The organism is Caballeronia fortuita (assembly GCF_001544835.2).
GTDB lineage: Bacteria > Pseudomonadota > Gammaproteobacteria > Burkholderiales > Burkholderiaceae > Caballeronia > Caballeronia fortuita.
Map to the genome: position 1 here is coordinate 55,058 of NZ_FCNX02000001.1, position 57,671 is coordinate 112,728.

At 62.4% G+C, this 57,671-nt stretch carries 51 protein-coding genes and 3 riboswitches (1 of these 54 cut by a window edge); of the genes, 21 read left to right on the forward strand and 30 right to left on the reverse strand.

The genetic code is table 11. The annotated features are described in order from the left end of the window. The first annotated feature begins 11 nt into the window (after positions 1–11). From AWB77_RS00300 to AWB77_RS00365, 14 genes are all read left to right on the forward strand, one after another. Complete coding sequence (locus AWB77_RS00300; RefSeq protein WP_061132422.1) at positions 12–731, forward strand: DUF969 domain-containing protein; 720 nt, start codon at positions 12–14, stop codon at positions 729–731. After that, positions 728–1,684 (forward strand): DUF979 domain-containing protein, encoded by a 957-nt coding sequence (locus AWB77_RS00305; RefSeq protein WP_061132423.1) that lies wholly within the window; start codon positions 728–730, stop codon positions 1,682–1,684. Before AWB77_RS00300 ends, AWB77_RS00305 begins: the two co-directional genes overlap by 4 nt. A gap of 521 nt (positions 1,685–2,205) precedes the next feature. Then, positions 2,206–3,303, forward strand: coding sequence for an MraY family glycosyltransferase (locus tag AWB77_RS00310; protein WP_061132424.1), 1,098 nt, complete (start codon positions 2,206–2,208; stop codon positions 3,301–3,303). A gap of 38 nt (positions 3,304–3,341) precedes the next feature. Further along, positions 3,342–4,634, forward strand: a complete 1,293-nt coding sequence (locus AWB77_RS00315) for a polysaccharide biosynthesis/export family protein (protein ID WP_244158371.1) — start codon at positions 3,342–3,344, stop codon at positions 4,632–4,634. A 50-nt stretch (positions 4,635–4,684) separates the two neighbouring features. Further along, on the forward strand, positions 4,685–5,125 hold the full coding sequence (locus AWB77_RS00320; RefSeq protein ID WP_061132425.1) for a low molecular weight protein-tyrosine-phosphatase: 441 nt from the start codon (positions 4,685–4,687) through the stop codon (positions 5,123–5,125). A 2-nt stretch (positions 5,126–5,127) separates the two neighbouring features. Then, positions 5,128–7,359: a polysaccharide biosynthesis tyrosine autokinase gene (locus tag AWB77_RS00325; protein WP_061132426.1), complete on the forward strand. Its 2,232-nt coding sequence runs from the start codon at positions 5,128–5,130 to the stop codon at positions 7,357–7,359. A gap of 81 nt (positions 7,360–7,440) precedes the next feature. Beyond that, positions 7,441–8,718: a Vi polysaccharide biosynthesis UDP-N-acetylglucosamine C-6 dehydrogenase TviB gene (gene tviB, locus AWB77_RS00330; RefSeq protein ID WP_061132427.1), complete on the forward strand. Its 1,278-nt coding sequence runs from the start codon at positions 7,441–7,443 to the stop codon at positions 8,716–8,718. A gap of 7 nt (positions 8,719–8,725) precedes the next feature. Then, positions 8,726–9,760: an SDR family oxidoreductase gene (locus tag AWB77_RS00335; protein WP_061132428.1), complete on the forward strand. Its 1,035-nt coding sequence runs from the start codon at positions 8,726–8,728 to the stop codon at positions 9,758–9,760. Next, positions 9,757–10,932, forward strand: coding sequence for a glycosyltransferase (locus AWB77_RS00340; RefSeq protein WP_061132429.1), 1,176 nt, complete (start codon positions 9,757–9,759; stop codon positions 10,930–10,932). Before AWB77_RS00335 ends, AWB77_RS00340 begins: the two co-directional genes overlap by 4 nt. Then, the gene (gene murJ, locus AWB77_RS00345) at positions 10,929–12,296 is read left to right on the forward strand and encodes a murein biosynthesis integral membrane protein MurJ (RefSeq protein WP_063936462.1); all 1,368 of its coding nucleotides are present in this window, start codon (positions 10,929–10,931) and stop codon (positions 12,294–12,296) included. Before AWB77_RS00340 ends, murJ begins: the two co-directional genes overlap by 4 nt. Positions 12,297–12,328: 32 nt before the next feature. Next, complete coding sequence (gene wzy, locus AWB77_RS00350; RefSeq protein WP_061132431.1) at positions 12,329–13,690, forward strand: O-antigen polysaccharide polymerase Wzy; 1,362 nt, start codon at positions 12,329–12,331, stop codon at positions 13,688–13,690. A 7-nt stretch (positions 13,691–13,697) separates the two neighbouring features. Beyond that, positions 13,698–14,120, forward strand: a complete 423-nt coding sequence (locus AWB77_RS00355; protein ID WP_157694714.1) for a glycosyltransferase — start codon at positions 13,698–13,700, stop codon at positions 14,118–14,120. A gap of 177 nt (positions 14,121–14,297) precedes the next feature. Next, positions 14,298–15,356, forward strand: a complete 1,059-nt coding sequence (locus AWB77_RS00360; RefSeq protein ID WP_074168821.1) for a glycosyltransferase — start codon at positions 14,298–14,300, stop codon at positions 15,354–15,356. Continuing rightward, positions 15,353–17,014: a hypothetical protein gene (locus AWB77_RS00365; RefSeq protein ID WP_157694715.1), complete on the forward strand. Its 1,662-nt coding sequence runs from the start codon at positions 15,353–15,355 to the stop codon at positions 17,012–17,014. The genes AWB77_RS00360 and AWB77_RS00365 overlap by 4 nt, the downstream gene beginning before the upstream one ends. A gap of 31 nt (positions 17,015–17,045) precedes the next feature. On the opposite strand, the gene AWB77_RS00370 is transcribed toward AWB77_RS00365, so the two are convergent. From AWB77_RS00370 to AWB77_RS00420, 11 genes are all read right to left on the reverse strand, one after another. After that, a complete protein-coding gene (locus AWB77_RS00370) occupies positions 17,046–18,149 on the reverse strand; it encodes a TraB/GumN family protein (RefSeq protein ID WP_061132435.1) in 1,104 nt (367 codons plus the stop codon). Between the two features lie 42 nt (positions 18,150–18,191). Then, complete coding sequence (locus AWB77_RS00375; protein WP_061132436.1) at positions 18,192–19,196, reverse strand: peptide ABC transporter ATP-binding protein; 1,005 nt, start codon at positions 19,194–19,196, stop codon at positions 18,192–18,194. Beyond that, positions 19,193–20,185 carry an ABC transporter ATP-binding protein gene (locus AWB77_RS00380; protein ID WP_061132437.1) on the reverse strand — a complete coding sequence of 331 codons (993 nt, stop codon included), beginning with the start codon at positions 20,183–20,185 and terminating at the stop codon, positions 19,193–19,195. The genes AWB77_RS00375 and AWB77_RS00380 overlap by 4 nt, the downstream gene beginning before the upstream one ends. Before the next feature lies 1 nt (position 20,186). After that, positions 20,187–21,104 (reverse strand): ABC transporter permease subunit, encoded by a 918-nt coding sequence (locus AWB77_RS00385; protein ID WP_061132438.1) that lies wholly within the window; start codon positions 21,102–21,104, stop codon positions 20,187–20,189. Between the two features lie 9 nt (positions 21,105–21,113). After that, entirely contained in the window at positions 21,114–22,124 is a 1,011-nt protein-coding gene (locus tag AWB77_RS00390) for an ABC transporter permease subunit (RefSeq protein ID WP_061132439.1), read from the reverse strand. A 125-nt stretch (positions 22,125–22,249) separates the two neighbouring features. Continuing rightward, entirely contained in the window at positions 22,250–23,884 is a 1,635-nt protein-coding gene (locus AWB77_RS00395; RefSeq protein ID WP_061132440.1) for an ABC transporter substrate-binding protein, read from the reverse strand. Positions 23,885–24,206: 322 nt separating this feature from the next. Beyond that, complete coding sequence (gene metF / locus AWB77_RS00400; protein ID WP_061132441.1) at positions 24,207–25,046, reverse strand: methylenetetrahydrofolate reductase [NAD(P)H]; 840 nt, start codon at positions 25,044–25,046, stop codon at positions 24,207–24,209. Positions 25,047–25,083: 37 nt separating this feature from the next. Then, a complete protein-coding gene (locus tag AWB77_RS00405; protein WP_061132442.1) occupies positions 25,084–25,437 on the reverse strand; it encodes a phage holin family protein in 354 nt (117 codons plus the stop codon). Positions 25,438–25,516: 79 nt separating this feature from the next. Continuing rightward, positions 25,517–26,938, reverse strand: a complete 1,422-nt coding sequence (gene ahcY, locus AWB77_RS00410) for an adenosylhomocysteinase (protein WP_061132443.1) — start codon at positions 26,936–26,938, stop codon at positions 25,517–25,519. A gap of 32 nt (positions 26,939–26,970) precedes the next feature. Beyond that, positions 26,971–27,100: riboswitch (S-adenosyl-L-homocysteine riboswitch) on the reverse strand. Between the two features lie 77 nt (positions 27,101–27,177). Next, positions 27,178–27,900: an LrgB family protein gene (locus AWB77_RS00415; protein WP_061133087.1), complete on the reverse strand. Its 723-nt coding sequence runs from the start codon at positions 27,898–27,900 to the stop codon at positions 27,178–27,180. A gap of 16 nt (positions 27,901–27,916) precedes the next feature. Continuing rightward, a complete protein-coding gene (locus tag AWB77_RS00420) occupies positions 27,917–28,360 on the reverse strand; it encodes a CidA/LrgA family protein (RefSeq protein WP_061132444.1) in 444 nt (147 codons plus the stop codon). 129 nt (positions 28,361–28,489) lie between these two features. Between AWB77_RS00420 and AWB77_RS00425 the strand changes: the two genes are divergently transcribed. Beyond that, positions 28,490–29,434 (forward strand): LysR family transcriptional regulator, encoded by a 945-nt coding sequence (locus AWB77_RS00425; protein ID WP_061132445.1) that lies wholly within the window; start codon positions 28,490–28,492, stop codon positions 29,432–29,434. A gap of 68 nt (positions 29,435–29,502) precedes the next feature. Here AWB77_RS00425 and AWB77_RS00430 read toward each other — a convergent pair whose 3' ends face one another. Then, positions 29,503–31,155 (reverse strand): OmpA family protein, encoded by a 1,653-nt coding sequence (locus tag AWB77_RS00430; RefSeq protein ID WP_061132446.1) that lies wholly within the window; start codon positions 31,153–31,155, stop codon positions 29,503–29,505. Positions 31,156–31,476: 321 nt separating this feature from the next. On the opposite strand from AWB77_RS00430, the gene AWB77_RS00435 reads away from it, so the two are divergent. After that, positions 31,477–33,174 carry an isovaleryl-CoA dehydrogenase gene (locus tag AWB77_RS00435; protein ID WP_061132447.1) on the forward strand — a complete coding sequence of 566 codons (1,698 nt, stop codon included), beginning with the start codon at positions 31,477–31,479 and terminating at the stop codon, positions 33,172–33,174. A 679-nt stretch (positions 33,175–33,853) separates the two neighbouring features. On the opposite strand, the gene AWB77_RS00440 is transcribed toward AWB77_RS00435, so the two are convergent. The 10 genes from AWB77_RS00440 to flgB form a co-directional block, all read right to left on the reverse strand. Further along, positions 33,854–34,606 carry a flagellar brake protein gene (locus AWB77_RS00440; protein WP_061133088.1) on the reverse strand — a complete coding sequence of 251 codons (753 nt, stop codon included), beginning with the start codon at positions 34,604–34,606 and terminating at the stop codon, positions 33,854–33,856. Between the two features lie 244 nt (positions 34,607–34,850). After that, positions 34,851–35,912, reverse strand: a complete 1,062-nt coding sequence (gene flgJ, locus AWB77_RS00445; protein ID WP_061132448.1) for a flagellar assembly peptidoglycan hydrolase FlgJ — start codon at positions 35,910–35,912, stop codon at positions 34,851–34,853. A 16-nt stretch (positions 35,913–35,928) separates the two neighbouring features. Continuing rightward, complete coding sequence (locus AWB77_RS00450) at positions 35,929–37,056, reverse strand: flagellar basal body P-ring protein FlgI (protein ID WP_061132449.1); 1,128 nt, start codon at positions 37,054–37,056, stop codon at positions 35,929–35,931. Positions 37,057–37,058: 2 nt separating this feature from the next. After that, complete coding sequence (locus tag AWB77_RS00455) at positions 37,059–37,709, reverse strand: flagellar basal body L-ring protein FlgH (protein ID WP_374728672.1); 651 nt, start codon at positions 37,707–37,709, stop codon at positions 37,059–37,061. A gap of 112 nt (positions 37,710–37,821) precedes the next feature. After that, on the reverse strand, positions 37,822–38,610 hold the full coding sequence (flgG, locus tag AWB77_RS00460; protein WP_061132451.1) for a flagellar basal-body rod protein FlgG: 789 nt from the start codon (positions 38,608–38,610) through the stop codon (positions 37,822–37,824). A gap of 27 nt (positions 38,611–38,637) precedes the next feature. Next, complete coding sequence (gene flgF / locus AWB77_RS00465; RefSeq protein ID WP_061132452.1) at positions 38,638–39,390, reverse strand: flagellar basal-body rod protein FlgF; 753 nt, start codon at positions 39,388–39,390, stop codon at positions 38,638–38,640. Between the two features lie 37 nt (positions 39,391–39,427). Then, a complete protein-coding gene (gene flgE / locus AWB77_RS00470; RefSeq protein ID WP_061132453.1) occupies positions 39,428–40,645 on the reverse strand; it encodes a flagellar hook protein FlgE in 1,218 nt (405 codons plus the stop codon). A gap of 44 nt (positions 40,646–40,689) precedes the next feature. Continuing rightward, complete coding sequence (locus AWB77_RS00475; RefSeq protein WP_061132454.1) at positions 40,690–41,412, reverse strand: flagellar hook assembly protein FlgD; 723 nt, start codon at positions 41,410–41,412, stop codon at positions 40,690–40,692. A 24-nt stretch (positions 41,413–41,436) separates the two neighbouring features. Then, the gene (flgC, locus tag AWB77_RS00480; RefSeq protein ID WP_061132455.1) at positions 41,437–41,862 is read right to left on the reverse strand and encodes a flagellar basal body rod protein FlgC; all 426 of its coding nucleotides are present in this window, start codon (positions 41,860–41,862) and stop codon (positions 41,437–41,439) included. Positions 41,863–41,879: 17 nt separating this feature from the next. After that, entirely contained in the window at positions 41,880–42,371 is a 492-nt protein-coding gene (flgB, locus tag AWB77_RS00485) for a flagellar basal body rod protein FlgB (RefSeq protein ID WP_061132456.1), read from the reverse strand. Between the two features lie 203 nt (positions 42,372–42,574). Between flgB and flgA the strand changes: the two genes are divergently transcribed. The 5 genes from flgA to flhA all read left to right on the forward strand — a co-directional run bounded on the left by flgA (position 42,575) and on the right by flhA (position 48,416). Then, on the forward strand, positions 42,575–43,873 hold the full coding sequence (gene flgA / locus AWB77_RS00490) for a flagellar basal body P-ring formation chaperone FlgA (RefSeq protein ID WP_061132457.1): 1,299 nt from the start codon (positions 42,575–42,577) through the stop codon (positions 43,871–43,873). A 170-nt stretch (positions 43,874–44,043) separates the two neighbouring features. Beyond that, positions 44,044–44,385 (forward strand): flagellar biosynthesis anti-sigma factor FlgM, encoded by a 342-nt coding sequence (gene flgM / locus AWB77_RS00495; RefSeq protein ID WP_082852553.1) that lies wholly within the window; start codon positions 44,044–44,046, stop codon positions 44,383–44,385. 91 nt (positions 44,386–44,476) lie between these two features. Then, positions 44,477–44,911, forward strand: a complete 435-nt coding sequence (locus AWB77_RS00500; protein WP_061133090.1) for a flagellar protein FlgN — start codon at positions 44,477–44,479, stop codon at positions 44,909–44,911. 194 nt (positions 44,912–45,105) lie between these two features. Further along, the gene (gene flhB, locus AWB77_RS00505; protein ID WP_061132458.1) at positions 45,106–46,314 is read left to right on the forward strand and encodes a flagellar biosynthesis protein FlhB; all 1,209 of its coding nucleotides are present in this window, start codon (positions 45,106–45,108) and stop codon (positions 46,312–46,314) included. After that, positions 46,311–48,416 (forward strand): flagellar biosynthesis protein FlhA, encoded by a 2,106-nt coding sequence (flhA, locus tag AWB77_RS00510; RefSeq protein WP_061132459.1) that lies wholly within the window; start codon positions 46,311–46,313, stop codon positions 48,414–48,416. The genes flhB and flhA overlap by 4 nt, the downstream gene beginning before the upstream one ends. 8 nt (positions 48,417–48,424) lie before the next feature. Here flhA and AWB77_RS00515 read toward each other — a convergent pair whose 3' ends face one another. The 8 genes from AWB77_RS00515 to AWB77_RS00550 form a co-directional block, all read right to left on the reverse strand. Further along, positions 48,425–49,180 (reverse strand): hypothetical protein, encoded by a 756-nt coding sequence (locus AWB77_RS00515; protein ID WP_244158372.1) that lies wholly within the window; start codon positions 49,178–49,180, stop codon positions 48,425–48,427. Beyond that, complete coding sequence (locus AWB77_RS00520; RefSeq protein WP_061132460.1) at positions 49,171–49,668, reverse strand: hypothetical protein; 498 nt, start codon at positions 49,666–49,668, stop codon at positions 49,171–49,173. The genes AWB77_RS00515 and AWB77_RS00520 overlap by 10 nt, the downstream gene beginning before the upstream one ends. A 186-nt stretch (positions 49,669–49,854) precedes the next feature. Continuing rightward, positions 49,855–51,243, reverse strand: a complete 1,389-nt coding sequence (locus AWB77_RS00525; RefSeq protein WP_061132461.1) for an L-serine ammonia-lyase — start codon at positions 51,241–51,243, stop codon at positions 49,855–49,857. 20 nt (positions 51,244–51,263) lie between these two features. Next, positions 51,264–52,355 (reverse strand): alginate lyase family protein, encoded by a 1,092-nt coding sequence (locus AWB77_RS00530; protein WP_061132462.1) that lies wholly within the window; start codon positions 52,353–52,355, stop codon positions 51,264–51,266. A gap of 123 nt (positions 52,356–52,478) precedes the next feature. Further along, entirely contained in the window at positions 52,479–55,409 is a 2,931-nt protein-coding gene (gcvP, locus tag AWB77_RS00535; protein WP_061132463.1) for an aminomethyl-transferring glycine dehydrogenase, read from the reverse strand. Positions 55,410–55,460: 51 nt separating this feature from the next. Further along, on the reverse strand, positions 55,461–55,841 hold the full coding sequence (gene gcvH / locus AWB77_RS00540; protein WP_061132464.1) for a glycine cleavage system protein GcvH: 381 nt from the start codon (positions 55,839–55,841) through the stop codon (positions 55,461–55,463). Positions 55,842–55,903: 62 nt separating this feature from the next. Then, positions 55,904–57,028 carry a glycine cleavage system aminomethyltransferase GcvT gene (gene gcvT / locus AWB77_RS00545; RefSeq protein ID WP_061132465.1) on the reverse strand — a complete coding sequence of 375 codons (1,125 nt, stop codon included), beginning with the start codon at positions 57,026–57,028 and terminating at the stop codon, positions 55,904–55,906. Between the two features lie 115 nt (positions 57,029–57,143). Next, positions 57,144–57,273: riboswitch (glycine riboswitch) on the reverse strand. A gap of 10 nt (positions 57,274–57,283) precedes the next feature. Beyond that, a riboswitch (glycine riboswitch) is annotated at positions 57,284–57,399 on the reverse strand. A gap of 81 nt (positions 57,400–57,480) precedes the next feature. Beyond that, a protein-coding gene (locus tag AWB77_RS00550; protein ID WP_061132466.1) for an oxidoreductase crosses the window boundary here: on the reverse strand, positions 57,481–57,671 show its final stretch. It continues 856 nt past the right edge of the window; 191 of the gene's 1,047 nt are visible here — the last part of the coding sequence; its start codon lies off the right edge, out of view; it ends in the stop codon at positions 57,481–57,483.

Below are 57,671 nucleotides of genomic sequence, written 5' to 3' on the forward strand. Positions count from 1 at the left end.
TTGGAGAACTCATGGCAACCCCTGTCAATTTGTGGCCGCTCATCGGCGTGGCCGTCATCATCGCGGGCTTCGTGCTGCGCTTCAATCCGATGCTGATCGTCGCGGCGGCGGCGATCATCACCGGCTTCGCGGCGCACTTTCCCGTCGAAAAAATCCTGACCGCGATCGGCAGCGGCTTTCTCAAGACGCGCAACATTCCGCTCATCATCCTGTTGCCGCTCGCGGTGATCGGTCTGCTCGAACGGCACGGCCTGCGCGAGCGCGCGCAGATGTGGATTTCGAGCATCAAGGCGGCGACGGCCGGGCGTCTCTTGATCGTCTATCTGTTCGTGCGCGAGATCACGGCGGCGGTCGGATTGACGGGTCTCGGCGGTCATCCGCAGATGGTGCGTCCGCTGCTCGCGCCGATGGCCGAAGGCGCCACAGAAGCGCGCTACGGCAAGCTTTCCGACGCGACGCGCTTCAAGCTGCGCGCGTACTCGGCGGCGACCGACAACGTCGGCCTGTTCTTCGGCGAAGACATCTTCGTGGCGTTCGGCGCGATCGTGCTGATGGTCACGTTCCTGAAGGAAGCGGGCATCGTCGTGGAGCCGATGCATGTCGCCGTGTGGGGCATTCCCACTGCGATCTGCGCGTTCCTGATTCACGGATTCCGACTGTGGCTGCTCGATCGCAGGCTCGCGCGCGAACTCGACGCACTGACGCGCAACGTCGCGGGAGAAAAAGCATGACGCTCACGATCAACTATCTGTTCTATCTCGTCGGCATCATTCTGCTGGTCGTCGGCGGGATGATTCTCACGGACAAGGCGCATCCGCGTCGTCTGAGCGCCGGCGGCTTCTGGCTGATCTACGCGCTGATCTTTCTCGTCGGCGACTGGATTCCGGTGCCGGTGGTCGGTGTGCTCGTCGTGGCGATGGCGCTGATCGCGGGCTTCGGCGGCGTCACCGGCGCGAAGCCGAAAATGCTCTCCGAAGACACGCGCCGCAAGAGCGCGGTGCGGCTCGGCAACAAGCTCTTCGTGCCCGCGCTGAACATTCCCGTCGTCACCGTGATTCTCACGCTCGTCGCGAAGTATCTCGTGTTCGGCGGCGTGCCGTTGATCGAGCTAAAGAACGTGACGCTGATCGGCTTTGGTATCGGCTGCGTGATCGCGCTCGCGATTGCGTGCGTGATGACGCGCGATACCGTCGGCCAGTCGATGCGTGAGACGCGCCGTCTCATCGATGCGCTTTCTTGGGCGGCCGTGCTGCCGCAGATGCTCGGCATGCTCGGGCTCGTGTTCTCGGATGCGGGCGTCGGCAAAGCGGTCGCGCATGTGACGACGGCTTACGTCAACATGGATTACCGGCTTGTCGCCGTGGCCGTGTATGTCGTCGGGATGGCGCTATTCACGATGGTCATGGGCAACGGCTTCGCCGCGTTCCCGGTGATGACGGGCGGTGTCGGCGTGCCGATTCTCGTCGGCGTATTTCACGGCAATCCCGCGACGATGGCCGCGATCGGCATGTTCTCGGGTTACTGCGGCACGCTGATGACGCCGATGGCCGCGAATTTCAATATCGTGCCGGCGGCGCTGCTGGAGTTGCCGGACAAGAATGCGGTGATCAAAGTGCAAGTGCCGACGGCGGTGGCGTTGCTGGTGGCGAATGTTTTCTTGCTCAACTGGTTGATGTTTATCTGACTCAGCGATGACGGCGCCGGAATCAATCCTCGAGAGATGAGACTCGCCTAAACAGGCAGGAAAAAATCGGCGCATCGTCAATTCGATCTCCGGAGGCCGTGCAACCTGCACGGCCTCGAGAATGATCGTGAAAAAACCTGTCATAGAACGTAATAACGATCGAAAGGTTTTGGCTGAACGGCGTCGCGCACTAGGAAAGATACTAAATAAGAGCTCGATCGCTGGACACGCTCGATTGGTGAGCCTCACAATTCAATCCGTTATATCAACGACGCCATCAGCAATGGCGGGTTCGCATTTGCCGAACCATCATATGCGCCTTCTCCCATAGATTGTTCTCGCGCCGCGACGGCATATCTTGGCGTCTGAAAACGCTATGTCACCCACTACCGGGCATTTGATTCCGCTGCGCCGTGGCGCATGAATATAAAGCAGGCTGCGTGAAATTGCCGCGCCTGCTCCGAATGTAATTAGTAATGCTTTTGATTGAGTATGAGGCTAATACTCCCGTGATCGCTCAAATGTTGCAGTTATTGGCCGCGTTCTTTATCTCATATCTACTGGTATCGCTGATCGTTCGTTTCAAGAACTGGCACGGACGGCTATCGATGGATCGGGATCTGGGCGGCGTCCAGAAGGTACATGCAGTCGCTGTTCCACGCATCGGTGGCGTCGGGATTGCGGCGGCCGTCGCGATGACGTCTATCGCCTACGCTGCACTGAATCCCTTCACACTCAACACGCAAGCCCTCATGCTGCTCGCGTGCTCCTTGCCCGCGTTCCTGTCCGGTCTCGTAGAAGATTTGACCAAGAAGGTGAGCCCTTCTATACGGCTCGTCACATCGATGATTGCAGCGTTGCTGGCGTGCTTTGCGTTACGGGCGGTAATCGGTCACGTGGGGTTGTCGTTTGTCGACGCCCTGCTTTATTTTCTCCCGGTGTCCATTGTGTTCACCGTGTTCGCCGTATCGGGCTTAGTCCATGCAATCAACATAATTGATGGCATGAACGGGCTCGCTTCTGTCGTCGCGATCATCATTCTTTCTTCGATAGCTGTGGTCGCATGGCAAGTCGGTGACGAATTGGTCATGCACGTCGCTGTCGTGGCAATTGGTGCGACGCTCGGCTTTTTCGCGTGGAACTATCCGGTTTCGCGAATATTTCTCGGCGACGGCGGAGCGTATTTCATCGGGTTCATCGTTGCCGAATTGCTTGTTTTGCTCATCGAACGTAATTCCGGTGTTTCGCCGCTTTACGCCATCCTGGTGAGCATCTATCCGGCATTCGAAACGCTGTTCTCGATATATCGGCGCAAAGTCTTGCGTGGTCTGCCCGCCGGTGCGCCGGACGCAATTCACCTTCATACCTTGATTTACCGTCGCATCGTGGAAATCGGCGCGCCCATGCGCGACTTGCGCGCGGTGAATCGTCGGAATTCGCGCACTTCTCCGTATCTGTGGACGCTCACGCTCGGCGCAGTAGTTCCGGCGACGCTGTTCTGGAGAAGCCCGTCGCTGCTGATGGCATTCGTGGCCATGTTCATCGTGACGTACATCTGGCTGTATCAGGCGATAGTGCGATTCAGAACGCCAGGCTGGCTTCGACAGACCGGGCGCTAACCCTCCTTCCTGCCCTTCGAAGCGTTTTCGAACGGCAGATGAATACGCCGCACATTTTCGCCGCGCCATGCGCGCCTTCAACCGTCTTGGCGAGCATCACTGCCTCGACGCAACAAATCCTCCGACATGCTTCGCTTGTCGCGAGAGGGTCAGAATCGTCTGAATCAGAGGACCTCGGGTTCATGCATTTCCTTCGCCGTACAAAGTCAGCTTTGCTTGCCGCCGTTCCGCCGTTGTTGCTGAGCGCTTGTGCCTTTGCTCCCGGAATGCACTTCGATCCGAGCGTGCCCGTCGATCCAACCGACGCATCCTCGACGCCGCATGTCACGGCGATCACGCCCGAGTTGCTCCGGCAACAAAAGTCTTTGCGCGAAGCCGAAACCGGCGATACGTACCGAAGCCTCATCGGGTCTCCCAAACACTATGTGATCGGCCCGGCGGACGTGCTCTCGATCATCGTCTGGGACCATCCAGAACTGGTCGTACCGAATCTCACTTACACCATCGGCGATACGGCCGGGACTTTGCCCACCGGGCCCGGACTGAGCTCGCAGGCTGTCCCGGGCTTCGTCGTGGGCGACGATGGAAACATTCAGTTTCCCTATGTTGGCTCTCTGAAGGCTGCGGGCAGAACGGTCGCCGAGGTGCAGGCGATCCTCCAACGGCAGTTGTCGCCGTACGTGAAGGATCCCCAGGTCACAGTGAGTGTCGTCGCGTACCGAAGTAAGCGAATCTTCGTCGAGGGACAGGTTGCGCAACCTGGCGTGAAGCCGATTACGAATGTGCCTATGTCCCTGGCCGAAGCTTTGAGCGAAGCTAACGGTGTTGTCGCGGGTATCGGCGATACGGGCCGCATTCAGTTGCTCAGAGGCGGCCGCACCTATGAGTTGAGTCTGTCGAAGCTGGCTGATGCGGGAATAGACGCGTCGATGATCGCGCTGCACGATCGCGACGTCGTACGCGTGCCGCCGCAGACATATAACCAGGTTTTCGTCACGGGCGAGGTCATCCGCCCCACTGCGTTACCCATGCATGACGGCCGCCTCAGCCTGAGCGATGCGCTGGCCTCGGCTTCAGGCGTGAATCCGGCAACATCGAAGCCAGCGGCCATCTATGTGGTGCGTGCAACCAGTGATCCGGCGAGCCCGCAAGTGTTTCATCTGGACAGCACGTCGCCCGTCGGTCTTGCGCTGGCAGAGCACTTCGAATTGCAGCCCAAGGACGTCGTCTATGTGGACGCGACGGGTCTTGCACGTTGGGCGCGCGTGGTCAACCTGTTGATGCCGAGTGCTCAGGGTATGAATCTCGGCAAGCAGGTAGCGGGTTACTGATCGAGCCGATTGGCGCTGCATGCCGGATGAACCGGCTTCGAGGCTGAGTGATGATCGCGTCCGTTTTGGTTGTTTGCGAAGGAAACATCTGTCGCAGTCCTATGGGAGCCGAGCTCCTTCGACAGCGGTTGCCTTCCGCTCATGTAGGGTCGGCGGGAATCGGTGCGCTCGTCGGTCATCCGGCCGATCCCCATGCACAAGACGTCATGCGATCGAACGGCTTCGATATCTCGACGCATCGGGCGGCGCAACTCGGCGCGGCGAATTGCAGGGAAGCGGAGCTGATTCTCGTCATGCAGGCCTCACAGAAGCGCCACCTGGAGGAACGTTATCCATCAGCGAGGGGGCGCATCTTTCAACTAGGGCACTTCAGCAAATTCGAAGTGCCCGATCCATACCGCAAGGGACGAACGCACTTTGAACGGTGCTTCGAACTCGTCGACAAAGGTGTCGCCGATTGGGTCGAACGAATCGAATCAGCGCGTATATAAGTATGAGTCAAGAGAACACCACGGCTCGGAAGCCATCCGAGGACGAATATCTGAACTTCATCGCATTGCTCGATGCGCTCTTCGATAACAAGAAGCTCATCGCTGCAATTGTCGCGCTGGCCTTGGCCGTCGGCGGGCTCTATGTGCTTCTGGCGCAGCCTGTCTTCAATTCGAGCATCGTGGTCGCGGTCGAGGACTCGTCCGACGCCTCCACGGCCAGAAATTTGATCGGCGATGTCTCGGCAATGTTCGATGTGAAGTCGTCCGCCGATGGTGAGATCCAGATCCTTGGATCGCGTCTCGTTGCATCCAAGGCCGTCGACGCGTTGAAGCTCAACGTCGAGGCCAGGCCGCGCTATTTCCCGGTCGTCGGCCGCTGGATCGCCTCTCATGCCGACGGCGTGTCGAACCCCGGCCTGTTCGGATGGGGTGGCTTCGCATGGGGAAGCGAGTCGATCCGCGTCAGCTCTTTCGATGTGCCGCGCAACCTTCAGGGCCGACGTTTCGAGCTGGTGGCCTTGCCCGATCATCGATACCAGCTGAGCGGCGATGGACTGAACGAACCCGTTGTCGGAACCATCGGCAAAACCGAGCAGTTCCAGACCGCGTTCGGCCCCATCTCGCTGAACGTCGTCGGCATTGCCGCTCGACCGGGAGTTGCATTCGTGCTGCTATGCCGATCGCGACAGATCACGACAACGGATCTCGTCACGTCGCTCCGCATCCAGGAGCAGGGGAAGCGTTCGGGCGTGATCGCGGCAGCCCTCGAAGGCACCGACCCCGTTCTTCTCAGTCAGACGCTCAACGAAATCGGCCGTCAGTACGTGCAGCAGAATGCCGATCGCAAGGCTGCTCAGGCCGCGCGTTCGATCGAGTTTCTCGACGCGCAATTGCCGCTCATGAAACAGCGGTTGGAGAACGCCGAAGCAAGCCTGAGTCAGTACGAAAACCAGCACACGGTGGTCGATCTGTCCGAGGCCGGTAAGGTCGTGCTGCGGCAATCGGCGGAGGCGAATACCCAGTTGGCCGCATTGCAGCAGAAGCGTCAGGAGCTTGCGACAAGGTTCGGTCCCGCCCATCCCGCCCTCCTCGCGATCGACTCGCAGATCAGCGCGGAAAAGGAGCAGATCAACCAGATCGCCGGGCAAATTCAGGAGATGCCGCTCACCGAGCAGGACTTGCTGAAGTTGCAGCGCGACGTCCGCGTTTCTTCGGATCTGTATATCTTGATGCGCAGCAATGTCGAGCAATTGCGCCTGGTCAAGGCAGGAAAGATCGGAAACGTGCGACTCGTCGACGCCGCCGATGTGCCGGAGCTTCCGGTCAAGCCTCGCAAGCTGATGATTCTTGCCGGCAGCGTGGTCATGGGCCTGTTCCTCGGAGCGCTCGTTGCGATCTTGAAAGATCGATTGTTCACGGGTGTCACGGACCCCGCCGTGCTCGAGGAGCGCACGGGCCTTCACGTGTTCGCGACCATTCCCTTTAGCGAACAGCAGCAGGAGATGTCCCGTCGATCGGCGAGCAAGAGCGCAAGGATGTCAGTCCTGGCAGTCGTTCGCCCCAACGATCCGGCGATGGAAAGTCTGCGCAGTCTGCACACGGCGATCAAGTTCGCTCTACCCGACGCCGCGAACAACGTGGTGTTGATCACTGGTCCGACGCCGGGAATGGGCAAATCGTTCGTATCGGTCAATCTGGCGGCGATCCTCGCATCAAGCGGGAAGCGCGTGCTTCTGATCGACGGCGACATGCGCAAAGGATATGTGAATCGGTATTTCGACCTCGATCGCAGTAATGGACTCGCCGAAGCCATCGCCTCTTCTCGTCCTCTGGCGACAGTGACGCACCGGGGCGTTCTGCCGAACCTCGATCTCGTGACGACAGGGAAGCTGCCGCCCAATCCTTCAGCGCTTCTGCACGGCACGAACTGGTCCGACCTGATTGCCAGTGCATCGAAAGACTATGACCTCGTGATCATCGACGCGCCGCCGTTACTCGCCGTCTCCGACTCCGAGGCGATTTCGAGCGCGGCCGGCACCGTATTCCTCGTAACGCGCTTTGGAAAAACGCGAAGTGGCGACGTCATTGAAGCGGAGAGGCGCCTCGCGCAGGCCGGATCGAAAGTTACCGGGATTCTCTTCAACTCCATGAAGCCGCGCAGCGGAATCTATGGTGGGCGATATCAGGCTTACCGGTATGTCGACTACAACTATCACGACGATCGCGCTGATTGATGCGCCTCGGCCGTCGGCGATGGCCATGCAATAGCAGTGCTACTGATCTCAGTAGGCGTCCGTATTCAACGTAAGTGATCTATGTACGATTCATTGGAAAGTTTGAAGATAGCGATCATCGGCCTCGGCTATGTCGGATTACCGCTCGCGGTGGAATTCGGTCGGCGCAGGCCCGTCGTCGGGTTCGACATCAACGCGTCGCGCATTACCGCACTCAAAGGCGGAATCGATACGACGCTGGAAGTAACGAGCGAGGAACTCGCGCAAGCAAGCAACCTGGTCTTCAGCGCCAACGCGGCTGATCTGGCCGACTGCAATTTCCTTATCGTGACGGTCCCGACTCCGATCGACGCCTACAACCGTCCCGATCTCAGCGCACTGGTCTCGGCGAGCCGCACCGCCGGGGCAGGATTGAAGAAGAACGATATCGTCGTTTTCGAATCGACCGTCTATCCCGGCGCAACCGAAGAAGTATGCGTGCCCGTGCTCGAAGCGGTATCGGGCTTGAAGATGAACGTGGATTTCTTCGTCGGCTACAGTCCCGAGCGGATCAATCCGGGCGATAAGACACATCGCGTAACGGACATCCTCAAAGTCACGTCCGGCTCGACGCCGGAAGCTGCCCGAAAGATCGACGCCGTCTACAAGGAAATCATTCGCGCCGGCACGCACCTGGCCGACAGCATACGCATCGCCGAGGCGGCCAAGGTGATCGAGAATACGCAGCGCGACGTCAATATCGCGTTGATCAACGAGCTCGCGATCATCTTCAACCGCATGAACATCGACACGGAGTCGGTGCTCGCGGCCGCAGGCACGAAATGGAACTTTCTACCGTTCAGGCCGGGCCTCGTCGGCGGCCACTGCATTGGTGTCGACCCGTACTATCTGACGCACAAGGCCGAAGAAATCGGCTACCACCCCGAGATCATTCTGGCGGGGCGCCGCCTGAACGACAACATGGGGCAGTACGTCGTCTCGCAGCTCGTCAAGGCGATGGCAAAGAAGCGTATGTCGATAGCAAACGCCCGCGTGCTGATTCTCGGTTTGACCTTCAAAGAGAATTGCCCCGATATCCGCAACACGCGCGTGGTCGACATCATCAACGAGCTTCGCGAGTATGAGGCGCAGGTCGACGTGCATGATCCGTGGGCGCTCCCCGCCCAAGCCGAGGAAGAATACGGCGTGCAGCTCATCGATGCTCCGCAAGCGAACGCGTATGACGCCATCGTCATCGCGGTGGCACACGAGCAATTCGTGAAGCTTGGCGAAGGAATTCGCGAGTTCGGGAAAGATCAACATCTCATCTACGATCTGAAATACGTTCTTCCGGCGAACGGCTCGGATTTGCGTTTGTGAGCGCGCCATGACGAATCGCTATCAGGCAGTCTGCGAGCAATTGCGCGCGCGTCCCGTGCGTTGGCTCATTACCGGCGTGGCCGGATTCATCGGCTCGAACCTTCTCGAATCGCTGCTCAAGCTCGATCAGGAAGTCGTGGGTCTCGACAACTTTTCGACCGGCCATCGGCGCAATCTTGACGAAGTGTCATGTGCCGTAACGCCGGAGCAGTGGTCGCGCTTCACCTTCATCGAAGGCGATATCCGGAATGCAAATGATTGCCAGGCCGCCGTTCGAGGCGTCACGCATGTCTTGCATCAGGCTGCGCTGGGATCCGTGCCGCGTTCGATTCACGACCCTGTGACCACCGATCAGGTCAACATCGGCGGCTTCCTGAATATGCTGGTCGCGTCGCGCGACGAGAACGTTTCCAGCTTCACGTATGCGGCATCCAGCTCGACCTATGGCGACCATCCCGCATTGCCCAAGCGGGAAGAACACATCGGCCGTCCTCTTTCGCCCTACGCGGTAACCAAGTACGTCAATGAGCTGTATGCGCAGGTTTTCGGGCGCTGCTATGGCTTCAGGGCCACGGGACTGCGTTACTTCAACGTCTTCGGAAAGCGCCAGGATCCGAACGGTCCGTACGCGGCCGTCATTCCGAAATGGATTGCAGCGATGATGTCCGGCGAAGATGTCTTCATCAACGGCGATGGCGAAACGAGTCGCGATTTCTGTTTCGTCGACAACGCCGTTCAAATGAACCTGCTCGCCGCCACTGCGATCGATGAGGCACGCGGCGACGTCTACAACGTCGCGCTGGGCGATCGCACGACGCTCGACGAGCTTTATTCGGCGGTGCGCGACACGCTCGCGGACCACGGCGTTGAATACTCACGCGCGCCGGTGTACCGGCCGTTCCGCGCCGGCGATGTACGCCATTCGCAGGCAAGCGTCGACAAGGCTCGCGCCATGCTCGGTTATGCCGACGGCGTATGGCTATCCGATGGAATTCGCATCGCTGTTCCGTGGTACATCGAATCGGCGCGCGCATCGCAATGAAGGTTCTGCATATCATCAGCAGCCTCGAGCGCGGAGGCGCCGAGGCCGTACTGTTCAATGTCGCATCGCGCGGGCCGGCGAGCCGTATCGAACATCGCGTGGTCTGCCTGCGAGGCGAAGGTTATTACACGCCAAAGCTGGCGGCATACGGCATTCACGTCGAAGCGTTGAACTGTCCGAAGGGGCGGCTCACATTGCACACGCTCACGCGACTTTGGTCGTTGATTCGTGAGTTTCGACCCGATGTCATGCAGACCTGGATGTATCACGCCGATCTCGTCGGTGGTGTGCTCGGTTATCTCGCCGGCATTCGGTCGATTTATTGGGCGATTCATCACGCGAACCTGGATACCGACAAGAACTCGCGCCTGACGGTCTTGATCGCGAAAATCTGCGCAAAGCTGTCGCGCCGCATTCCCACGCGAATCGTTTCGTGCTCGTGGCGCGGACGGATTGCACACGAGCAGATCGGCTACGATGCGAGCAAGTTCACGTGGATTCCGAACGGATACGACACCGCGCGATTTTCGATCGATCCCGAAGCAGGCGCGATCAAGAAGATGCAATGGGGCATCTCTGACAACATGCCCTTGATCGGATGTGTCGCGCGCTGGCACCCGCAGAAGGATCATCGGAATCTGTTTCGCGCTGTCGCTCGGATGGGCGATTGCGGGAAGCGGTTCCGGCTCGTTCTGGTCGGGCAGCACATGACCGCTGACAATGCGGAACTCGTAGCGGCGTTGGAAGCAGAGGGCTTGCAAGAAGGGATCATGCTTGTCGGCCCCGACGAGAACATTCCGGCTGTCATGAACGCGCTCGATATCCATGTGCTTCCGAGCGCGGGCGAAGCCTTTCCCAACGTCGTAGCGGAGGCGATGGCGTGCGGCGCGCTGAGCGTCAGCACAGACGTCGGCGACGTCACGACGATTGTCGGGGCGTGCGGATGGGTCGTGCCGCCACAAGATCCCGATGCCTTGGCCCAAGCGCTCGGTGCAGCGCTGGACGTCGGTCGCACGACGGCAGGTGCGATCCGCCGTGAAAAGGGCCGCGAGCGCATCGAGGAGCAGTTCGGCCTCGGACGGATGCAGGACTCTTACGAAGCGTTGTGGCGCGATGCGCTGACGCATCGCCCCGGCGCCACGTCGGGTTCGTCGGGAGCGATGCAGACTTGAGCTCGAATCTCGTCGCGCGCGTGCGGGCCAGATTCTCCGACGCGCATCCCGATCATCGCCGGATTGCAAAAGGTGCGGCCTGGGTTTCCATCTTCGTATTGATGGGAAAGAGCGCTGGCGCCCTGAAGGAAATGGCCATTGCATACCGCTACGGCGTGAGCGGCATCGTAGACGCGTATCAGTTGTCATTCACGCTCGTGAGCTGGATTCCTTCGATGTTCGTCACGGTGTTCAGCACGGTCCTGATACCGATGCTCGTGCGTCTGCACGACGCGGATTCCAGGCAGAACGCGGAATTCATCGGCGAATTGCGCGGCATGGCATGTATCGCGGGCCTGTTGATGGCAACTGCGCTGAGTTTCGCGGCGCCGGCCGTGATAGGGCAATTCGGCGCGACGCTGCCCGTGCAGACGCGGGTTCTCGTCGGACAGTTTCTCATCGGACTCGCCCCGCTTGCTCCGCTGATGCTGCTCATGTGCATCGATGCGGCAAGACTACAAGCGCGGGAGCGGCATATCAACACATTGCTCGAGGCGCTTCCTGCGGGCGTATTGTTTTTCGTCGTTGTGCTCAGTACGGGCTCGTCCATCGCGCCGCTTTGCCTCGCCGTAACGCTGGGCCTGGCTTTGCAGGTCTTCTTGCTGGCTCACTTCGCGTCACGCGCGGATCATGTCCGCGCGCGCATCAAGTTCGGTCTTGCTTCACCGCATTGGCGTCTGATGGCCCGTTCGGTTGGGATTCTTCTGGTCAGCCAGACCGTGCTTGCCTGCATAGTACCGATCGACCAGTACATGGCGACGCGACACGGCGGGGGCGCTGTCGCAACACTGGGGTATGCGAATCGTCTCATGTCGTTGCTCCTCGGACTCGGTGCATCGGCAATCGGTCGGGCGACATTGCCGGTGTTGACCCGGACCATTCGAAACGGTGAGCGGGAAAGAGCGCGAACCATGGCGCTCAAGTGGGCCTACGTCATGTTCGGAGTCGGCACGGTCGCAGCATGTCTCGCTTCGATCGGCGCGCCATGGATCGTGCGTCTTCTGTTCCAGCGCGGTGCCTTTACTGAAATCGATAGCGAACACGTTGCCAGTCTGTTGCGCTGGTTCACCTTGCAGCTGGCGCCCAGCTTTGCCACTCTTGTTCTCATGCAGATGGCTGCAAGCGAATCCCGCTATCGTGCAATTGCGGTCATCACACTTGCCGGCTTTGTTGCCAAAGTAGCCGGCAATATGATCTGGACCCCCTGGATGGGTTTGGCGGCGCTTCCCCTCGGAACGGCGACGATGTCCGCGGTCAGTCTCGCGGGTTACCTCATTCTCTTCAACGCGAGAGCAGTAAAGACGTTCGCGTCCGCTCCGAAATGATGCTAGAGAACATTTCGCTTCGTGGCCGAAGCATGCATCCGCTCGCCCTGAGCGGATGGATCTTTGTGTTGTTCGCCAGCACGCTCCAGTTCGCCCTCGGCTGCTTCGATGAATTCACATCGGACCTCGGGTATTCGCTCGAGTTCTGGGCGCTCTGCCTGCTGTGTGTCGCAACGCTGCGCTTGCAGCGAGTCGCGGTCACCTCGATGCTGTTCTTCTTCGAGTGCTGCTTCTTCGTGTTCATCGGCGGCCGTTTGCTCAGCTATCCGCTGATGACGATCAACGGCCCGGGCAGTCCGTTCGATCTGGAGTTCATGGCCGAATACGTGGCGACCGATGCCATCAAGAACATCGCATTCTTCTATCTCGTCATCTTCATAAGCTTTCTGAATCTGGGATATTGGACGGTGTCGATACGCGTCCGGCAGCGCCCATCGTTGCCGTTGAACGGAAAATTCGCGAGCGCGCTCCTGCTGATGGCCGCAATTCCGATGTTGTTTCAGACTTTCGGTCGTCTGAAGCTGGCGTTCTCGCAGGGCTATCAAGCCCAGTATCTCGGTCAGACGTCTGCCTATCAGGCGGGAAGCGGGTTTCTCGAAGCAATCTACTTCGTACTCTTGGGCATTGCATACGTCAGCCCGAGCAAGACGGTTCGCAAGCTCGTCCTGATGCTGCTTTGCCTGCACGGCCTCGCCGGTATCGCGTCGGGCGCGCGCGGTCAGTTCCTCACGGTCATGGCCCTTCTGCTCTGGCTCTATGGGAGAAGGCGAAAAATCCGGTTGTGGACGTTGATGCTGATATTCACGGCGTTAGGTGTTTGCGCCAATCTGCTCCTGCAGTTTTCCGCACGTGCGACGCAGATCGAAGCCGCCTCCCCTCTGGATGTCATCACGGGAATGCTTTGGGACCAGGGTGTTTCGCTGGGCGTGTTCTCGTGGTCGCTGAACGTTCACGGCTATCCGCTTCTTGCTTACGTACAGACGATATTCCCAGGCACGGCGTGGGTCGCCCAGTTGATTAGCGGGCATGCCGTCGACGCGAGAGATCTGTCGTTCGCCGCTGCCTTGAGCGCGACGTCCGACCCAGACATGTTTCTGAAGGGCAATGGGCTCGGCTGGTCCGTGCTCGGCGATCTCGCGCTCTTTTCGGGAGGGATGTTTCCGCTTTTCGCTCTTTTCAGCGTGTTGATTGGCTGGGGACTGCGCGCGTTGGACGACGGATCTCGTGTCTCAGCGCTCTGGATGGCGTTGGCTGTCGCTATCGGCCCGCGTCTGTTCTTCCTGCCGAGGGCATCCCTGTCGACGATCATTCCGTTCCTGTTTTATTTCATCTTCATCTATTGGCTTTTGCAATTGATCAGCGGTGCGCGTGCATCGTCGAGGCAACGCGCATAGCCAAGTCGTGAAAGCACTATTCTCAATGCGAATTGTTTTATTCGTCGGTTCGATGAACTGTGGCGGCGCCGAGCGTGTCGCGTCGACGCTTGTCAATGCGTGGGCTCAACGTGGCGATGATGTTCACCTCGTCGTCACCTATTCGGGACGCGGCACCTGTTTCTATGAACTGAACCCCGCTGTAAAAGTGACCTATCTGGCCGATCTGGTTCCGGCCGCCAGCAAAGGATTGGTCGGTCAGCTCAAACGGCTCGCGGCGGCAAGACGTCTGATCCTGTCGCACAAACCCGACGCTGTTGTCTCCTTTCTCACGCACGTGAATTTCCGCACGCTCATCGCGGCGCTCGGAACAGGCGTTCCTGTGATCGCGTGTGAGCATACCGATCCCGCAGCCTGGTCGGCGCTGCACACAGTGTGGGATGGGCGATAGCGTCACCAGTGAACCTGTCCACTCGGATCAGGATGACCTGGCGCCTGATCGCTTATGAAATTTTCGCCCGTCAATCGTTGCCTTCGATGGCGCGGCGATCTGGCCATCCACTGCAGGTGATCTTGAACTTCCCTGCCGGACTGGCGCTTTACTTTTACTGGCGGCTCAAGTTTCGACGTGCGAAGGTTGATGTCGCCGCCCGGCGAATATGGCGCGGCGTTGCGGGACGCCGGCTTTCGATGGCTTCCGGTGCCGATGCAGCGTCGCAGCCTGAATCCACTGCGCGAAGTCGCGTTGATACTCCACCTGCGCCGCATCCTTCGCACGGAACAGCCCGATCTCGTGCATAGCTTCACCATCAAGAGCGCGGTCTACGGTTCACTCGCTGCAAGAATGGCTCGCATCAGACATCGGGTGAATGCGGTAGCGGGACTCGGCTTCGTCTTCACCAATGATTCGTGGAAGGCACGTCTTCTCCGGCCGATTGTGAAGATGCTGATGCGTGTCGCGCTCAACGGATCGGGCACCGCACTGATTCTTCAAAATCCCGACGACGTCGAGATGTTCGAGAACGCCGATATCGTCGATGAGTCCAGAATCCATCTGATTCGCGGCTCGGGAGTCAACGTGAGCAAGTTCGCGCAGCGCCCCGCAGACTCGAACGAAGTTGGCCGTCCATTGCGCGTGCTGCTCGCGGCGCGGCTGTTATGGGACAAGGGCATCGCGGAATACGTCGATGCGGTTCGTGAATTGCGTGCGAGCGGCAGGCAATTCGAGTTCTTGCTCGCCGGTGAGCCGGACGCGGGCAATCCCGCATCGGTGCCGCGCGAAGTCGTCGAAAAATGGAACGAGGATGGCACGCTCACCTGGCTTGGTCATGTGAGCAACATGCCCGAGTTGCTCACTAGCGTGGACATCATGGTGCTGCCGAGCTACCGCGAAGGACTGCCCAAGTCGATGATCGAGGCTGCGGCCTGCGGCATTGCGCTCGTCACCACGGACGCTCCTGGCTGCCGCGAGGTCGTGAGCCAGGATGGTGTCGATGGCTTGCTCGTCCCGGTGAAGGACAGTATTGCGCTCGCTGCCGCGATTGCTCGTCTGCACGACGACGCAAGCCTGCGCAAGGCATTGGGGAACAATGCACGCGCGCGCGCGCTGGCCGAGTTCGACGAGAGGATCGTGATAGAGAAGACCGTCGCTACGTATGATGGAATGCTGAAGCGCAACGGCGAATGAAACGACTCGCGCGGCGTTCGGCGCTCCGGCAAGTAGCCCGATTGATCGGCATGGCGTTTTGCGCGCCCGCCGCTGCGCTGGGAAACGCCCGCGTCGACTATCGAACGAGTGCTCCGGCCCGGCGGGAGCTGCTGGCGAAAGATCACGGACTCAAAGGCGATGGCATCACCGACGACGGACCAGCGAACCGTGCCTTCCTCAAGCTCTGTCAGTCGAGCGGCGCGGACGCCGTCTACACCTCCGGCATCTATTTGTTCGCAACCATGACGGGAGAGAACCACGTTCTCATTCCCGCTCCGTCGGATACTCGAATCATCAGGCGAGGACGTGTTGTCTTCAAAGCCGGCGGCGGCATGAATTCAGCTGCGCCCTTCGGCTGGAACTTCATTGCGCCGGAAAGAACGGGCCCTGACTTCGAAATACGCAATCTTGTCGTTCGCGGCATCACCTTCGATCACAACGGTGCGAACAACACCTACCGCATGCCTGCAACGCCGAAGAACGCGGCGGTCCTCGCACCGCATTGCCGCAACGTGGTCATCCAGGATTGCAAGTCCCTGAATAATGCAGGCCGACAGTCGTTTTCGCTGGGAAGTGTCGACGATGACGGAACGCCGACTGCGGAAGGTGTCATCGTGGAACGTTGCTCCATCCGCAATGTTGCGCAAGCCATTCCGGGCAACGCATCGGCAACCGACCACTCGTCGATCTATGTCGTGGCTAACGGTTTCACGATTCGTGATATCGACTGTTCCAACGACCGCCCGTGCAGCGTTTCGACCGGCGTGGAATTTCACGGGACGAGAGGGCGGGTGTACCGCGTCAACGTCCGACACTACGCGCAGGCCGCGAATTTCTCGGCGCAGGTGTGCGATACGGAAGATGTCGTCTTGGGGCCAGGCGTGATTGGATCGAGTCTGCTGGCCGGCATCACGTTCTGGTGCAATGCCGGCAGAACGCTCGACGCGCAGGTCACCGGACCGAACGATTTTCGCTTTCGAACGAACGTGGTGTCTCCGTTCGACGCATACAGGAATATCGACGAGTGCGCGATATTCAGCCTCCGTTTCGAAGGCACGCGATATCGTTACGAAGGCTCACGCCATGCGATCAATGCCCCCGATGGATTGCGCATCCGCTATTTCCGGTCACTGGTGTTTCGCGGCAATCATGCGCAAGACCTGCTCGGTCGGGCGCTTTACATCGGAACCTGCAGTCCTGGCGACGGGGCACATGTACGCATCGAAAATAACGTTTTCGAACGCTGCTCGAGCACGACCATGAATGCGGCGTACGACAGCGCCATCATGCTCGGCGTCGACGCGCCATGCACGTTCAAGACGCTCACACTCACAGCAAATCGCGCGTACGCTTGCGGCTCGACGCTTTACGCCTTATCCAGCGCTCCGGTAAAGATCGGTGCAATGCAGGATGAAAATACGTCCATCGACCGGACGATGAAACGCGGCGGCATGATCGGCGCCGCGGTCCGGCTGGCTCCTGGACGCATCCGGATCCAACGAACCGACAATGCGTCGCCGCAGGACGCGGTGCGCGCTTCGTACGGCAGCGAAATCGTCGATTCGACTACCGGCACCGTGTGGCGATGCAATGAATCCGGTGAATCGGCTCAGGCATGGATCCCGCTGTCGAGTTAAAGCCGATGCGGGCTTCACACGGAGTGTCACCCTACCCTCCCACCACCACAAACCCCCTCTTCCTCAACAACTCCAGCACCCCCCTCTGCCCACCGAGATGTAACGCCCCGATCGCCACGAAAACCGGCTTGTCCGGCGCGGCGAGCGCAACCATCCTCGCAACGAACCGCTGATTGCGCTGATAGACCACGCGATTGTCCACCTGAGCCGCCAGCGCCTTGTTCCTCGCCAGCTTGCTCGACTTCGCATCGTCCCAGGCCTTGAGCGCATCGGCATCGCCGATTCGCCATAGCCGATGCAACTCCTTCACATCGGCGACATTCTCCGCCGGCGTCTGCACGAGATCCTGCGCAAGCATCTCGCGCTGCTGCGCCGACGTGAGTCGCGTGAACGTCGATATCTGCTCGTTCAACGTCTCCAGCCCGACGATCTTCCCGCGCGCACGCAGATACACGTTCTGCAACTGCGCCTCGGTTCCATACTCGCTCTGAAATCCCGCCTTCAACGTGTCGTACGTTTCGATCAGCATCGACGCGAGCCACGGACGCGTATGCCGCAGTTCCTTCAACGCCTCCGGATTGCTGCGCATGCGCGTCTCGACCCTCCTCCACATCTCGTCCGGCAGATAGTCGATCAGACATTCGCTGCGGCACATGCCGTAACGGTTCACATCGTCCTGGGAGAGCAGCAGTTCATCTGGTGAAATTTCGAGCGCGAGTGTCGGCGATGCATCGAGCGCCGCCAGTATCGGTTTGCGAAACGGTTGCTCGGGCGGATAGTCGCTCGCGAAACCCACATGGAGCGTGCCGAGGATATAGATGGTCGTCGTGCCCTTGGTCGCGACGTAGAACGGCATGCGCGGCGGCTGCGCGCGGACCGGGCCGCTCGCGGTCGTGCCGTCCGAGCGATCCGCGCGCGGCGGCGGCGCCGCAACCGCGGCCGCCGGATTCGCGGGCGCGGCGGCCGATCCGGCATCGCCCGCTGCCTGCGGCGTGCGCGATCCGACTACCGCGAACGCCGGCGGCGCCGCAACGCCCACCGCATACAGCACGAACGACAGCACGAGGGCTGTCGCTTTGGCGAACGCCGCGCGCGCCACGCGCGGCTTGTCATATGAATCCGGCACGACCGACATCTTAAAACATTCACATGACGCGCCGCGCCCGTCTGCCGAGTTTCAGACTTCGTCGTCGCCGACCTCTTCCGCGCGATGGCACGACACCTGACGCCCATCGACCGTGCGCAGTTTCGGCTCTTCCACACGGCATCGCTCGATCGCATACGGGCAGCGCTGATGAAACGTGCAGCCCGACGGCGGATTGAGCGGCGACGGCATCTCACCCTGCAGCTTGATCTTGATGCGCCGGTCTTCCTCGAAGATCGCGGGCGTCGCGGACATCAGCGCGCGCGTGTACGGGTGGCGCGGCTTCGCGAAGATCGTCTTCTTGTCGCCAACTTCCGCGACACCGCCGAAGTACATGACCATCACGTCGTCGGCGATATGCTCCACCACCGACAAGTTGTGCGAGATGAACACGTAGCTCGTGCCGAACTGCGCCTGCAAATCCATGAACAGATTCAGAATCTGCGCCTGAATCGATACGTCGAGCGCGGACACGGGTTCATCCGCGACGACGATCTGCGGATCGAGAATCATCGCGCGCGCGATCGCCACGCGCTGACGCTGCCCGCCCGAAAACATGTGCGGATAACGCGACGCATGCTCGGGCCGCAACCCGACGGTACGCATCATCTTCGCGATGCGCTCGGCGCGCTCCGTCGATGACAGCGATGTATTGATAGCGAGCGGCTCGCCGAGCGTCTGCTCGACGGTCTTGCGCGGATTCAGCGACGCGAACGGGTTCTGAAACACCATTTGCACGCGCTGACGCAACTCGGCGATCTTCGCACGGCTCGCGCCCGCGACGTCATCGCCTTCGATCAGCAAGCGGCCCGACGTCGGCGCCTCGATCATCGTCAACTGACGCGCAAGCGTGGACTTGCCGCATCCCGATTCGCCGACGACCGCGAGCGTGCGCCCGCGCTTCAGCTCGAACGACACGCCGTTCAACGCTTTCACCGTGCCGTGCTTGAACGCGCTCTTCTTCACGTCGTAGTGCTTCGTGAGCTTGTCGGCGGCGAGCACGATGTCCTGATTCGCTTCCTTCGGTACGGCGTTCATCGCGCGCCTCCTTCGACCACCACATCGATATTCAACGGCTTGATGCAGCGCGCGCGCACGGCCGGATCGTTCTTGTCGAGCTGATACAGATTCGGACGCGCCTTGAGGCAATCGTCGACGACGTACTTGCAGCGCGGCGCGAAGAGACAGCCGCTCGGACGATCGTCCTTGCCCGGCACCATGCCCGGCAGCGCGGCGAGACGGTCCGCGCCGCGCGAATGCTCGGGGATAGCCGCGAGCAACGCTTCCGTGTACGGATGATGCGGCTCGCTGAAGATCGTCGGCACATGATTCGTTTCGATGACCTCGCCCGCGTACATGACCGCGACGCGCTGCGCCACTTCGGACACGACGGCGAGATCGTGCGAGATCAGCACGAGCGCCATGCCGCGCTCCTTCTGCAGCTTCACGAGCAGTTCCATGATCTGCGCCTGGATCGTCACGTCGAGCGCGGTGGTCGGCTCGTCGGCGATCAGCAGCTTCGGATTGCACGCGACGGCCATCGCGATCATCACGCGCTGGTTCATGCCGCCCGACATCTGATGCGGAAACGAATGGATGCGGTTCTTCGCGTCCGGAATGCCGACCTGATCGAGCAGTTCGAGCGCGCGCTTCTCGAGCGCGGCGCCCCGCAGCCCTTCGTGCAGCTTCAGCACTTCCTTGATCTGATAGCCGACGGTATAGCTCGGATTCAGGCTCGTCAGCGCGTCCTGGAACACCATTGCAATGTCCTTGCCGATGATCTTTCGACGCGCGCGCGCCGACGCCTTCAGCAAGTCCTTGCCGTCGAACGTGACCTGATCGGCAGTGACTTTGCCGGGCGCGTCGATGAGACCCATGAGCGCCATCATCGTGACGCTTTTGCCCGAGCCGGATTCGCCGACGACGCCGACGACTTCGCCCGGCTTCACGGACAGATCGATGCGATCGACGGCTTGCGTGCCGCCGAACGTCACCTGCAAATTACGGATAGTCAGAAGATCGTTCATGTCAGCCCATCCGTTTGAGTTTCGGATCGAGCGCATCGCGCAGACCGTCGCCGAGCAGATTGATGACGAGCACCGAGATCAGGATCGACAGACCCGGCATCGTCACGATCCACCATGCGCTTTCGATGTAATCGCGCGCCGATGCCAGCATCGCGCCCCACTCCGCCGCCGGCGGCTGCACGCCGAGGCCGAGAAAGCCGAGCGCGGCGGCATCGAGAATCGCGGACGAAAAGCCGAGCGTCGCCTGCACGATCAGCGGCGCGGCGCAGTTCGGCAGCACTTGCGAGAACATGAGGCGCACGGTGCCCGCGCCCGCGACGCGCGATGCTGTCACGTATTCCTTCTGCAACTCGCCGAGCGCCGATGCGCGCGTGAGACGCACATAACCCGGCAGCGCGACGATCGCGATGGCGAGCATCGTGTTGACGAGCCCCGGCCCGATGATCGCGACGACCGCGACTGCGAGCAGCAGCGACGGCAACGCGAGCAGCACGTCCATCACGCGCATGATCGGCGTATCGAGCCAGCGGAAAAACGCGGCCATGAGACCGAGCACGACGCCCGGAATCAGCGCGAGTATCACCGACACGAAGCCGATCCAGAACGACAGCCGCGCGCCGTACATCAGCCGCGAAAGAATGTCGCGGCCGGCTTCGTCGGTGCCGAGCGGGAACATGCGATTGCCGCCTTCGAGCCACGCGGGCGGAATCTTCACGTAGTCGCGGTATTGCTCGATGGGACTGTGCGGCGCGATCAGCGGCGCGAGAATCGCGACGAGAATCAGCACGAGCACGATCAGGCCCGCGACGACGGCGCCGCGATTGCGCGAGAAATTCGCCCAGAATTCGCGCGCGGCGACCATGCGGCCGGAGGGCGGCGTGAACGCGCCCGGAGGGAGATTGTTTTGAACGTCAGCCATATCTTCCAGTTACCTCGTATGGCGAATGCGCGGATTCAACACGCCGTACAACAAATCGACGACGAGATTCACGACGATCACGAGCGTCGCGATCATCAGAATGCCGCCTTGCACGACCGGATAATCGCGACGCGAAATGGCATCGATCAGCCACTTGCCGACGCCCGGCCACGAGAACAGCGTTTCAGTCAGCACTGCGCCCGCGAGCAGCGTGCCGACCTGCAGACCGATCACGGTCACGACGGGAATCAGCGCGTTGCGCAGCGCATGCACGACGACCACGCGCAACGGCGACAAACCCTTCGCGCGCGCGGTGCGGATGTAATCTTCGCGCAGCACTTCGAGCATCGACGAACGCGTCATGCGCGCGATGACCGCGAGCGGAATCGTGCCGAGCACGATCGTCGGGAGAATCAGATGGCTCAAAGCGGACGTGAACGCGCCTTCGTCGGTGGAGAAGAGCGCGTCGATCAGCATGAAGCCTGTGACGTGCGGGATGTCGTATTCCACCGCGATGCGGCCCGACACCGGCGTCCAGCCGAGCTTCGCGGAAAAAAACATGATGAGGATCAAGCCCCACCAGAAAATAGGCATCGAATAGCCGGTGAGCGCGGTGCCCATCACGCCGTGATCGACGACGGTGCCGCGCCTCAACGCAGCCGCGACGCCCGCGGGCAGGCCGACGACGAGCGCGAAAATCATCGCGCAGATGGACAGTTCGACGGTCGCGGGAAAGCGCGCGAGAAACTCGCCCATCACGCTCGTATTCGTGATGATCGACGTGCCGAGATCGCCCTTCAGCGCGTGCCCGACATACGTCAGATACTGGAGCGGAAGCGGCTGGTCGAGGCCTAGGCGCTTCATGGCTTCGGCGTGCATCGCCGGATCGACGCCGCGCTCGCCCATCATCACTTCGATGGGATCGCCGGGAATCAGGTGAATCAGCGCGAACGCGAGAATCGTAATGCCGATGAACGTCGGTATCACCATTCCTATGCGTCGCAAAACGAATCGGAACATGATCGCCCTTTTCGGTATTGGGAGGACTGAAAACGTGACCGGCGGCTTGGATCTTGTGGACCCGCGCCGCCGGACCTTGTCGATTTAGTTATGGTTTAGTGCAAAAAGCATTCCGTAGCAAAACCTTATTGCATGCCGACGCCATCGAAACGGACATAGCCGAGCGGCTCGATCTTCATGTTCGTCACCTTCTTGCTGACGGGCTGATAGACCGTCGAGTGCGCGATCGGCGAGAACGGCAGTTGTTGCGCGAAGATCTGCTGCGCGTCGGTGTACGACTTGGTGCGCGCGGCGATATCGGTGGTCGAACGGCCCTTCACGACGAGCTCGTCGAACGGCTTGTAGCACCACTTCGAGAAGTTGCTGCCCTTCACCGCATCGCAGCCGAGCAGCGTGCCGAGCCAGTTGTCCGGATCGCCGTTGTCGCCGGTCCAGCCGATCAGCAGCGCATCATGTTCGCCCGCGTGCGCGCGCTTCAGATACTCGCCCCACTCATACGACACGATGTTCGCCTTCACGCCGATCTTCGCCCAGTCGGCTTGGATCATTTCCGCCATCAGACGCGCGTTCGGGTTGTAGGCGCGCTGCACGGGCATCGCCCACAGCGTGATTTCCATGCCGTTCGGGAAGCCCGCCTTCGCGAGCAGCGCCTTCGCTTTCGCCGTGTCGTACGTCTGGCCTTTCAGGTTCTTGTCGTAAGACCACTGCGTCGGCGGCATCGGTGCGGTGGCCGGCTGGCCCGCGCCCTGATACACGGAATCGATGATCGCCTTCTTGTTGATCGCCATGTCGAGCGCGCGGCGCACGTCGGTGTTGTCGAGGCCCTTCTTCGTCACGTTGTACGCGACGTAACCTTCGTTGAAACCCGCCTGCGACGGCGTGTCCACGGTCGACACCGACTTCAGCGTGGAGATGTCGCCCGGACGCGGATAGCTCATCACCTGGCATTCGTTGTTCTTCAGCTTCTGCACGCGCACGGCGGCGTCCGGCGTGATCGAGAAGATCAGCTTGCTGATCTGCACCGCGTTCGGCTTCCAGTAATCAGGATTGCCGTCGAACCGGATGGTCGCGTCCTTCGTGTAGCTGCGGAAGATGAACGGGCCCGTGCCGACCGGCTGCTGGTTGATGTCGGCGGCCTTGCCGTCCTTCATCAGCTTGTCCGTGTATTCGGCGGACAGGATCGACGCGTATTCCATCGCCATGTTCTGGATGAACGGGGCGCTCACTTCCTTCAGCGTGAACTTCACGGTGTACGGATCGACCTTCTCGATCTTCGAGATCAGTTTGTCCATGCCGAGGTCCGTGAAGTAAGGAAACTGCACGTTGTACGCCTTGCGGAACGGATTGTTCGGGTCGAGCATGCGGTTGAACGTGAAGATCACGTCGTCCGCGTTGAATTCGCGCGTCGGCTTGAAGAACGACGTCGTCTGGAACTTGACGCCGTGACGCAGATGGAACGTGTACGTCAGACCGTCGGACGACACATCCCACTTTTCCGCGAGACCCGGCTCGACCTTCGTGCCGCCACGCTCGAATTCGACGAGACGGTTATAGACCGTGAAGGTGTTCGCGGTGAAATCGGTGCCGGTCGTGTACTGCGCGGGGTCGAAGCCGGCCGGGCTGCCTTCCGAGCAATACACGAGCGTCTTGTTCGGGATTCCTGCGGCATTCGCCGTCGTTGCTGCGAAAAGCGTCGCCGTGGCGACGGCGCCTGCGAGCGCCGATCCGCGGATGGCTCGCAACAGGCTGTTTTTGTTCATGTTTCCTCCAAGTCGATGCCGGCTTCTGGCCGACGTAGCGCGAGTGTACTTGATCGCGCCGCCCGCTTTTTCAGGAGCGCACGCGCAAAGTGGGCGCTACCCTAGCACGAACAAAAGTGACATGCGTAGTTGGTTTTCCCCACTAGAGTTTGTCGTCGATGGCGCTTCGATAAGGGCAGGTTATCGGCCATGTTTATACGTGATACGTCGGCCGACGAGATATTGCTCGATCGAGCGCGTTATGACGCAAAAAGACGACGAGGAGCAAGGGAAGAGAAAGAACCGCGCGACGAGCGCCGCGCGGGTGAAACATTGATGCAGGTCAGACGCTCTTGAAGCCCAGACGCGCGCAAACCGTCTTGCTGGCCCACGCGCCGTTGAGCGTGTAGAAGTGCAGCCCCGGCGCGCCTTCGTCGATGAGACGGCGGCACAGGCCCGTCACCACGTCGACGCCGAATGCGCGGATCGACTCGCGATCGTCGCCGAAGCTTTCGAGCCGGCGCGCGATCCACTTCGGCACTTCGGCGCCGCACATGTCGGAAAAGCGCATCAGTTGCGTGAAGTTCGTGATCGGCATGATGCCCGGCACGATAGGCACGTCGACGCCGAGCTTGCGCGTTTCCTCGACGAACTTGAAGTACGAATCGGCGTTGAAAAAATACTGCGTGATCGCGGAGTTCGCGCCCGCCTTCACCTTGCGCGCGAAGTTTTCGAGATCGGCTTTCGGCGACCTCGATTGCGGATGAAACTCCGGATATGCAGCCACTTCGATGTTGAACCAGTCGCCGTGCTCCTGACGGATGAACGCCACGAGTTCCGACGCATAGCGCAACTCGCCGACTTCGCCCATGCCCGAAGGCAGATCGCCGCGCAGCGCGACGATATGGCGAATGCCGTGCTCGCGGTACTGCGAAAGGATGGCGCGCAGATTCTCCTTCGACGAGCCGATGCACGAAAGATGCGGCGCGGCCTCGAAGCCTTCCGCGGCCATTTCGAGCACGGTGTCGAGCGTGCCTTGCTGCGTGGAGCCGCCCGCGCCGAACGTCACGGAGACGAACTTCGGCGAAAGCTTCTTCAGCTCGGCGCGTGACGCGCGCAGCTTGTCCACGCCTTCCTGCGTCTTCGGCGGGAAAAACTCGAATGAGAGTTCGATCGGTTTCATGATGTTTATGACGGGCGGCAGCGCCCGCGCTCCAGCGTCAACCGAAGTTGCGATTCCCGAAAATCAGCGCCGACAGCAGCCATGACACGATGCTGTAAAGAATCGAGCCGAAGAACGCGGACCAGAAGCCCGATACTTCGAAGCCCTTCAGCAGCGACGAGCACAGCCAGAAGCACAGCGCATTCACGACGAGTATGAAGAACCCGAGCGTGACGATCGTCACCGGCAGCGTGAGGATGATGAGAGCGGGTCGGATGATCGCGTTGATGAGACCCAGCACGACCGCGATGATGAGCGCGGTGCCGAAACTGCGAATGTGAATCGACGGCACCAGATACGTGATGATCAAGAGCGCAAGCGCGTTGATCAGCCATGTCAGCAGCACGGTCATCGAGGAATCTCCGGTTGATGCGTTGAATCGCGCGGGCGTGGTTCGCACGCCCCGCGCAAGCTACTGCCGCCGCGTGCGATCAATAGCGATAGTGGTTCGGCTTGAACGGGCCGTTCTTGTCGACGCCGATATAGCCGGCCTGTTCGTCCGACAGCACGGTCAGTTCCGCGCCGATGCGGCCCAGATGCAGACGCGCGACCTTTTCGTCGAGATGCTTCGGCAGCACGTAGACCTTGTTCTCGTACTTTTTGCCCTGCGTGAACAGTTCGATCTGCGCGAGCGTCTGGTTCGTGAACGAGTTCGACATCACGAACGACGGATGGCCCGTTGCGCAGCCGAGGTTCACGAGACGGCCTTCAGCCAGAATGATGATCTTCTTGCCGTCGGGGAAGACGATGTGATCGACCTGCGGCTTGATGTTGTCCCACGTGTACTGACGTGTCGACGCGATATCGATTTCCGAATCGAAGTGACCGATGTTGCAGACGATCGCGTTGTTGCGCATCGCCTTCATGTGGTCGTGGTTGATGACGTGGTAGTTACCCGTGGCCGTCACGAAGATGTCGGCGCGGCTCGCGGCGTATTCCATCGTCACGACGCGGTAGCCTTCCATCGCGGCTTGCAGCGCGCAGATCGGATCGATTTCCGTGACCCACACCGTCGCGCCGAGCCCGCGCAGCGATTGCGCGCAGCCCTTGCCCACGTCGCCGTAGCCCGCGACGACCGCGATCTTGCCCGCGATCATCACGTCGGTCGCGCGCTTGATGCCGTCGACGAGCGATTCGCGGCAGCCGTACAGGTTGTCGAACTTCGACTTCGTGACCGAATCGTTCACGTTGATGGCCGGGAACGGCAGGCGCCCTTCCTTTTCCATCTGATACAGGCGATGCACGCCCGTCGTCGTTTCTTCCGTTACGCCCTGGATATGCGAAAGGCGCGTGGAGTACCACGCCGGATCGGCGTCGAGGTGCCTGGCGATCGACTTGTACAGCGCGACTTCTTCCTCGTTGGTCGGCTTGGCGATGACCGAGCGGTCTTTCTCCGCCTTCGAACCGAGGATGAGCAGCAGCGTCGCGTCGCCGCCGTCATCGAGAATCATGTTGGCGAACTCGCCGTTCGGCCATTCGAAGATGCGATGCGAGAACTCCCAGTATTCGTCGAGCGATTCGCCCTTGAATGCGAACACCGGCGTGCCGCCCGCGGCGATCGCGGCGGCAGCGTGATCCTGCGTCGAGAAAATATTGCACGACGCCCAGCGCACGTCCGCGCCGAGCGCGGTGAGCGTTTCGATCAGCACGCCCGTCTGGATCGTCATGTGCAGCGAACCGGCGATGCGCGCGCCCTTCAGCGGCTGTTGCGCCTTGTACTCTTCGCGCGTCTGGATGAGACCGGGCATTTCCGTTTCGGCGATGTCGAGCTCCTTGCGGCCCCAGGCAGCAAGCGACATGTCGGCGACGATGTAATCCTTGGAATCTTTGGAATCGAGAACTGCGGCGTTCATCACGCCCTCCTTTTCTAAAAAGACTAGAAATGTTGACGTGAGCGCCGTTCGAATGCGGTGGCTCAGCGGGCGCCTTGATTGCGTGGCGCTTTCGAACCGTCCGGATTGAATGCTTCCGAGCCTGGCGGTCAGCTGTGGACCGTCGCAACGCTCCTCGGAAGCGAGTGTCGATTGTAGCAAAGTCTCGTGTTACGAACGGGATTTCGAGACGCTGCCAGGGGCTTTGGCGCGCGCCGCGATCAGAACGGCAAGACCGACAAGACGGGCGCGAGCAAGACCATCGCGACGCCCGCGATCATCATCGTCAGACTGGCAACCACGCCCTCTTCGCTCCCCAGTTCGCGCGCTTTCGCCGTGCCGACGCCATGCGCCGCTGCGCCGAACAGCGCGCCGCGCGCGAGCCGCGTGCGCAATGGCACGAGCGCGAGCACGATTTCACCGAAGAGCATGCCGCAGACGCCCGTCGCGATCACGAAGAGCGCGGTGAGGTCTTTCGGCGCGTTGATCTTTTCGGAGACGGCGAGCGCGAACGGCGTCGAAACGGAACGCGTCGCAAGGCTGCGCTGCAGTTCCGGCGAAAGATGCAGCAGCTTCGCGAGCATCAGCGACCCGCCGACCGCCACCAGAATGCCGACCGTCACGCCGACGGAAAGCGAAATCCAGTGCCGCTTGATGAGGTCGCGGTATTCGTAGATCGGCACCGCGAACGCGACCGTCGCCGGGCCGAGCAGCCACATGAGCCAGCGCGTATCGGTGTAATAGACCGAGTACGGAATGCGCGCCGCCACGACGATGACCGCGAGCACCGCCGGCACGGCCAGAAGCGGCGTGAGCCACGGCCGGCGATAGCGCGCATAGAGATGCTTCGCCGCGAAATACAGCGCGACGGTCAGTACGAAGCAGCCCGCCGCGATGAGGCGGGCGGCGTCGTCTTCGAGAAGAGAAGCGAAGAAGTGGTTCATATCCGCTGGCTCGCGCTCAGGCGCGTGCCGCGTGACGCGCAACGAGCACGCGGCGCAGCGCGATGCGGCGTTCGAGGCGCGCGGCCTGATCGACGGCGAACGCGACGGCCACCATCACCATCAGCGTTCCGCCGACGACTACCAGCGCGAGCCGCCAGCCGTCTTCCATGAAAAGGCCGCCGTACTGGACCGCCGCGACCGCCGCCGGGATGAAGAACAGCAGCATGTCGGAGAGCAGCCAGTCCGCGCCCGCCTTGACCCAGCGCGGCGCGATGCCGCCGCAGAACAGCAGCGCGAGCAACGCGACGAGGCCGATCACGCCGCCGGGCACCGGCAGCGACAGCTTGCGCGCGACAAAGTCCGCCACGATCCAGATTCCCGCGAGCCCGGCGGACTGCACCGCGACGCGCAGGAAGCGGGCGAAGGCGGACGGCGTTTTATTCGAAAGGGCGAAGGACATAGCGGACTCTTGGGCGGCGGAAGCGATTGATTAGGGTTATCCCGTAGTCGCAGTATATGGGCGCCCCTCGCATAAAAAAAATGACTTAACCTTATCCGGATCATTCCAAACTGGAATTCGGAGCCGACAATGGAATTGCGCGCCCTGCGGTACTTCATCGAAGTGGTGAAGCAGAAGAGTTTTACCGCTGCCGCCGAACACATGTTCGTGACGCAGCCGACCATCAGCAAGATGGTGAAGGCGCTGGAAGATGAAGTCGGCTCGCCGCTGCTTCTGCGCGAAGGCCGTCAAATGGTGCTGACGGACGCGGGACAGATCGTGTATCAGCGTGGCGTCGAGGTACTGGCGGCGCACGCGCGCCTGGAAGCGGAACTGAACGATCTAGGCACCTTCGGGCGCGGCACGCTGACGATCGGCATTCCGCCGATGGGCGGATCGCTCTTCACGCCCGCCATCGCCGCGTTCCGGCGCCGTTATCCGAAGGTCGAGCTGAAGCTGTTCGAACGCGGCTCGAAGGCAATCGAGGCCGCGCTCATCGACGGCGAGCTGGAACTCGGTGGCATCATGCAGCCGGTCGATACGGCGATGTTCGATGTCCTGCCCGTCAGCCGCCAGATTCTGTGGCTCGTCGCGCCGAAGGGCTCGCGCTGGGACGATGCCCGCGAAGTCGCGCTCACCGATCTCGCGGCCGAACCGTTCGTCTTTTACGGCGAGAGCCTTGCGCTGAACGATGTCGTGCTCAACGCGTGCCGCGAGGCGGGTTTCGCGCCGACGATCGTCGGGCGAAGCGGGCACTGGGATTTCATGGCGGCGCTCGTGCAGGCGGGCATCGGCATCGCGCTGCTGCCAGCGCCGTATTGCCGCCGTCTCGACGCCAACGCGTTCACCTGCCGTCCGGTCGTCGCGCCGGAGATTCACTGGGACATGGCGCTCGGCTGGCGGCGCAATGGTTATCTGTCGCACGCGGCGCGCGCGTGGATCGAAGTCGCGCGGGAAATGCTGCCCGCGAATCTCGATCAGGATTTCATGGCCGATGGCTTTCCGCGCGCGCGATTCGCCGAGCCAAAAAAATGAAACGCGCCGGCCCGCATTGAGCGGGCCGGCGCGGTTTTTTCCAAGCAACTTCCGGGTGCCGGTCCGAATCAGCCGATTTCCTTGAACTCGATCCGGCGATTTGCCGCGCGGCCTTCGCGCGTGGCGTTGTCGGCGATCGGATGGGCATCGCCGAAACCTTCCGCCGTCAGCGTATCCGCCGGGACGCCATGCTGGATCAGATACGAGCGCACGGCCCGCGCGCGCTTTTCCGACAAGCGCTGATTCACCGCCGGATCGCCCGAACTATCCGTGTAACCGCCGATCTGCAGCTTGATCGGCTGGCCGGCAGCGTCGCAATCCATCAGCGCCTTCACGGATTCGGCGAGATTGTCCAGCGCCGCGCGCGGCAGTGTGTCCGACGCAAAACCGAAGGTGACCGGCCGCAGATTCATTTTTTTTGCGGCGTCGGCGGCGGCGCAACTCGCGGCGGCTTGCGCGTCCGAGGCGGCGAGCGCCTTCGCGGCGGTCGTGTCGATCGCGCCGATTGTCCAGCCCTCGCCGAAGAATGCCTTCAGCTTGCCCAGCCAGCCGAGCGACGGATCGCCCGCGCGGCCGTCCAGCTCGATCTTGTCGCCCGCGACGCGCACCTGCGCGCCCGGCAGCGCCATGACCGGCAGCAAGCCGTCGAGCCTGGCGATCCAGGCGGCGGGTTTCGTGTCCGGATCGACCGCGATATTCGCCTTGAACTTGTCCGCGCCGAGCTTCGCGCCGAGCGTGTCGATCAGTTGGCGGCGCTCGTCGTCGCTGTTGACCGTCGCGGTCAGCGTCGGTACGCCGTTTGCGTCGACAGTAAAGGACATCGTCGCGTCCTTGCCGGGCTGCGCAGCGGGCGCGGATGACTGGTCGGCTGCTGCCGCCGTGGATGCATCGGCTGAATCGGACGCGGCGTCCGGCTTCGCGGCCGGCGCCGCTTCCTGCTCCGAGTTCTGCGTCGAGCAACCGCGTCCGATCAGCACCGCGAGCAGCGCGAGCGCGGCGGCGAGCGCGATCCACCACCACTTCTTCTTGCGGGCGCTTTCCTTCGTGGGCTGCTCCGGCACGGCGGCGGGCGCGTCCGACGGCTGCGAGAACGCCGCCGCTTCGTGCGTCGCGGGATGGTCGAGATGCGACGACACCGCCTTCAGCCGCGATGCGACGCCCGCGAGGAACGCGCCGACCGAGCCGAGCCCGAGCGCCTGCGCGAATGCGTCGGTCATGTTCGCGCGCACGATCGGCAACTGATGTCCGAGCAGCGTCGGAAGCTGGCCGGGATTGCCGTTGTGCTGCGTGAGATAGCGCTTCAGCACGCCGAAGAGCGTCGCGCCGACGACGCCGGTCAGCGTGCGCGTGGCGCTCGCCGCGACGCCCGTGTATTCGGCGATGCGCTCGGCGAGCACGTTGAGGCTGTCGCGGGAGGCGATCGCCGCGTCGGCGTTCGCGCCGGTATCGACGAGCGTCTTGAATCCATCGTCCTGGACGACGGAATGCGGCAGTTCTTCGGCAATCAGCGCGTTCGTCGCGGGCGACATGATCGCCGCGAAAAGATTGCGCGCGCCTTCCAGCGACGACGCCTTGTTCATCATCGCGCCGATGAGCGCCGGCCCGCACAGGGATACCACGCGCTTCGCCGGCTCCGGCGCGCAGCCGATGCGCCCCGCGATGTGCTGCAACACGCTTTCTGTCAAAGCGCCCTGGACAAGTTGATTGAGGTTGATGCTCATTGAGAATGCTTCCGTGAAAGGCGTTACTGCGTCAGCCGGAATTAGGCGAGCCGATTATAGGTTCGGGCTCCTGCGCGTCATTGGGGTGGGATTAACAATCGGATTAGTCTCAGGAAGGCAAATTTCGGCGCATGCATCGGAAAGTGATGCCCGAATCCGATAAGAACGATGCCTCTACGCGCCCGCCGAACGCGCGGCCTATGATTCTTGAATTCGAGATGGCGTCCGGCCAGCCGATATATCCGAAACCGGCTGTTGCGTGCGCCCGACAGTGAAGTTCCACCGCGCGGCCGTTCGCGCGCGCAAAGAAGGAGACCGACGATGTCCGATGCCGCCGATCGCCCGTTCGGGCAGACACACGACGTTACGAATCAGGTGCCGCCGCTCGTCGGTTATGACGCTTTCGCTTTCGATCCGGCTCTCGTCGCCGCTGTCGGGCGCGAGGGCGCGCAATGGCACGCCGAAACGCTTTCGCGCGACGCGATGGCGCTCACGCAGCCCGATGTCGTCGCGCTCGCCGATCTCGCCAACCGCCACGCGCCGGAACTCGCGACGCACGATGCGCGTGGCGAGCGCATCGACGCCGTCGAGTTTCATCCGGCTTGGCACGAACTCCTGCGGCGTCTGCGGCACGAAGGTCTGCACGCGATGCCGTTCGAGCCGTCGGCGCGTGCGGGGTCGATGGCCGCGCGCTGCGCCGGCTACTATCTGCACGGCCAGCTCGAATCGGGCTCGCTGTGTCCTGTCACGATGACGTTCGCGAGCATTCCGGTGCTGCGCAACGAGCCTGACCTGTTCGCGCGCGTGTCGCATGCGCTGCTTTCGCGCGCGCACGATCCGCGAGACATTCCGCTCGAGGCCGGCAAGCATTCGATGATGATCGGCATGGGCATGACCGAGAAACAGGGCGGCTCCGACGTGCGCAGCAACCGCACGCGCGCCCACGCCCTCGGCGCGGCGGGACGCGGCCGGGCGTATCGGCTGGTCGGTCACAAATGGTTCTTTTCCGCGCCGCAATGCGACGCGCATCTCGTGCTCGCCCGCACCGCCGACGAAGGCGGCCTGTCGTGCTTCTATGTGCCGCGTTTCGCGCCGGACGGACGCAAGAACGCGGTTCAGATTCAGCGCCTGAAGGACAAGCTCGGCAATCGCTCGAACGCGAGCAGCGAAGTCGAGTTCTTCGATGCTTACGGCGTGATGATCGGCGACGAGGGGCGCGGCGTGCCGACGATCATCGAAATGGCGAACTTCACGCGGCTCGACTGCGTGATCGGCAGCGCGGCGCTGATGCGCGCGGCGCTCGTCCAGGCGATCCATCACGCGCGGCATCGCAGCGCGTTCGGCGCGCACCTCGTCGATCAGCCGCTGATGCGCAACGTGCTCGCCGATCTCGCGCTCGAATCCGAAGCGGCGACGGTCCTCTTCATGCGGCTCGCGGGCGCGTTCGAGCAGAGCGAGGCGGCGGGCGGCCCGCTCGCCGAGCGCGCGTGGCGGCGCATCGTCACGCCGGCGGCGAAGTTCTGGGTGTGCAAGCGCGCGCTCGAATTCACCGGCGAGGCGATGGAAGTCTGGGGCGGCAACGGCTATGTCGAAACCGGGCCGATGGCGCGTTTCTATCGAGAGGCGCCCGTCAATTCGATCTGGGAAGGCTCGGGCAACGTGATGTGTCTCGATGTGCTGCGCGCGTTCGAGCGCGAGCGGGACGCCGCGCACGCGCTCATCGATGATTGGAAGACGACGGCGCACGCGCATCCGGCGCTGGCCGCCGCGTTGTCGTCGCTGATTGCGATGCTGATGGACGATCCGCCGAGGCGGGAAGCGTCGGCGCGGCGCATTGCGCAGCAACTGGCGCTGTGCGCGCAAGGCGTGCTGCTGGCGAGGCACGCACCGCAGGATGTCGCCGATGCGTTCATCGACTCGAGGCTGGGCGATGCGCGCGGGGAAACGGGGCGGGTGTTTGGCACGCTGCCGGCGCGCTTCGATCACGGGGCGATCGTTGGGCGGGCGTTTGGTGCTTAGCGCGTTTGCGTTTTTTCTATGGATGGCCTGATTCTATGGATGGCCTGATTTCGTGTCGGTCTATTAGCACTGCCCCTGTGCGGGGCGGCACCTACTTTCTTTGCTGCTGCAAAGAAAGTAGGCAAAGAAAGCAGCTTTTCAGGCCCACGGTCACACGCAGTTTGGGTAGTACTCTCGTCCCAGGCGGCACTCGCCTAAGTGTCGCCCTCGAAGGCCCAACCGGGCTTGGATCGCGCACGGTCTGCCGCCCGGCACTGTCTAGCGCGCTGGTCCAGCGCGAAAGAGCATCGGCACAGCGCTACGCGCTGCCGTCGGGTATGCGAGGGAAACCATCGAAGAACAAGCGCACGCGCACCCGATTGACCCATCGGCCGCGAAGCGGGCTGGAGCTATTTGGTGCTGAACCCGCGCGCGAAACGGACTAGCGAGTCAGACCGTGCGCGAGCCAAGCACGCTTAGGTGTTTGAGGGCACTCGTTAGGCGAGTGCCACGGTGAACGAGAGGACTACCCAAATTGCGTGTGACCGCGGGCGTAACAGAAGCTGCTTTCTTTGGTTACTTTCTTTGCAGCAGCAAAGAAAGTGACTGCCGCCCCGCACAGGGGCAGTGCTAATAGACCAATAACAAAACGGGATCCGGCAACAACGGCAACAACGGCAACAACGGCAAAACAAAACACCTACTTAACCAAAGACCGCCGCTTCATCTCCAACTGCGTGATCAACCGCTGAAGCGTATTCTCCGCCGACCCCGGCATGGAAACAAACTTGAACCCGATGGTATATCGACGATCCCCTTTCGCCGTCGTCGATTCCCGATGCGAAACCAGCTTCATATCCACCGTAACGCGTCCATTCGCGCTGAAATGCAGCTCGGCATCCTGCAACACGATGCCCATCTCCAGATCCGCGACGCGCTCGTCCGTCGTGCGCAACGCCACGCCGCCCAGCGACAGATCATGCACCTCGAAACGGAAGCGCTCGCCATCCGGCAACGTGCCCGTGCAAATGTACGGATCGAGCACCGGCGCCTCGACGCGGAAATACTCGCGCCGCTGCATGTAATACAGCACCGGCGGAAACTCGATCTCGAACGCAGGACGTCCGTCGAACATCGTCTCGCGCGCGCCCGGCGTCGTGAACTCGACGCGCACTCCATCCGGCGACGCATTGAAAATCAGCTTCTGCGACGCAAGCACGCCGCGATTCTGATGCTCGAGGCCGCCCCAGTCGATCGTGAACCGATGCGCGGTCACATCCACATCCAGCAAGCGCGTGACGATCTGACCGTCGCCGTATTGCGCCGTCAGAAAGTCGCCGCGATTGGCGAGATTGCGTAGTGCCACGCCGATTTCGAGCGGATTGCGCCGGCCGAAATCCACGATGGGCGCGATGTCCTCGTCGGCAACGTCATGCATGTGATTGGTGTTCATGGTGCTAGCCGTGTTCATTGTGCTCGCGCGCCGCTCGTGTCCCCGAATCGTCACGCGTCGCCCCAGACCTCACCGGTCCGGAACTCCGATTATTCAGGTTAGCGGCATACATCTTCGAAAGTTTAGGGTCGCCCGCCGCGAAATGTATGTGGTGCGCCGTCCCTACGAACGTAAAACGTTTGCGAGTCGCAAAAGATCCGAACATACGCCATTTTTTGCACACCCAAACACGCGCGCGCGGGCGTCATACGATCTGTCGCATGATCGAAATGAGCTTCTTCGCGTACTGCGGATCGGTCGCGTAGCCCGCCTTCTGCATGCCGTGCGCGAAGCCCGCGACATCGCGCGACGCCTGGATCACCGGCGCATAGCGCGGATTGTTCTTGATGACGCTCGCGTAATCGGTCAGCGCATCCTCGTACGAATCGTAAGCGCGGAACTTCTCCACGACCTTCTGCGGACGGCCGTTGACGTACTCCGTCGTCACCGAATCGACCGTCTTGCCGGTCCAGTTGCTCGTCGCCTTGATGCCGAAGATGTTGTGACTCGTCGCGCCGTTCGCATGCTTGATCTCGCGCTTGCCCCAGCCCGATTCGAGCGCCGCCTGTCCGATGATGAAGCGCGCCGGTATGCCCGTCGCCGCGCTCGCGGCCTGCGCCGGCACCGCGAGCCGGTCGACGAACGCATTCACCTTGTCCGAGCCGTTGCCGCGCGCGGGCGGCTCCAGCGAATCCGCCGCCGTATAGCCTTTGCCCGCGAGCGCCGCGCTGCCCTTGTTGGCCTGCGCCGCCGCATACGCCTTCGCCATCGCGTTCATCGCGGCGAGATTGCCCGCGTTCGCGTCGAGATCGCCGCCGCCGCCCGACATGCCGCCGAGCGTCTGCATCGCGTTCATCGTGCTCGACGTGCCCATGGCGCCGCCTTTTCCATCAGCGCCGGTCTGCGCGCCTGAATTGCGCATCAACTGCTTCAACATCATGTCCGCGACGCCAATACCCTTCGACGACATCTGTTGCGACAACTGCTGATCGAGCATCGACGTGAACGACTTCGTGTCGTTCGATTCGAACGGGCTGTCCGAAGGCGTCGCGTCGCGCATGCTCTTCAGCATCATCTGCGTGAAGACGGCGTCGAACTGCTTGGCCGCTTCCTTGAGTCCTTGCTGCGGGTTCGCGCCGGCCTGCGCGCGCAATGCGTCGAAGCCCTGCGTATCGAGCGCGAAACGGTTCGAGAGATTCGAGATTCCGCCGCTCGTATCGGTCGATGCCAGCGCGGCGCTGGCGATGCCGTTCGTGTTCGAGTTCATAGGTTCTTATTCGTTCTTAGATGATTTCGAGGTCTGCGCGCAGCGCGCCCGCGGCCTTCATCGACTGAAGGATCGAGATCAGATCCGCCGGCGTCGCGCCGAGCGCGTTGAGCGCCTTCACGACGTCCGCGAGATTCGCGCCCGCGGCGAGCATCTTGAGCGCGCCGTTGTCCTGCTTCAACTGAATCGACGATTCCTTCGCCGCAACCGTCTGCCCGTTCGAGAACGCGCCCGGCTGGCTCACCGCCGTCTTCGTATTGATGACCACCGACAGATTGCCGTGCGCGACCGCGCAGTTCTGCAGCGTGACCATCTGATTCATCACGATGGAACCCGTGCGCGCGTTCAGGATCACCTTCGCGGCGGCCTGCGCCGGACGCACGTCGATGTTCTGCAACTGCGCCATGAAGGACACCTGTTCGCCCGGCTCCTGCGGCGCGCGAAGCTGAATCGTGCGGCCGTCGAGCGCGAGCGCGGTGCCCATGCCGAACTGATTGTTCACCGCCGCGACGATGCGCTGCGTCGTGTCGAAATCCATCTCGCGCAGTTCCATCTGCATGACGCCGCCCTGCTGCTGCAACGCCGTAGGCACCGCGCGCTCGACGATCGCGCCCGCCGAAATGCGGCCGACGGCGAGCTGATTCACCTGCACCTTGCTGCCGTTCGCGCTCGCGCCCGCACCGCCGACGACGAGGTTGCCCTGCGCCATCGCGTAGACCTGGCCATCGGCGCCCTTGAGCGGCGACATCAGCAGCGTGCCGCCGCGCAGGCTCTTCGCATTGCCGAGCGACGAAACGGTCACGTCGATCGCTTCGCCCGGGCGCGCGAACGGCGGCAGCGTCGCCGTCACCATCACGGCGGCGACGTTCTTCAACTGCATGTTCGACGACGTCGCCGAATTCACCGTGATGCCGAGATTGCCGAGCATGTTGGTGAGCGATTGCGTCGTGAACGGCGTCTGCATCGTCTGGTCGCCGGTGCCGTCGAGACCGACGACGAGGCCGTAGCCGATCAGCGGATTGTCACGCACGCCCTGAAACGACACGAGATCCTTGAGACGCTCGGCGTGTGCCTGATGCGCGGTGCCGATCGCGACGAGCGCGGCTGCGAGCGAGAACGAAACGAAACGAAGAAACGAATTCATGATCAGAACGGCGCGACGTTGAGGAAGAAGCGTTGGAGCCAGCCCATGTTCTGGGCTTCGTCGATGTAACCCTTCGCCGAATATTCGATCTTCGCGTCGGCGACCTGCGTGGAAAAGACGGTGTTGCTGCCCGAGATCGTCGTCGGGTTGACGACGCCCGAGAAGCGCACGTATTCGTTGCCCTGATTGATGAGCATCTGCTTCTCGCCGCTCACCATCAGATTGCCGTTGGACATGACTTCCGTGACGGTGACGGTCAGCGTGCCGCTGAACGTGTTGGCCGCGCTCGCGCCGCCCGCCGCCGTGAACTTGTTCGCGCCCGTCGCCGAGAGCGTCGTGTTGTTGAAGAGGCCGCCGAAGATGCCCGGCGTCGTCGGCACCGCGAACGACGCGTTGCCGCCGCGATTCGTGTTCGCCGCCGACGACTTCGTCGCGTTGACGTTTTCCGAGATCACGATGGTCAGGATGTCGCCCACGTTGCGCGGACGCTGGTCTTCGAAAAGCGGCCTGCCCGCGTAGCCCGCGTTGTAGATCGCGCCGGGCGAACGCGTGCCCACGGGCGGCTGCGGCGGACGCGCGGTCATCGGCTGCTGGATGATCGGCTCTTTCGGAACGAGGCCGCACGCGGCCGTCGCCGCAACGAGCGCGGCCATCGAAAGGCGCGAAAGAATTTGAGTGGACGACATCGTGATAACTCGTTTGAAGCGAAATGAGCGTCAGTGTGACGCCATCCGCGCAATTCCCATTCGTCGAATAGAAGGGGATTTACACCTGCATCTGCGAGAGCGTCTGCAACATCTGGTCGGACGTGGTCACGGCCTTGCTGTTGATTTCGTACGCGCGCTGCGTCTGGATCATGTTCACCAGTTCCTGCACGACGTTCACGTTCGACGCTTCCACATAGCCCTGCTGCAACGAACCCGCGCCGTTCAGTCCCGGCTGCGACACGTTCGGCGCGCCCGAGCTGCTCGTCTCCGAGAACAGGTTTTCGCCGCGTGCATCGAGGCCGGCCGGGTTGATGAAAGTCGCGAGCGTGATCTGGCCGACCGTCGTGCTGGTCGAGCTGTTCGCGCTCGTCACCGATACCGTGCCGTCCGAGCCGACCGTGATCGCCGTCGCGTTCTGCGGAATCGTGATCGCCGGATTCAGCTGATAGCCGCTCGACGTGACGAGCTGGCCTTGCGAGTTGGTCTGGAACGAGCCGTCGCGTGTGTAGGCGGTCGTGCCGTCGGGCATCGTCACCTGGAAGAAGCCTTGACCATTGATCGCGACGTCCTTCGAGTTGCCGGTCTGCTGCAGATTGCCCTGCGTGTAGAGGCGCTCGGTCGCGACCTGCTGCACGCCGGTGCCCAGTTGCACGCCCGACGCGAGCTCGGTTTGCTGCGTCGAATTTGCGCCGGGCTGGCGCGTCGTCTGATACAGCAGATCCTCGAACACCGCGCGCGAGCCCTTGAAGCCGTTGGTGCTCACGTTGGCGAGGTTGTTCGAGATGGTGTCCATCTGCGCCTGTTGCGCATTCATGCCGGTCGCGGCGATGTAGAGAGAGCGATTCATGTTCGTTTCCTAAATGTCTTGCGCCGCTTAGCTGAAGTTGAGCAGCTTGTTGGCCGACTGTTCGTTCTGGTCGGCCGATTCCATCAGCTTCGTCTGCATCTGGAATTGCCGGGCGTTGGTGATCATGGAGACCATCGCGGCGACCGGGTTCACGTTGCTGCCCTCGAGCGCGCCGCCGGCCACGACGACGTTCGGGTCCGCATCGGCGGGATCGCCGCCGGCGGTGCGAAAGAGCCCGTCGTCGCCGCGCGTGAGCGTCGCGGGATCGGGGTTCACGAGCTTCAGTTGATCGACGACCGCGATCGCCGTCGGCGGATCGCCCGGAATCAGCGCGGAGATCGTGCCGTCCTTGCCGACCGTCACTTCCGCGCCCGGCGGAATCGACAGCGGGCCGCTGTTGCCGAGCACCGGCAGGTTGTTCGCGGTAACGAGCTGGCCGTTCTGATCGACATGCAGATTGCCCGCGCGCGTGTACGCCTCGCTGCCGTCCGCGGCCTGCACGGACAGCCAGCCCTGGCCCTGAACCGCGACGTCGAGCGGATTGCCCGTCTGCTGAATCGGGCCTGCCGAGTAGTCCGCGTTCGGCGTCGACGACAGCACGAAGGTGCGCGTCGTGCCGTCGGCGGACTGGTTCTCGAACGACATCGGCACCTGGCGGAACGCCGCGAGCTGCGCCTTGAAACCCGTGGTCGACGTGTTCGCCAGGTTGTTCGCCACGACGGCCTGCTGCTCGAGCGCCTGGCTTGCGCCGGTCATCGCGGTGTAGATCAGACGGTCCATGAATCGCTTCCTTCTTCCCTATGCTTGCGGACGGTGCTTACAGATTGATCAACGTCTGGTCGACGGTCTGCTGCGTCTTGATCGTCTGCGCGTTCGCCTGGTAATTGCGCTGCGCGGTGATCAGGTTCACGAGCTCGCTCGTCAGGTCGACGTTGGAGTTCTCCACCGCGCCGCCTTGCAGCGTGCCGTGGTTGGTCGAGCCCGGCACGGACACTTGCGCCGCGCCCGATGCCGCCGTCTGCGCGTACACGTTGCCGCCGAGGTTCTGCAGACCGTTCTGGTTGTTGAAGTTGGCGATGGCGATCTGGCCGAGTGCCTTCGTTTCGCCGTTCGAGTAGTTGCCCGTCAGCATGCCGTCGCTGCCGACCGTGAAACCCGTCAGTTCGCCAGTGCTGTTGCCGTCCTGATGCAGATTCGTGAGGCCGCTCTTCGCGCCGTATTGCGTCGTGCCGGAGAGATCGAGCGTGAGCGATTGCGTCGCGCCCGCCGTCGCGCTCGCGCCGTTCGGGATCGTGAACGAGAACGTCTTGCCGGAAGTCAGGTTGCCCGACGAATCGAACGTGACCGGGCCGAGGTCGGTCTTGCCCGCGACCGGATCGCCCCAGCCCGCGAACGCTTCCCACGAATTCGTGCCGGACTTCGTGAAGTACACCGACACTTTCTGCGTGCCGCCGAGCGAATCGTAGGCATCGACGGACGTCGACGCGTTGTACGTGTTGCCGTTGGTCGGATCGAAGTCGGTGGCGGCCTTCACGTCGTCCTGCGAGTTCAGGTTGAACGCGGCGGTGATGGTCTTGGTCGCGGTCGGCGCGATGTTCGCGGTCGGCACCGTGAGGGGGACCGTGTTCGCGCTGTTGACGACGCCGCTCGAATCCGCCGCGTATCCCATCAGTTGCAGGCCCGCCGAGTTGACGATGTTGCCGCTGTTGTCGAGATGGAACACGCCGTTGCGCGAGTACACGACCGAGCCGTTGTTCGACAACTGATAAAAACCGTTGCCGTTGATCGCGACGTCGAGCGCCTGGTTCGTCGTCGTGATCGTGCCTTGCGAGAACTGCTGCTGCACTTCCGAGAGGCGCGTGCCGATGCCGACCTGGTTGTTGATGGCCGTGGCCATCGAGTTCGCGTACATGTCGGCGAACTGTGCGGCGCCCTGCTTGAAGCCGACGGTGTTCGCATTCGCGATGTTGTTGCCGATGACGTCGAGATCGCTCGATGCAGCGCCCAGACCGCTCAGTGCTTGTTGATAACTCATGTTTCGCTCCGTGACGAGCCGCGCCCGTCCTGAAAATTGATGATTTAGAGAATCGACGCGACGCCCGACAGCGCCACCGTGGAACCGTTCGACAGCTTGAGGCCGGGCGCGCCGCCCGACATCTGCACGACGCTTTGCACCTGAGCCGCCGACAGCGTCGTCGCGGTCGCCTGCTGGCCGTTGATCGTGCCTTGCGCGGTGATCGTGTAGCTGCCGTCGGCGAGCGTGGCGCCCTTCGAATCGACCGGCGTCCAGCCCGTCACCGGCACGACGCCCGCGCCTTGCGCGCCGAGGTCGAGCGTGTTGACGATCTGGCCCGACGCGTTTTTCACGACGATCTGCAGGTCGCTCACGTCGTTCGCGAGTTGCACGCCGAAGCTCGACGACTTGCCGCTCGACACTGTCATGCTGTTGCCGGCGGAAAGCACGTTCGAGCCGATGAGCAGCGCCGCCTGCGTCTGCTGGCCGGCGGAAAGCTGCGTGGCGAGCGAGGACAGCGAGGTGTTCAACTGGCCGATGCCCGTCACCGTGTTGATCTGCGCGAGCTGCGAGGTCATCTGCGAGCTGTCGGCGGGATTGGTCGGATCCTGGTTCTTCAGCTGCGTCACGAGCAGCGTGAGAAAAGTGTTCTGCAGATCAGACGCCGACTGCGCGCCGGTCGCCGAGGTCGATGACGTCGACGAGCTCGAAGACGCGCCGTTCATGGTGTCGAGCAGCGTCTGCGACACCGTGGTGCCGTTGCTGCCGATGGTTGTGCTGGTCGTCACGTTGTGTTCCTTGGTGTGTATCTATCAGGTGCCGATGGTCAGGGTCTTGAGCATCAATTGCTTGGCGGTGTTGAGCGTTTCGACGTTCGCCTGATAGGAACGCGACGCGGAAATCATGTTGACCATTTCCTGCACCGGATCGACGTTGGGCAGCGTCACATAGCCGTCCGCGTTCGCCGCCGGGTTGCTCGGGTCGTAGCTGGTTTTCATCGGGCTCGGATCGTCGATGACGCCGGTCACCTGCACGCCGCCGACCTGCTGGCCCGACGCGGTCTTCGCGCCGCCGAGCGGATCGACCGCGAACACGACCTGCTTCGCCTTGTACGGCTGGCCGTCCGGGCCGGTCGTGCTGTCCGCGTTCGCGAGATTCGACGCGGTGACGTTCAGGCGCTGCGCCTGAGCGGACATCGCCGAGCCGGCGACGTTGAAGATGTTCATCAAAGAGGGCATGTGTTCTCCTGCTGCGCTCAACTATTCGACGTGATCGCCGATAGCATCGATTTGATCTGCGACGACAACACCGTCATGCCCGCCTCGAAATGCAGCGCGTTGTCCGCGAACTGCACGCGTTCGGCATCGAGATCGACCGTGTTGCCGTCGAGCGACGGCTGGTTCGGCACGCGATACGCGAGCCTGCCGTAGTCGTCGCTCGAACCGCCCGAGGCGGACAGCGTCGAGCTGCCGCTCATGTGGCCTTTGGCCGTCGCTGCCAGGCCGCCGCTCATGCTCACGCTGACGGGCTGCGCCATCTTCAGCGTCGAGCCGTTGGTCGCCGCGTTCGGCGCGCCGCCGCCCTGCTTCAGCGCACCCGCGAGCGCGCTGGAGAAATCGACGTCGCGCGCCTTGTAGCCGGGCGTATCGGCGTTGGCGATATTCGACGACAGCAATTCCTGCCGGTACGCGCGCACGTCGAGCGCCTCACGGCCGAAAGCGAATTCCTTGTCGAGTCTGTCTAGCATTGCGATTTCTCCTGTCGGCAGCGCCGAGGCCTTTTTGCATGACACGCATCTTAGGAGCGGCGCGCAATAACTAATCCGACGAATAACCGGGAAACGCGGCCTCTATTCGACGCTTGCCTGTTCCGGCCGATATCTAGAATTCGTCTCGTTGAAGTCGTCGCAGCTTCTTTGCGGCCAGATCGAATCAGAAACGGAGAAAGACGATGAGCAGGCCGGCCAGACGTGCATCGAACCCTACGGCTCGCGCCGCAGCGACGTTCGCGCGCCGCACGTTGGGCGCGTCGCTTCTCGTGTGTGTCGTCGCGGGCGCGCAGGCGCAGCAGGCCGACGGCATGATCGTCATTCCGGGCAACGCGGAAACCAATCCCGCCGCCGCGGCCGACATGGCGCAGAAACTCGGCACGCGCGCCGCCGCGCCCGAAGCCGCGCGCTCGAACGTGAATCCGAACATGAGCCCGAGCCCGACCGGTTATCGCGCCGCGACCCGGGCCGCCGACGCCGCGATGCGCAACGCCGCGCTCGACCTCGACGCCCGCGCCGACGCCGCCGACGATTCCATGAACGGCGCAACGAACGACGCGAGCGGCATGATCGTCATTCCCGGACCGGGCGAAGCGAAGCCCGCGCGTGCGGCCGTGGCTGCCGTCGCGACGCCCGCCGCATCGCCCGCACTTCAGCGAGCACCGGTTGCGTCGGCTTCGCGCGATGTAATGCCCGTCGTCGTGACACGCGACGATGCCGCCGCCCGCAACACGAATGCAAAGCCCGTCGCCGCGAGTCCCGCGACGCCGGTCGCCACAGCCGCATCGCCTATGAGGCGCGTGAGCTTCAATCCGTCAATGACGCCAGCGCCAGCGCAGGCGCAGGCGGCGGCCGCCACGCTGCAGGACGGCGAATCGATCCGCGTCGCCACGCTCAACTTTCTGCAACAGCAGGCAGCCGGTTTGCCGGGCAAGGTCGAGATCACGGTCACGCCGGTTTTTCCGCGCGGACTCGCCGCCTGCTCCGCGCTCGATCCGTTCATGCCGACCGGCGCGCGCCTCTGGGGCCGGCTGACAGTCGGCGTGCGCTGCGTCGGCGAGCGTCCATGGACGCTGTACGTGCAGGCGCGCGTATCGATCAACGCGACGTACTACACCGCCGCGCGCGCGATCGCACCGGGCGAAGTGCTGGGCAACGCCGATCTCGTCGCCCGCGACGGCGACCTCACCGCGATGCCGCAGGCCATCGTCACCGATCCGACGCAGGCCGTCGGCGCGGTTGCGCTGTCACGCGTGCCCGCCGGCCTGCCGCTGCGCACCGACATGCTGCGCGCGGCGAGCTCGGTGTCGATCGGGCAGACCGTGCACGTGGTCGCCGGCGGCTCCGGCTTTTCGATTTCCGCCGACGGCACCGCGATGAGCAACGCGTCGCCCGGCCAGCAAGTACGTGTAAAAACCGCCGGCGGACAGATCATCACCGGCATCGTGAAGGACAGCCAGACGGTGGAAGTGTCGCTATAACAGGCGAAGTGTTCGGTCCCCCACGTTTGTTTCATTTTGTTTCAAATGTGCCAGAGGCTTGCCAGATAAGGCTCAGCGCGCGATGAGCATGGCGAACGGCAGTTGGCGGTCCATCGGCAGGGTAAAGTTTTCAAGACCCGTCGCCGTTAAAGGACTCAACACGTTCGGGAATGGACATCGTGAAGATCGAATCGAATAGCAACACCACTCTGGCAGGCCTTCAAGACAACCTGCAACGCGCGTCGCAAAACGACGCAAAAGGTGCCGCTGGCACGGTGCAGCAAGCGCAGACGGGCACGAGCCCGGCGAAGAATTCGACGGTGAGCTTGTCGTCGTTGTCGAGCGATTTGCGCGCATCGAACGGCTCGGACATCGACACGGCGAAAGTCGCGTCGATCAAGGCCGCCATGCGCGACGGCAGCCTGAAGATCGACAGCGGCAAGATCGCCGACGGCATGCTGAGCACCGCCCGCGACCTGCTGCAAACGAGAACCCCGCCGACCGGCGGCTGAACGCCTCCCCGGCGCGCGACGAGCGCGTGACGGCAGGCGTTTGCGAGACCGGGCGGCTTTTTGAAACCGCTTCTGCTTCATGAGCGATGCAATGAGAGACGCCCTGCTTGCCACTGTTACCGAAGAAGTCGCTGCTGTCCGGGCCTTCGAATCCCTCCTCGCCGATGAGGAAAAAGCGCTGATCGCCGCGCAGCCGCTTCCGGCGCTGCCCGAGATCATTCAGAGCAAGACCGCGCTCACCGAACGCATCTCCGCGCTCGAACAAGCCCGCGACGAACAACTGAAGGCGCTTGGTTTTCCCGCCGGCTTCGTCGGCATGGAAGCCGCCGCCGCGGACGATTCCGCGATCGCCGAGCAATGGGCGCTGCTCACCGCCGCCGCCCGCCGCGCGAAACAGGGCAACAACAACAACGGCGTGCTGATCCGCACGCGCATGGAATACAACCGCAAGGCATTGGCTGCCTTGCAGGTCGCGCCGTCCAGGAGCGGCTTTTACGGCCCGGACGGCCGCGTTCCTGGCGCCTGATTTCCATCTCCGCCTTCGAAACGGCGCGTGCTTCCCGCGAAGCGCGCGCCGTTTTTCATCTACCGAATAACCCCCTTTTCCCCGGCTTTATCCGCCGATGGCCGCTCGACGCCTTCCGCAATAATCGCTTTCATCAAAAAGCGGCTTCGTGCCGCGCGCATCTCGACACGATGGAAGCAACGGAGTAAGGCCCGGTGGCAGAAGAAAGCGATCTCGAAAAAACCGAATCAGCGACTCCCAAGCGCCTGGAAAAGGCGCGTGAAGAAGGACAGGTCGCGCGCTCGCGGGAACTCGCGTCGTTCGCGCTGCTAGCGGCGGGATTTTTCGGCGTGTGGGGTCTGTCGGGGCCGATCAGCATGCATCTGCAATCGATCCTGCGCGGCGCGTTCACGTTCGATCACGCGACCGTGCTCGACACGCGCCAGATGATGATCGGCGCGGCGAACGCGGGCAAGGAAGGCATGCTCGCGGTGCTGCCGGTTCTCGCGCTCGCCGGATTCGCCGCGCTCGCCGCACCGATGGCGCTCGGCGGCTGGCTCATCACGACCAAACCGCTCGCGCCGAACTTCGGACGTCTGAATCCGATCAGCGGCCTCGGCAAGATTTTTTCGATGCAAGGGCCGGTTCAGCTCGGCATGTCGGTGCTGAAGACGATCGTCGTCGGCGGCATGGCGGGCTCGGCAATCTGGAGTCGCAAGGCCGAAGTGCTCGGTCTTCTGACCAAGCCGCTCGGTCTCGCGCTCGCCGACGCGATGCATCTGATCTTCGTGTGCTGCGGCATGGCGATCGGCGGGCTGTTTCTCGTCGCGGCCATCGACGTGCCGTATCAGCTCTACGCGCACGCGAAGAAGCTGCGCATGAGCAAGGAAGAAGTGAAGCGCGAGCACAAGGAAAGCGAGGGCGATCCGCACATCAAGGGCAAGATCCGCCAGCAGCAGCGCGCGGCCGCGCGTCGCCGGATGATGCAGGCGATTCCGACGGCGGACGTCATCGTCACGAACCCGACGCACTTCGCCGTCGCACTGAAATACGCCGATGGCGAGATGCGCGCGCCGAAGGTCGTCGCGAAGGGCGTGAATCTGGTCGCGGCGCGTATCCGCGAACTGGGACGCGAGAACAATGTGCCGCTGCTCGAAGCGCCGCCGCTCGCGCGTGCGCTGTATCACAACGTCGAGATCAACCGCGAGATTCCGGGCGCGCTCTACGGCGCGGTCGCGCAAGTGCTGGCGTGGGTTTATCAGCTCAAGCGCTACAAGGAAGACGGCGGCGTGAAACCGGACGAACCGTCCGATCTCGACGTGCCAAAGGAACTGGACAAAGGCGGCGTTTCCGACGCCGACGCCGATCAGGAAGCAGCCGATGCCCTGTCCGGCGACAACACTGACAATGGAGCCGCAGCATGAACGCGCGCGCTGGATTTTTCGCCAAACGGCCCGACGCGCTGGGCACGCAGAACCTTCGAGCCCTGGCCGGCCCGATTCTCATCTGCATGATCCTGGGCATGATGATTCTGCCCTTGCCGGCGTTTCTGCTCGACTTGCTGTTCACCTTCAACATCGCGCTGTCGGTAATGGTGCTGCTCGTCAGCATGTACACGCAGAAGCCGCTCGATTTCGCGGCGTTCCCGAGCGTGCTGCTGTTCTCGACGCTGCTGCGCCTGTCGCTGAACGTCGCGTCCACGCGTATCGTGCTGCTCGAAGGCCACACCGGCCCGGATGCGGCGGGTCAGGTGATCGAATCGTTCGGGCACTTCCTCGTCGGCGGGAACTTCGCGGTCGGCATCGTCGTGTTCGTGATCCTGATGATCATCAACTTCATGGTCATCACGAAGGGCGCGGGGCGTATCGCGGAAGTCGGCGCGCGCTTCACGCTCGATGCGATGCCCGGCAAGCAGATGGCCATCGACGCCGATCTGAACGCCGGCCTCATCAACGAGGAAACTGCGAAGAAGCGCCGCCAGGCGGTCGCGCAGGAAGCCGAGTTCTACGGATCGATGGACGGTGCGTCGAAGTTCGTACGCGGCGACGCGATCGCGGGCTTGCTCATCATGGTCATCAACGTGGTGGGCGGGCTGATCGTCGGCATGCTTCAGCACGACATGGACTTCGGGCACGCGGCGACCAACTACACGCTGCTGACGATCGGCGATGGTCTGGTCGCGCAGATTCCGTCGCTCATCATTTCGACGGCGGCGGGCGTGATCGTGTCTCGCGTGGCGACCGAAGAGGACATCGGCACGCAGTTGACCGGGCAGTTGTTCCAGAACCCGCGCGTGCTGATGATTACGGGCGTGATCATCGGCGTGATGGGTCTGATTCCGGGCATGCCGCACTTCGCGTTCATGCTGCTCGGCGGCGGCCTCATCTATGCCGCGCGCTCGATGAACAAGCGCGCCGAGGCGAAGAAAAAGAGCGCCGTCACCGATGTCACGCCGCTCCAGGCGAGCGCGGCGGCAGCTTCGGCCGAGAACGCGGAAGCGAGCTGGGAAGACGTGTCGCTTATCGATCCGTTGGGGCTGGAAGTGGGGTATCGCCTGATTCCGCTCGTCGATCGCAACAGCGACGGCGAATTGCTCAAGCGCATCAAGGGCATCCGCAAGAAGTTCGCGCAGGAAATCGGTTTTCTGCCGCCGGTCATTCATATTCGCGACAACCTCGAACTGCGGCCGAACGGGTATCGGATTGCGCTGAAGGGCGTGGAAGTGGGCGTCGGCGAGGCGTTTCCGGGGCAGTGGCTCGCGATCAATCCGGGCCAGGTGTCGGCGGCGCTGCCCGGCACGCAGACGCAGGATCCGGCGTTCGGTCTGCCGGCGGTGTGGATCGATACGAATCTGCGCGAACAGGCGCAGGTCTACGGCTACACGGTCGTCGATGCGAGCACGGTCGTCGCGACGCATTTGAATCATCTCGTCGTGACGCACGCGGCGGAGTTGCTCGGACGTCAGGAAGTGCAGGCGCTGCTGGAGCGCATCGGCAAGGACACGCCTTCCCTCACCGACGATCTCGTGCCGAAGGTCATGTCGCTGACGACGCTGCAAAAGGTGTTGCAGAACCTGCTCGACGAGAGCGTGCCGATCCGCGATATGCGTACTATCCTCGACGCGCTGCAGGAACACGCGCCGCGCATGACCGATCCGTACGACCTTACGGCTGCGGTACGTCTCGCGCTGGGCCGCGCGATCACGCAGCAGTGGTATCCAGGCGCCGACGATTTGCAGGTGATGGGCCTCGACCCGACGCTGGAGCGTGTGTTGTCGCAGGCGCTGTCGACGGGCACGAATCCGGGGCTCGAGCCGGGACTTGCGCAGACGTTGATGAATTCGACGCAGAACGCGATCATGCGTCAGCAAAATCTGGGCTTGCCGCCGGTGCTGCTCGTGCAGCACTCGCTACGCGCGATGCTGGCGCGGTTCCTGCGCCGGAGCTTGCCGCAACTGAAGGTGATTTCCTATGCGGAAGTGCCGGATACGCGGAATGTGAAGGTGGTTAATTTGATTGGGGCGTGATGCGTCGCCTATTGAAGCGATGAAGCGATCATGCCCTTGAGGTTGTCGGCGTCGAACGCCACGGTCTTGTCCGTGTAATAGTTTGCTCGCTCGAACTGCTTCTTCGTGACCGCCTTCTGGCTCTCGGCGATCGCCAGGACATAGCCGTCGATCTTCTGAAGCTTGTACTGCATGTAGATCACCTCTGCCTCAAGCAAGTGTGTGGCATTCGATGCTCCGATGATGATCAACGGCTTCGTGGCGTCGATGACGTGGTCGGCCATCAGGCCGCCTGGAATGGGAAGCTCGACATCGGAGCGAAGAGGAATGCCGGTTTCGTCGGCGATTTCTTTCAGAACGCTCGACAGCCGTTCTTTGAAGTCGCTATTCGATTGGCGTTCCACCTGCGAGGTTGCGATGCCGTAGAGTTGCTGTGCAGCCTCAGCCACCCGAAACACGTAGGGCGCGACACTTCGTTCGTCGACCGCGGTGGCGCGTATCACTTCGTCCTCGCAAAGGCGCGCAGGGCTTAATTCGGCGAATTCGCGTGTCCATCGTCCGACCGCTGACGACTCCACATCGCCCCCCGCCATACTTGCGCACAAGCAGGCTTCTCCGTTTTCATCGATCACATACTCGCCGTTCTGCGGACGAACCCGCACCACAACGCGATCTCCAGTTCCCGGATATTCGAGTGGAGTGACGATTCGATGCATGCCATTTGTATCTGCATGCACTTCGAAAAGAGAACAGATGTTCCGCTTCAGCGACTGGGTCAATTCCATAGCTCACCTTGGCGATTGATTCTGATCGGCGTCTCGACTCCGACGGCTTGGCAGAAGATCCTGATCAACTCGGCTCTGTCCGACTCTAGTCTTGGATCGAAGTCACGATGCGACTTTAGATTAAGCTCAGGTGCTCGCGGCAGCAAGCGATTCCGGTAGTCGGCCGCTGTCTTGCAAGGCGTCTTGCAGTGCAAGCCTTTGTGGCTGGGATGATAGTGGAACTCGAAGATCGGATACAGATCGTCGTTGTGAACGACGCAGAGCAAGTACCCGTAGAACGAGCGGTCCGTGCGCTCAGGGCCATCGTGCCACATGAAGATCACTCGATGCTCATCCGAGACCGGAATCAGATCAGTGGCATAACTGCCTTGTCGTCCAATCTTGTTGAATGGCTTGGGCAGCTTGTTTCGGACCATCTTGTTGAACTGCGGCGTTCGAGCAAGGAATTTGTTTGCGCGTTTGTGAGCGGCAAGTTCTCTCGGATTCAAATGCGGTTCTCTCTGATGTTTCGAGCAACCGCATCTGCGCAACTCTGTGCGTGATATGAAACAGGAGCGGTCGATCGGTTTTCCTTTTCCCGAACCGATACTATCCGCATCTCCTGACGCACAACGCTTCGTTAAACGAATGTTTCAGTCCACGCCGCGAAAGCTGCACGCGAGCAGTGAAATACCTCAACACTCCACGATATTCACCGCCAACCCGCCGCGCGACGTTTCCTTGTACTTGGTCTTCATATCCGCGCCCGTCTCCCGCATCGTCTTGATGACAGAATCGAGCGAAACGTAGTGTGATCCATCCCCGCGCATCGCCATGCGGGCCGCGTTGACGGCTTTGACCGAACCCATCGCGTTGCGCTCGATGCACGGAATCTGCACCATCCCGCCGACCGGATCGCACGTCAGTCCAAGGTTGTGCTCCATGCCGATTTCGGCCGCATTCTCGACCTGCGCCGGCGTTCCGCCCAGCACCGCGGCGAGCGCGCCCGCCGCCATCGAACAAGCGACGCCGACTTCGCCCTGACATCCGACCTCCGCGCCGGATATCGACGCGTTCATCTTGTACAGAATGCCGATAGCCGCCGCCGTCAGCAGAAAGTCGATCACGCCTTGGGTGTTCGAGCCCGGCACGAACCGGTCGTAGTAATGCAGCACGGCCGGAATGATGCCCGCCGCGCCATTCGTCGGCGCCGTGACCACGCGTCCGCCGATCGCGTTCTCCTCGTTTACCGCGATCGCGTAGAGATTGATCCAGTCGATCATCGACAACGGATCGCGCAATGCCTGCTCCGGCTTGCCCGCCAGCGCGCGATAAAGCTGCGGCGCGCGCCGCTTCACCTGAAACGGTCCCGGCAAATGTCCTTCCGCGTCCGGATTGCCGATGCCGCATCCGCGCGCGACGCAATCCTGCATCACGTCCCAGATGCGCAATAGTCCCGCGCGAATCTCGTCCTCGCTGCGCCAGACGCGCTCGTTTTCCCACATCAGTTGCGCGATCGACTTGCCGGATTCCGCGCACATCCTCATCAGTTCGTCGCCGGTCTGGAACGGATACGGCAATTGCTCGTGCGCCGTCAGCACCGCCGTGTTCGCCGCGCCCGCCGTCACGACGAAGCCGCCGCCGACCGACAGATACGTCGCCTCGCGCAGCAACGCGCCGCTCGCATCGAACGCATGGAGCTTCATGCCGTTCGGATGCTCCGGCAGCGCCTGCCGGTAGAACGCGATGTTCTCCCTGATCGTGAACGGAATCATGCGCACGCCGAGCAGCGCGAGCGTCTTCGACGTCCGCACCTGTTCGAGACGCGGCACGATGGTCGATGCATCGACGGTGTCGGGGGCGTCGCCCATCAGGCCGAGCATCACGCCGCGATCGGTGCCATGCCCCTTGCCCGTCGCGCCGAGCGAGCCGTACAACTCGCATTTCACCGATGCCGTCGCTTCCAGCAGTCCGTCGCGCTCGAGCCCCTGCGCGAACATCAACGCCGCGCGCATCGGCCCGACGGTGTGCGAGCTCGAAGGTCCGATGCCGATCTTGAAGAGGTCGAATACGCTGACTGCCATGATGATATCTGCCTATGTAATTAGCGCGCCGGCAACGGCAGACACACCGCGAGCCACGCGGGCGGCGTCGGTGCGAGCCGCAGCGCGACCGGCGCATAGCGGCCGTCGAGACGCGCCGCCAGATGAAAGAGTTCCGCCGCGTTCTTCGGATCCCACTGACCCGAAAATCCCGGCAACCCAGCCTCGCGACGTTTCGCGTCGAACGGCATCGACGACTTCACGAATTCGTCGTGCGTCTTCGTGCCGAGTGCGTACGGCGTAAGCCAGTTGAGCGCCTCGGCCAGCGTCGCGCCCGACTGCGCGCGTTCGGGCAGCCAGTTGCGGTTGTGCCGCCGCGCCGCGAGCGCCGCCGTCACGAGCGGTTGAAGATCGTAGGTGACGTAGCGCAGCGCGTCGCGTTCGGCGAAATCGACCGTCGATCCATCCGGCGCGATGTTGTCGCCGATATGCTCGACGAACAGACGCTGCGCCGCGTTGATGAGCTTGCGGTCATCGATCGTGAACGCGCCCATCGCCACCAGCTTGACGCGATGGCTCTGCCAGTTGTTCCGGTAATTGCCGGTGAGCGGACGCGGCTGCTTGTCCATATCGGCGATATAACCCGTCACCATTTTTCCGATGAACACGTTCGCCGCATTGCGCGTCTTCACCGGCAGCGCGCTCGCCGTGAGGTCGTACGCGAGAATCAGCGATTCGAAATTCGTCTCGTCGATGGGATTGAAGCTCGGCTGATATGTCGTCGTCCATGCGAACAGAAAGCGGTCGACGAGCCGCAGATAACGTTCGTCGCCGGTCGCGCGCCACGCGAGCGCGGCATCGCGCATCAGCCCGAGATCTTTTTCCGCTTCGATGCTCTCGTCGTAAATGCCTTCGTGCGGCAGCGTGCCTTCGGTGTGCAGCTTCGCGCGCGCCTTCGGCTGATCGTTCACATGCGACTGCACCATTTTCACGAGCGCCTTCACGCCGGGATCGGCGTTGGTGCGCTCGCTCGTCTGCATCGCGGGCGCGGCGCAGAAATTCATCGCGGCATGCGCGCCGAACGACCACGCGCATAACAACGCCGCTGCGACGATTCGGCGGCTTCTTATCATCTCTCGCACCTTCCGCGCCATGCGAACTCCTTGATTGGCTTTGGTCCGGGGTGAGATGTTAGCCGTTCTGGAACGCGCCGCAAAACCGCCCGACAATGCTTTACGCTTTGCGGGCGGCGTTCTCTCAGGTTCGTGCGCGGCGCCTTACTCGTCCGCGTATTCCGACACCGGCACGCACGAGCACATCAGGTTGCGGTCGCCGTAAGCGTTGTCCGCACGGCCGACGGGCGACCAGTACTTGCGCGCCACCAGCGACTTCAGCGGATACGCCGCCGCTTCGCGCGTGTAGGCGTGCGTCCACGCGTCCGACGTGACGACCGCCGCCGTATGCGGCGCGTGCTTCAGCACGTTGTCCTCGCGATCCGCGCGGCCTTCCTCGACCGCGCGGATTTCCTCGCGGATCGCGATCATCGCGTCGATGAAGCGGTCGAGCTCTTCCTTCGATTCCGATTCCGTCGGCTCGACCATCAGCGTGCCGGGCACCGGGAAGCTCATAGTCGGCGCGTGGAAGCCGTAATCGATCAGGCGCTTCGCCACGTCTTCCACCGAAATGCCGCTCGATTCCTTGATCGGGCGGACATCGAGAATGCATTCGTGCGCGACCAGCCCGCCGGCGCCGCTGTACAGCACCGGATAGTGCGGCGCGAGGCGCTTCGCGACGTAGTTCGCCGCGAGAATCGCGCTTTCAGTGGCGGCCGTGAGACCTTGCGCGCCCATCATCGCGATATACATCCACGAGATCGGCAGAATCGCGGCCGAGCCGTACGGCGCCGACGACACCGCGCCGATGCCCGCTTCGTCGCGCTTATATCCGGTCGATGCCTGATTCGGCAGGAACTTCGCCAGATGCGCGCCGACCGCGACCGGACCGACGCCCGGTCCGCCGCCGCCGTGCGGAATGCAGAACGTCTTGTGCAGATTCAGATGCGATACGTCGCCGCCGAACTGGCCGGGCGCGCAGAGGCCGACCATCGCGTTCATGTTCGCGCCATCGACATACACCTGACCGCCGTGCGCATGCACGATCTCGCAGATTTCGCGCACGTTGACTTCGAACACGCCGTGCGTCGACGGATACGTAATCATGATTGCCGCGAGATTCGCGGAATGCTTCTCCGCCTTCGCCTTCAGATCGTCGATATCGACGTTGCCGTTCTGATCGCACGCGACCACGACCACCTGCATGCCCGCCATCTGCGCCGACGCCGGGTTCGTGCCGTGCGCGGACGCCGGAATCAGACACACGTTGCGATGCCCTTCGCCGCGCGATTCGTGATACGCGTGGATGATGAGCAGACCCGCGTACTCGCCCTGCGAACCGGCGTTCGGCTGCAGCGACACGGCCGCGTAACCCGTGCACGCGACGAGCATCTGTTCGAGCTGATCGATCATCGTGCGATAGCCGACCGTCTGCTCGGCGGGCGCGAACGGATGAATCGCGGCGAATTCCGGCCACGTCACCGGCAGCATTTCGGAGGTGGCGTTGAGCTTCATCGTGCACGAGCCGAGCGGAATCATCGTGCGGTCGAGCGCGAGGTCCTTGTCGGCGAGACTGCGCAGATAGCGCAGCATTTCGTGTTCGGAATGATGACGGTTGAAAACCGGATGCGTCAGATATTCGCTTTCGCGCTTCAATGCGTCCGGAATCGAATCGGTCAAGGCTGCGTCGAGTGCGTCGATGTCGAACGTTTCGGTCTTGCCCGCGACGTCCGCGAAGAGCGCGAAGAGCTTGAGCAGGTCGTCGCGCGTGGTGGTTTCATCGAGCGATACGCCGACTTGCGTGCCGCTCACATGGCGCAGATTGATATGCGCGGCGTAAGCGGCCTGATGCAACGCGGTGGTGCTGGCGCCGCTTTCGATCGTCACGGTGTCGAAGAAGGTTTCGTTTGCGATCGTGTAGCCGAGCTTCGCGATGCCCGCCGCGAACACCGACGCCACGCGATTCACGCGCAGCGCGATCGTCTTGAGACCGCGCGGGCCGTGATAGACGGCGTACATGCTGGCCATGATCGCGAGCAGCGCCTGCGCCGTGCAGACATTCGACGTCGCTTTCTCGCGGCGAATGTGCTGCTCGCGCGTTTGCAGCGCGAGACGCAGCGCGGAATTGCCTTGCGCGTCGACCGTCACGCCGACGAGACGGCCTGGCATCTGACGCTTGAATTCATCGCGCACGGCCATGTACGCCGCGTGCGGACCGCCAAAGCCGACCGGCACGCCGAAACGCTGCGTATTGCCGATCGCGACATCCGCGCCCCACTCGCCCGGCGGCGTGATGAGCGTTAGCGCGAGCAGATCCGCCGCCGCGATGACGTGGCCGCCCGCCGCATGGATCGCGTCGGACAGCGCGCGATAGTCGCGCACATCGCCGTTCGCGCCGGGATATTGCAGCAGCACGCCGAACGCGTTCGCATTCGCGGCGTCCTCGGCCGGTCCGACTTTGACGTCGATGCCCGCGGGCCTCGCGCGCGTCTTCACGACTTCGATGGTCTGCGGCAGCACGTCGTCCGCCACGTAGAAGACGTTCGTCTTCGGCTTGCCGACGCGTTGCAGCAACGTCATCGCTTCGGCGGCGGCGGTGGCTTCGTCGAGCAGCGAGGCGTTCGCCATCGCGAGGCCCGTCAGGTCCATCACCATCTGCTGGAAGTTGAGCAGCGCTTCCAGACGACCTTGCGAAATTTCCGGCTGATACGGCGTGTAAGCCGTGTACCACGCCGGGTTTTCGAGCACGTTGCGCAGGATCACCGCCGGCGTGTGCGTGCCATAGTAGCCTTGGCCGATATACGTTCGAAACACCAGATTCTCGTCCGCCAGTTTGCGCAGCGCCGCGAGCGCTTCGGCTTCGCTCTTCGGCTGTGTGAATGCGCCGAGCGGCAGCGTTTCCTTGCGGCGGATCGATTCAGGAATCACCGCGTCGATGAAGGCCGCGCGCGACGCGAAACCGAGCGCGTCGAGCATGGCGCGCTGGTCGGCTTCATCGGGGCCAATGTGCCGCTCGGCGAATGCGTCGTGGCATTCGAGCGCGGCGAGTGACAAAGAGGTGCGGTTCATCAGGCGATCCGGGTGTTCGAGCTTCATGTGAAATCCTGCTTGCGACGAAGGCGCGGCGGCCTTCGTCCATGAGATGAATTAATCGCCGATCGACTTGCCGTAGCCTTCGGCGTCGAGCAGCTTGTCGAGAGAGGCGTCGCCGGCCGGCTTGATCTTGAAGAGCCAGCTTTCGTAGGGCGCGCCGTTGACCTGATCCGGCGACGAAATCAGCGCGTCGTTTGCCGCGACGATTTCGCCCGAGACCGGCGCATAGATGTCGGATGCGGCCTTCACCGATTCGATGACCGCGATCGCGTCGCCCGCCGCAACGGTCTTGCCCGCGGCCGGCAGCTCGACGAACACGATGTCGCCGAGCGCTTCCTGCGCGTGATCGGTGATGCCGACGGTCAACGTGCCGTCGGATTCGGTGCGGACCCATTCGTGCGATTCGGTGTATTTCAGATCGGCCGGGATGCTCATTGGATGCTCCTTGCGTAGTTCTTTCGTGAGGTTCTTGATCGGAGGGAACGGGCGCGGCGGCGTCAGGACAGTTCGATCAGCACCTTGCCGCCGCGCACGAACGGAAGTTTTACCACGCGCGCCGGAAGTTGCTTGTCGCGGATGACGACCTGCACCGTGTCCCCGGCGGCAACGGCCGTGGGCACGCGCGCGAACGCGATCGACTCCTGCATCGACGGCGAAAACGTGCCGCTCGTGATTTCGCCGTCGCCGTGTTGCGTGACGACCTTCTGATGCGCGCGCAGCACGCCGCCCGCCTTGCCGTTTTCCTTGATGAGCACGAGTCCGACGAAGTTCGCCTTCGCGCCGTTCGCTTCCAGCGCGCTGCGGCCGACGAAATCGCGCGGCGTTTTGAGATCGACGGTCCATGCGAGTCCCGCGTCGAGCGGCGAGACGGTTTCGTCCATGTCCTGACCGTAGAGATTCATGCCGGCTTCGAGGCGCAGCGTGTCGCGCGCGCCGAGGCCTGCGGGCTTCACGCCTGCATCGCGCAGGGCATTCCACAGCGCTTCGACGTGCGTCGCCGGCACTACGATCTCGAAACCGTCCTCGCCTGTGTAGCCGGTGCGCGCAAGCATCAGCTCGCCGAATTGAGTCGATGGGAACGTGACCGCGTTGAACGGCTTGATGTCCTGCGTCTGCGCGCGCGTGTCGGGCAGCACTTGCCAGGTTTTTTCGCGCGCGTTCGGGCCTTGCACGGCGATGATCGCGAGATCGCGGCGCGGCGTCATGGAGAGATTGAATTCGCCTTCGGCGTTCAACTGCCCGAACCAGGCGATGTCCTTCTCCGCCGTGCCCGCATTCACGACGGCGCGAAAGCTCGTCTCGGAGAAGTAATAGACGATGAGGTCGTCGATCACGCCGCCGTCGCCGTTGAGCAGGCACGAGTAGAGCGCTTTGCCGGGCGTTGTGAGTTTGTCGACGTTATTGGCGATCGCGTATTTGAAGAAATCGCGGACAGCCTCGCCTTCGAAATCGACGACGCGCATGTGCGATACGTCGAACATGCCGGCATCGGTGCGGACGGCGCGGTGCTCGTCGATCTGCGAACCGTAGTTGACGGGCATGTCCCAGCCGCCGAAATCGACCATGCGCGCGTTGAGCGCGAGGTGGGCGGCGTGCAAGGGCGTGTGTTGAAGAGAAGTCATCGGGGCCTCGGTTCGCGAACAAAAAAGGCCACGCAGCGCGCTTTTTGCTTGTTGGACGTGCCTTTCGTGCTGCGGGAAGCAGCGCGCAAGGCTCATGCCGCAAGCGATTGCGATGCGTGACCCCTCTGTCCTCGGTACCTGAGAGATTGCGCGAACCTCAGCGTGGCTGATGGTTCATCGCGCGCCCCTTCGGTGGGCAACTGACTTCGTGGATGAAGCCGCTGCCGCTCTCCAGAGTGCGAGGAAACTTCGTTCCTCGACGCAGTCGGTCCTTTTGCCTGAGAGTTTGCGGGTGTGCCCCTTCGGCGGCGCGGCCTTCCGTTGCTTCTTTCTACGCGACGAACGGCCACGCGCTCTCCCGACGCGTGCGGCAGAATTTACGCGACCGAATTGGGGTTGTCAAACGGATTCGGGCGGGTCTGATGGACAGCGCGCAGGAGGATGAACTGTGTTCATTTGATGCGCTCGAACCCCACCTTTCGCCCTTCCCGCTCACTCTGCATCGCCAACTCGATGATCGTCATTACATCGACCGCATCCTGCGGCGAAACCGGGAACGGCTTGCCATCCAGAATGGATGCCGCCAGCGCGCGGTAATACTCGACGTACGCGCCATCCTTGGTCGCGAACTCATGGCGAAGAT

Excerpts from the sequence above, each read along its gene's own strand:
- AWB77_RS00300 (WP_061132422.1), top strand. The coding sequence starts at position 12 with ATGGCAACCCCTGTCAATTTGTGGCCGCTCATCGGCGTGGCCGTCATC.
- AWB77_RS00305 (WP_061132423.1), top strand. The coding sequence starts at position 728 with ATGACGCTCACGATCAACTATCTGTTCTATCTCGTCGGCATCATTCTG.
- AWB77_RS00310 (WP_061132424.1), top strand. The coding sequence starts at position 2,206 with ATGTTGCAGTTATTGGCCGCGTTCTTTATCTCATATCTACTGGTATCG.
- AWB77_RS00315 (WP_244158371.1), top strand. The coding sequence starts at position 3,342 with ATGAATACGCCGCACATTTTCGCCGCGCCATGCGCGCCTTCAACCGTC.
- AWB77_RS00320 (WP_061132425.1), top strand. The coding sequence starts at position 4,685 with ATGATCGCGTCCGTTTTGGTTGTTTGCGAAGGAAACATCTGTCGCAGT.
- AWB77_RS00325 (WP_061132426.1), top strand. The coding sequence starts at position 5,128 with ATGAGTCAAGAGAACACCACGGCTCGGAAGCCATCCGAGGACGAATAT.
- tviB (WP_061132427.1), top strand. The coding sequence starts at position 7,441 with ATGTACGATTCATTGGAAAGTTTGAAGATAGCGATCATCGGCCTCGGC.
- AWB77_RS00335 (WP_061132428.1), top strand. The coding sequence starts at position 8,726 with ATGACGAATCGCTATCAGGCAGTCTGCGAGCAATTGCGCGCGCGTCCC.
- AWB77_RS00340 (WP_061132429.1), top strand. The coding sequence starts at position 9,757 with ATGAAGGTTCTGCATATCATCAGCAGCCTCGAGCGCGGAGGCGCCGAG.
- wzy (WP_061132431.1), top strand. The coding sequence starts at position 12,329 with ATGCATCCGCTCGCCCTGAGCGGATGGATCTTTGTGTTGTTCGCCAGC.
- AWB77_RS00365 (WP_157694715.1), top strand. The coding sequence starts at position 15,353 with ATGAAACGACTCGCGCGGCGTTCGGCGCTCCGGCAAGTAGCCCGATTG.
- AWB77_RS00370 (WP_061132435.1), bottom strand. The coding sequence starts at position 18,149 with ATGTCGGTCGTGCCGGATTCATATGACAAGCCGCGCGTGGCGCGCGCG.
- AWB77_RS00375 (WP_061132436.1), bottom strand. The coding sequence starts at position 19,196 with ATGAACGCCGTACCGAAGGAAGCGAATCAGGACATCGTGCTCGCCGCC.
- AWB77_RS00380 (WP_061132437.1), bottom strand. The coding sequence starts at position 20,185 with ATGAACGATCTTCTGACTATCCGTAATTTGCAGGTGACGTTCGGCGGC.
- AWB77_RS00385 (WP_061132438.1), bottom strand. The coding sequence starts at position 21,104 with ATGGCTGACGTTCAAAACAATCTCCCTCCGGGCGCGTTCACGCCGCCC.
- AWB77_RS00390 (WP_061132439.1), bottom strand. The coding sequence starts at position 22,124 with ATGTTCCGATTCGTTTTGCGACGCATAGGAATGGTGATACCGACGTTC.
- AWB77_RS00395 (WP_061132440.1), bottom strand. The coding sequence starts at position 23,884 with ATGAACAAAAACAGCCTGTTGCGAGCCATCCGCGGATCGGCGCTCGCA.
- metF (WP_061132441.1), bottom strand. The coding sequence starts at position 25,046 with ATGAAACCGATCGAACTCTCATTCGAGTTTTTCCCGCCGAAGACGCAG.
- AWB77_RS00405 (WP_061132442.1), bottom strand. The coding sequence starts at position 25,437 with ATGACCGTGCTGCTGACATGGCTGATCAACGCGCTTGCGCTCTTGATC.
- ahcY (WP_061132443.1), bottom strand. The coding sequence starts at position 26,938 with ATGAACGCCGCAGTTCTCGATTCCAAAGATTCCAAGGATTACATCGTC.
- AWB77_RS00415 (WP_061133087.1), bottom strand. The coding sequence starts at position 27,900 with ATGAACCACTTCTTCGCTTCTCTTCTCGAAGACGACGCCGCCCGCCTC.
- AWB77_RS00420 (WP_061132444.1), bottom strand. The coding sequence starts at position 28,360 with ATGTCCTTCGCCCTTTCGAATAAAACGCCGTCCGCCTTCGCCCGCTTC.
- AWB77_RS00425 (WP_061132445.1), top strand. The coding sequence starts at position 28,490 with ATGGAATTGCGCGCCCTGCGGTACTTCATCGAAGTGGTGAAGCAGAAG.
- AWB77_RS00430 (WP_061132446.1), bottom strand. The coding sequence starts at position 31,155 with ATGAGCATCAACCTCAATCAACTTGTCCAGGGCGCTTTGACAGAAAGC.
- AWB77_RS00435 (WP_061132447.1), top strand. The coding sequence starts at position 31,477 with ATGTCCGATGCCGCCGATCGCCCGTTCGGGCAGACACACGACGTTACG.
- AWB77_RS00440 (WP_061133088.1), bottom strand. The coding sequence starts at position 34,606 with ATGAACACCAATCACATGCATGACGTTGCCGACGAGGACATCGCGCCC.
- flgJ (WP_061132448.1), bottom strand. The coding sequence starts at position 35,912 with ATGAACTCGAACACGAACGGCATCGCCAGCGCCGCGCTGGCATCGACC.
- AWB77_RS00450 (WP_061132449.1), bottom strand. The coding sequence starts at position 37,056 with ATGAATTCGTTTCTTCGTTTCGTTTCGTTCTCGCTCGCAGCCGCGCTC.
- AWB77_RS00455 (WP_374728672.1), bottom strand. The coding sequence starts at position 37,709 with ATGGCCGCGCTCGTTGCGGCGACGGCCGCGTGCGGCCTCGTTCCGAAA.
- flgG (WP_061132451.1), bottom strand. The coding sequence starts at position 38,610 with ATGAATCGCTCTCTCTACATCGCCGCGACCGGCATGAATGCGCAACAG.
- flgF (WP_061132452.1), bottom strand. The coding sequence starts at position 39,390 with ATGGACCGTCTGATCTACACCGCGATGACCGGCGCAAGCCAGGCGCTC.
- flgE (WP_061132453.1), bottom strand. The coding sequence starts at position 40,645 with ATGAGTTATCAACAAGCACTGAGCGGTCTGGGCGCTGCATCGAGCGAT.
- flgC (WP_061132455.1), bottom strand. The coding sequence starts at position 41,862 with ATGCCCTCTTTGATGAACATCTTCAACGTCGCCGGCTCGGCGATGTCC.
- flgB (WP_061132456.1), bottom strand. The coding sequence starts at position 42,371 with ATGCTAGACAGACTCGACAAGGAATTCGCTTTCGGCCGTGAGGCGCTC.
- flgA (WP_061132457.1), top strand. The coding sequence starts at position 42,575 with ATGAGCAGGCCGGCCAGACGTGCATCGAACCCTACGGCTCGCGCCGCA.
- flgM (WP_082852553.1), top strand. The coding sequence starts at position 44,044 with ATGGACATCGTGAAGATCGAATCGAATAGCAACACCACTCTGGCAGGC.
- AWB77_RS00500 (WP_061133090.1), top strand. The coding sequence starts at position 44,477 with ATGAGAGACGCCCTGCTTGCCACTGTTACCGAAGAAGTCGCTGCTGTC.
- flhA (WP_061132459.1), top strand. The coding sequence starts at position 46,311 with ATGAACGCGCGCGCTGGATTTTTCGCCAAACGGCCCGACGCGCTGGGC.
- AWB77_RS00515 (WP_244158372.1), bottom strand. The coding sequence starts at position 49,180 with ATGGAATTGACCCAGTCGCTGAAGCGGAACATCTGTTCTCTTTTCGAA.
- AWB77_RS00525 (WP_061132461.1), bottom strand. The coding sequence starts at position 51,243 with ATGGCAGTCAGCGTATTCGACCTCTTCAAGATCGGCATCGGACCTTCG.
- AWB77_RS00530 (WP_061132462.1), bottom strand. The coding sequence starts at position 52,355 with ATGGCGCGGAAGGTGCGAGAGATGATAAGAAGCCGCCGAATCGTCGCA.
- gcvP (WP_061132463.1), bottom strand. The coding sequence starts at position 55,409 with ATGAAGCTCGAACACCCGGATCGCCTGATGAACCGCACCTCTTTGTCA.
- gcvH (WP_061132464.1), bottom strand. The coding sequence starts at position 55,841 with ATGAGCATCCCGGCCGATCTGAAATACACCGAATCGCACGAATGGGTC.
- gcvT (WP_061132465.1), bottom strand. The coding sequence starts at position 57,028 with ATGACTTCTCTTCAACACACGCCCTTGCACGCCGCCCACCTCGCGCTC.